The 44,764-nt window shown below is 74.0% G+C and carries 40 protein-coding genes; 28 read left to right on the forward strand and 12 right to left on the reverse strand.

The annotated features are described in order from the left end of the window. The 5 genes from ACIOGZ_RS40395 to ACIOGZ_RS40415 form a co-directional block, all read left to right on the forward strand. On the forward strand, positions 1-268 hold a 268-nt coding region (locus tag ACIOGZ_RS40395), incomplete at its 5' end, for an acyl-CoA dehydrogenase family protein (protein ID WP_363618064.1). Positions 269-350: 82 nt separating this feature from the next. Further along, positions 351-893 (forward strand): GNAT family N-acetyltransferase, encoded by a 543-nt coding sequence (locus tag ACIOGZ_RS40400; RefSeq protein ID WP_400989606.1) that lies wholly within the window; start codon positions 351-353, stop codon positions 891-893. Between the two features lie 49 nt (positions 894-942). After that, positions 943-1,596 (forward strand): class I SAM-dependent DNA methyltransferase, encoded by a 654-nt coding sequence (locus ACIOGZ_RS40405; RefSeq protein ID WP_400812240.1) that lies wholly within the window; start codon positions 943-945, stop codon positions 1,594-1,596. Between the two features lie 123 nt (positions 1,597-1,719). After that, positions 1,720-3,312, forward strand: a complete 1,593-nt coding sequence (locus ACIOGZ_RS40410; RefSeq protein ID WP_400989608.1) for an alpha/beta hydrolase — start codon at positions 1,720-1,722, stop codon at positions 3,310-3,312. Positions 3,313-3,398: 86 nt separating this feature from the next. After that, positions 3,399-3,848, forward strand: coding sequence for a MarR family transcriptional regulator (locus ACIOGZ_RS40415; RefSeq protein WP_363587632.1), 450 nt, complete (start codon positions 3,399-3,401; stop codon positions 3,846-3,848). An 83-nt stretch (positions 3,849-3,931) separates the two neighbouring features. Here the strand turns inward: ACIOGZ_RS40415 and ACIOGZ_RS40420 are convergent, their stop codons facing one another. Continuing rightward, entirely contained in the window at positions 3,932-4,324 is a 393-nt protein-coding gene (locus tag ACIOGZ_RS40420; RefSeq protein WP_363587630.1) for a MerR family transcriptional regulator, read from the reverse strand. A gap of 152 nt (positions 4,325-4,476) precedes the next feature. On the opposite strand from ACIOGZ_RS40420, the gene ACIOGZ_RS40425 reads away from it, so the two are divergent. Continuing rightward, complete coding sequence (locus ACIOGZ_RS40425) at positions 4,477-4,971, forward strand: peptidylprolyl isomerase (RefSeq protein WP_363587628.1); 495 nt, start codon at positions 4,477-4,479, stop codon at positions 4,969-4,971. 225 nt (positions 4,972-5,196) lie between these two features. Further along, the gene (locus ACIOGZ_RS40430; RefSeq protein ID WP_363587626.1) at positions 5,197-5,754 is read left to right on the forward strand and encodes a hypothetical protein; all 558 of its coding nucleotides are present in this window, start codon (positions 5,197-5,199) and stop codon (positions 5,752-5,754) included. Positions 5,755-5,825: 71 nt separating this feature from the next. Here the strand turns inward: ACIOGZ_RS40430 and ACIOGZ_RS40435 are convergent, their stop codons facing one another. After that, a complete protein-coding gene (locus ACIOGZ_RS40435; protein ID WP_363587624.1) occupies positions 5,826-6,758 on the reverse strand; it encodes an LCP family protein in 933 nt (310 codons plus the stop codon). Between the two features lie 939 nt (positions 6,759-7,697). On the opposite strand from ACIOGZ_RS40435, the gene ssuE reads away from it, so the two are divergent. The 6 genes from ssuE (at position 7,698) to ACIOGZ_RS40465 (ending at position 16,127) form a co-directional block, all read left to right on the forward strand. Next, positions 7,698-8,252, forward strand: coding sequence for an NADPH-dependent FMN reductase (gene ssuE / locus ACIOGZ_RS40440; protein WP_363587622.1), 555 nt, complete (start codon positions 7,698-7,700; stop codon positions 8,250-8,252). A gap of 333 nt (positions 8,253-8,585) precedes the next feature. Beyond that, entirely contained in the window at positions 8,586-9,374 is a 789-nt protein-coding gene (locus ACIOGZ_RS40445) for an ABC transporter ATP-binding protein (RefSeq protein ID WP_363587620.1), read from the forward strand. Between the two features lie 18 nt (positions 9,375-9,392). Beyond that, entirely contained in the window at positions 9,393-11,960 is a 2,568-nt protein-coding gene (locus ACIOGZ_RS40450) for an FtsX-like permease family protein (RefSeq protein WP_363587618.1), read from the forward strand. A gap of 177 nt (positions 11,961-12,137) precedes the next feature. Further along, a complete protein-coding gene (locus tag ACIOGZ_RS40455) occupies positions 12,138-14,138 on the forward strand; it encodes a hypothetical protein (protein ID WP_400989611.1) in 2,001 nt (666 codons plus the stop codon). 236 nt (positions 14,139-14,374) lie between these two features. Then, on the forward strand, positions 14,375-15,415 hold the full coding sequence (locus tag ACIOGZ_RS40460) for a glycosyltransferase family 2 protein (RefSeq protein WP_063349120.1): 1,041 nt from the start codon (positions 14,375-14,377) through the stop codon (positions 15,413-15,415). Positions 15,416-15,512: 97 nt separating this feature from the next. Next, on the forward strand, positions 15,513-16,127 hold the full coding sequence (locus ACIOGZ_RS40465) for an acyltransferase (RefSeq protein WP_400989613.1): 615 nt from the start codon (positions 15,513-15,515) through the stop codon (positions 16,125-16,127). A 25-nt stretch (positions 16,128-16,152) separates the two neighbouring features. On the opposite strand, the gene ACIOGZ_RS40470 is transcribed toward ACIOGZ_RS40465, so the two are convergent. The 3 genes from ACIOGZ_RS40470 to ACIOGZ_RS40480 all read right to left on the reverse strand — a co-directional run bounded on the left by ACIOGZ_RS40470 (position 16,153) and on the right by ACIOGZ_RS40480 (position 20,160). Then, positions 16,153-17,808 carry an LCP family protein gene (locus ACIOGZ_RS40470; protein WP_363633085.1) on the reverse strand — a complete coding sequence of 552 codons (1,656 nt, stop codon included), beginning with the start codon at positions 17,806-17,808 and terminating at the stop codon, positions 16,153-16,155. A gap of 192 nt (positions 17,809-18,000) precedes the next feature. Beyond that, a complete protein-coding gene (locus tag ACIOGZ_RS40475) occupies positions 18,001-19,332 on the reverse strand; it encodes an LCP family protein (protein ID WP_400989615.1) in 1,332 nt (443 codons plus the stop codon). A gap of 36 nt (positions 19,333-19,368) precedes the next feature. After that, positions 19,369-20,160 (reverse strand): TIGR03089 family protein, encoded by a 792-nt coding sequence (locus ACIOGZ_RS40480; protein ID WP_400989617.1) that lies wholly within the window; start codon positions 20,158-20,160, stop codon positions 19,369-19,371. Between the two features lie 104 nt (positions 20,161-20,264). Here ACIOGZ_RS40480 and ACIOGZ_RS40485 point away from each other — a divergent pair, with 104 nt between their 5' ends. Then, positions 20,265-21,377 carry an N-acetylmuramoyl-L-alanine amidase gene (locus ACIOGZ_RS40485; RefSeq protein WP_363625800.1) on the forward strand — a complete coding sequence of 371 codons (1,113 nt, stop codon included), beginning with the start codon at positions 20,265-20,267 and terminating at the stop codon, positions 21,375-21,377. A 19-nt stretch (positions 21,378-21,396) separates the two neighbouring features. Here ACIOGZ_RS40485 and ACIOGZ_RS40490 read toward each other — a convergent pair whose 3' ends face one another. After that, on the reverse strand, positions 21,397-21,888 hold the full coding sequence (locus tag ACIOGZ_RS40490) for an SgcJ/EcaC family oxidoreductase (RefSeq protein ID WP_363587604.1): 492 nt from the start codon (positions 21,886-21,888) through the stop codon (positions 21,397-21,399). A 6-nt stretch (positions 21,889-21,894) separates the two neighbouring features. On the opposite strand from ACIOGZ_RS40490, the gene ACIOGZ_RS40495 reads away from it, so the two are divergent. The 3 genes from ACIOGZ_RS40495 to ACIOGZ_RS40505 are packed head-to-tail and all read left to right on the forward strand — an operon-like array spanning position 21,895 to position 23,445. Beyond that, on the forward strand, positions 21,895-22,860 hold the full coding sequence (locus ACIOGZ_RS40495; RefSeq protein WP_063349127.1) for a DNA-3-methyladenine glycosylase: 966 nt from the start codon (positions 21,895-21,897) through the stop codon (positions 22,858-22,860). 46 nt (positions 22,861-22,906) lie between these two features. After that, complete coding sequence (locus ACIOGZ_RS40500) at positions 22,907-23,179, forward strand: type II toxin-antitoxin system Phd/YefM family antitoxin (protein ID WP_363587602.1); 273 nt, start codon at positions 22,907-22,909, stop codon at positions 23,177-23,179. Next, a complete protein-coding gene (locus ACIOGZ_RS40505) occupies positions 23,176-23,445 on the forward strand; it encodes a type II toxin-antitoxin system RelE/ParE family toxin (protein WP_363633083.1) in 270 nt (89 codons plus the stop codon). The genes ACIOGZ_RS40500 and ACIOGZ_RS40505 overlap by 4 nt, the downstream gene beginning before the upstream one ends. A gap of 4 nt (positions 23,446-23,449) precedes the next feature. On the opposite strand, the gene ACIOGZ_RS40510 is transcribed toward ACIOGZ_RS40505, so the two are convergent. The 3 genes from ACIOGZ_RS40510 to ACIOGZ_RS40520 form a co-directional block, all read right to left on the reverse strand. Next, entirely contained in the window at positions 23,450-24,742 is a 1,293-nt protein-coding gene (locus tag ACIOGZ_RS40510; RefSeq protein WP_400989619.1) for a coenzyme F420-0:L-glutamate ligase, read from the reverse strand. A gap of 28 nt (positions 24,743-24,770) precedes the next feature. Next, positions 24,771-25,730 (reverse strand): 2-phospho-L-lactate transferase, encoded by a 960-nt coding sequence (cofD, locus tag ACIOGZ_RS40515; protein ID WP_363587598.1) that lies wholly within the window; start codon positions 25,728-25,730, stop codon positions 24,771-24,773. Positions 25,731-25,822: 92 nt separating this feature from the next. Continuing rightward, entirely contained in the window at positions 25,823-26,440 is a 618-nt protein-coding gene (locus ACIOGZ_RS40520) for a cysteine dioxygenase (RefSeq protein WP_400989631.1), read from the reverse strand. A 628-nt stretch (positions 26,441-27,068) separates the two neighbouring features. Here ACIOGZ_RS40520 and ACIOGZ_RS40525 point away from each other — a divergent pair. The 3 genes from ACIOGZ_RS40525 to ACIOGZ_RS40535 all read left to right on the forward strand — a co-directional run bounded on the left by ACIOGZ_RS40525 (position 27,069) and on the right by ACIOGZ_RS40535 (position 33,129). Further along, positions 27,069-27,341, forward strand: a complete 273-nt coding sequence (locus ACIOGZ_RS40525; protein ID WP_045702141.1) for a WhiB family transcriptional regulator — start codon at positions 27,069-27,071, stop codon at positions 27,339-27,341. Positions 27,342-27,558: 217 nt separating this feature from the next. Then, on the forward strand, positions 27,559-31,410 hold the full coding sequence (locus ACIOGZ_RS40530) for a glycosyltransferase family 2 protein (RefSeq protein ID WP_363633080.1): 3,852 nt from the start codon (positions 27,559-27,561) through the stop codon (positions 31,408-31,410). Between the two features lie 6 nt (positions 31,411-31,416). Next, positions 31,417-33,129, forward strand: a complete 1,713-nt coding sequence (locus ACIOGZ_RS40535) for a DUF5719 family protein (protein ID WP_363633079.1) — start codon at positions 31,417-31,419, stop codon at positions 33,127-33,129. Positions 33,130-33,182: 53 nt separating this feature from the next. On the opposite strand, the gene ACIOGZ_RS40540 is transcribed toward ACIOGZ_RS40535, so the two are convergent. After that, positions 33,183-33,635, reverse strand: coding sequence for a metallopeptidase family protein (locus tag ACIOGZ_RS40540; RefSeq protein ID WP_079135840.1), 453 nt, complete (start codon positions 33,633-33,635; stop codon positions 33,183-33,185). A gap of 84 nt (positions 33,636-33,719) precedes the next feature. Between ACIOGZ_RS40540 and ACIOGZ_RS40545 the strand changes: the two genes are divergently transcribed. The 6 genes from ACIOGZ_RS40545 (at position 33,720) to ahcY (ending at position 40,202) form a co-directional block, all read left to right on the forward strand. Beyond that, positions 33,720-34,163 carry a DUF3499 domain-containing protein gene (locus ACIOGZ_RS40545; protein WP_079136306.1) on the forward strand — a complete coding sequence of 148 codons (444 nt, stop codon included), beginning with the start codon at positions 33,720-33,722 and terminating at the stop codon, positions 34,161-34,163. Positions 34,164-34,353: 190 nt separating this feature from the next. Continuing rightward, positions 34,354-35,739: a phosphomannomutase/phosphoglucomutase gene (locus ACIOGZ_RS40550; RefSeq protein WP_363587590.1), complete on the forward strand. Its 1,386-nt coding sequence runs from the start codon at positions 34,354-34,356 to the stop codon at positions 35,737-35,739. An 83-nt stretch (positions 35,740-35,822) separates the two neighbouring features. After that, a complete protein-coding gene (locus tag ACIOGZ_RS40555; RefSeq protein ID WP_280686052.1) occupies positions 35,823-36,005 on the forward strand; it encodes a Trm112 family protein in 183 nt (60 codons plus the stop codon). Positions 36,006-36,071: 66 nt separating this feature from the next. After that, positions 36,072-37,346, forward strand: coding sequence for an SIS domain-containing protein (locus ACIOGZ_RS40560; RefSeq protein ID WP_400989622.1), 1,275 nt, complete (start codon positions 36,072-36,074; stop codon positions 37,344-37,346). Positions 37,347-37,423: 77 nt separating this feature from the next. After that, the gene (locus tag ACIOGZ_RS40565; protein ID WP_363587586.1) at positions 37,424-38,401 is read left to right on the forward strand and encodes a cation diffusion facilitator family transporter; all 978 of its coding nucleotides are present in this window, start codon (positions 37,424-37,426) and stop codon (positions 38,399-38,401) included. A gap of 352 nt (positions 38,402-38,753) precedes the next feature. Continuing rightward, positions 38,754-40,202: an adenosylhomocysteinase gene (gene ahcY, locus ACIOGZ_RS40570; RefSeq protein ID WP_363587584.1), complete on the forward strand. Its 1,449-nt coding sequence runs from the start codon at positions 38,754-38,756 to the stop codon at positions 40,200-40,202. 80 nt (positions 40,203-40,282) lie between these two features. Here ahcY and ACIOGZ_RS40575 read toward each other — a convergent pair whose 3' ends face one another. Beyond that, the gene (locus ACIOGZ_RS40575; protein ID WP_400989624.1) at positions 40,283-41,182 is read right to left on the reverse strand and encodes a sigma factor; all 900 of its coding nucleotides are present in this window, start codon (positions 41,180-41,182) and stop codon (positions 40,283-40,285) included. Between the two features lie 112 nt (positions 41,183-41,294). Between ACIOGZ_RS40575 and ACIOGZ_RS40580 the strand changes: the two genes are divergently transcribed. After that, positions 41,295-41,945 carry a hypothetical protein gene (locus ACIOGZ_RS40580; RefSeq protein ID WP_400989626.1) on the forward strand — a complete coding sequence of 217 codons (651 nt, stop codon included), beginning with the start codon at positions 41,295-41,297 and terminating at the stop codon, positions 41,943-41,945. A 46-nt stretch (positions 41,946-41,991) separates the two neighbouring features. Here ACIOGZ_RS40580 and ACIOGZ_RS40585 read toward each other — a convergent pair whose 3' ends face one another. Further along, entirely contained in the window at positions 41,992-43,002 is a 1,011-nt protein-coding gene (locus tag ACIOGZ_RS40585; RefSeq protein ID WP_400989628.1) for an RDD family protein, read from the reverse strand. A gap of 294 nt (positions 43,003-43,296) precedes the next feature. Here ACIOGZ_RS40585 and ACIOGZ_RS40590 point away from each other — a divergent pair, with 294 nt between their 5' ends. Beyond that, positions 43,297-44,301: a stage II sporulation protein M gene (locus ACIOGZ_RS40590; protein ID WP_063349146.1), complete on the forward strand. Its 1,005-nt coding sequence runs from the start codon at positions 43,297-43,299 to the stop codon at positions 44,299-44,301. Positions 44,302-44,764 lie beyond the last annotated feature (463 nt).

Raw genomic sequence — 44,764 nt, forward strand, 5'->3', positions numbered from 1 at the left:
GCTGGAGGCGGCGCGGCAGCTGACGTATGCGGCGGCGGCGAAGTCGCAGCGTGGGGACGGGGATCTGACGTTCTTCGGGGCGGCGGCGAAGTGCTACGCGTCGGATGCGGCGATGGAGATCACGACGGACGCGGTGCAGTTGCTGGGTGGGTACGGGTACACGCGGGACTATCCGGTGGAGCGGATGATGCGGGACGCGAAGATCACCCAGATCTACGAGGGGACCAACCAGGTCCAGCGCATCGTCATGGCCCGCAACCTGCCGTAGCCGGACGGCGCTTCGGCCCCGACCGCACCTCGGCCCCGAAAACCGGGCGACGGCGGGCGGCCCGCTTCGTAGGCTGCCCGCCATGTCCTCCGCACTGAGCCTGGCCCGGATCACCCCCGACACCATCGACGCCGCCCTCGCCCTGAAGGTGCGCCCCGACCAGGAGGCCCTGGTCGCGCCGGTGGCGACGTCGCTGGCCGAGGCGTACGCCCACGGGGACACCGCCTGGCCCCGGCTGATCATGGACGGGGAGCGGCCGGTCGGCTTCGTGATGGCGTTCTTCGACATCAGGTTCAACCCCGAGCAGCCGGACGACCGCCCCCGCTCCGGCCTCTGGCGCCTGCTGGTCGACGCCGACCGGCAGCGCGGCGGCTACGGCCGCTTCGCCGTCGAGCAGGTCTGCGCCGAGATCCGCCACCGCGGCGGCACCCGCGCCACCGTCACGTACGTCCCCGGCCCGGAGGGCCCCGCCGCCTTCTACGCCGGGCTGGGCTTCCGCCCGACCGGCGAGACGAGCGGTGACCAGACGGTGGCGGAGCTGGAGCTGGAGTTGGAGCCGGAGCCGGAGCCGGAGCTGGAGTTGGAGCCGGGGCTGGAGTTGGAGCCGGAGCCGGCCGCACGCTGACCGCCGCGGCGATGCTGCGGCCCGGCGGTGACGAGTAGGGTGCCGGACCATGACCGAGCCGGACTTCCTCGCCACGACCAGGGCGTTCTACGACGCCATCGCCGTCGACTACGCCGACCGCTTCCGCGACGAACTGGCCGGCGAACCGCTGTCCCGGGCGGTGCTCGCGGCCTTCGCCGAGCTGGTCCGCGCCGAGCGCGCCGACGGACTGGCAGCCGAACTGGGCTGTGGCCCCGGCCGGGTGACGCACCACCTGCACGGCCTGGGCCTCGACGTCCGCGGCATCGACCTGTCGCCGAGGATGGTCGAGCTGGCCCGCGCGACGTACCCCGGGCTGGACTTCACCGAGGGTTCGCTGTTCGACCTCCCGCTGCGGGACGGCGAGTTGACCGGCGCGGTCGCCTGGTACTCGATCATCCACACCCCGGCGGAGCGCCTGCCGGAGGTGTTCGCCGAGTTCGCGCGGGTGCTCGCCCCGGGCGGCCACCTGCTGCTCGCCTTCCAGGTCGGTGACGAGCCCCTGCGGATCGACCAGCCCTTCGGTCACCCGGTGGCGCTGGACTTCCGCCGCCAGCAGCCGGACCGGATCGCGGAGTTGGTCCGCGCGGCCGGCCTGCGGCTCACCTCCCGCACGCTCCGCGAGCCGGAGGAGGGCGTGCAGCCGACCCCGCAGGCCTACCTGCTGGCCCGCAAGCCCGCCTGAGCCGCGCGGGGCGGCGGTGACAGCGGCATGACAGTGGTGCCGGTGGGATGTGAGAGGTCTGGCAGCGGGCGCCCCGACCCTTGGTGACTGCACGTCAGTCCACCGAAACGGGAGGCCCTGCCCATGCCCCGACCCCGTCTCACCTCCGCCCTCAGAACCGGCGCCGCCGCGGCCACCGGGCTGCTGCTGGCCGGTCTCGCCCCGGCCGCCGCGGCGGCGGATGCCCCCGCGGCGCCGGTGCCCCGGCTGGACTGGCGGTCCTGCGTACCGGACTTCGACTGCGCCCGCGCCACGGTGCCGATGGACTACCGCGACCCGGCCGGGCGCACCGTCGAGCTGGCCGTCATCCGGCACCCCGCGACCGACCCGGCGCACCGGATCGGCTCGCTGTTCTTCAACCCCGGCGGCCCGGGCGTGCCCGGCACCCAGGCGCTGCCCGCCGTGTACGGGATGCTCCCGGAGCAGGTGCGGGAGCGGTTCGACCTGGTCAGCTTCGACCCGCGCGGCGTCGGCGGCTCCACCGTGCCGCAGTGCTTCCCGGACGCGGCGGCCGAGCAGGGCCTGCTCGCCGGGCTGCCGGCCGGCTACCCGGTCGGCGCCGCCCAGGAGTCGGCCTGGGCGACGACGTACGCGCGCTTCGGCCGCCAGTGCGCCGACAACGAGCGGACCGGCCTGCTCGCCCACCTGTCCACCGCCGACACGGCCCGCGACCTGGACCTGCTGCGCGCCGCCGTCGGCGACCGCCGGCTGAGCTACCTCGGCACCTCGTACGGCAGCTACCTGGGCGCCACCTACGCCAACCTCTTCCCGACCCGGGTGCGTGCGATGGTGCTGGACAGCGCCCCCGACCCGGTCGCCTGGTCCACCGGGCGCTCGCCGCAGCAGCGCGCCCTGCCGCCGTTCCTGCGCACCGGCAGCGACCTCGCCGGCGTCCGCACCCTCGACGCCTTCCTCGACCAGTGCGCCGACGCCGGCCCCGCCGCCTGCGCCTTCGCGGCGGCGGACCGGGACGCCACCCGCGCCAAGTTCGCCGAACTGCTCGACCGGCTGGGCCGGACGCCGGTGACGCTCGGCACCCCGCCGGCGGCGGTCACCTTCGACCAGGCCTCCACCGCCTCCACCGTCCTGCCGATGCTCTACGCCGCCACCCCGGTGCCGAACGCCCCCGGCACCGGCTGGCCGGCGCTGGGCGGACTGCTCCAGCAGCTGTGGACCGCCGCCCCGGACGCCTCGGCGCCGCTGCCGACCGGCGGCCAGCCCAAGCAGGCGCAGACCCTCGGGGCGCTCTGCGCCGACACCGTCAACCCGCCTGTCTCCGGTGCCGACCCGGCCGCCGACACCACGTACCCGGCGCTGTCCGCCCTCGTCCGGGCCCGTGCGGGCGCCACCGGCCCGTACCTGGTCTGGCAGAACCAGCGCTGCGCCGCCTGGCCGGCCGAGGCCGCCCGGGACCGCTACACCGGCCCGTGGAACCGGCCGACCTCCGCGCCGATCCTGGTCGTGGCCCTCACCGGCGACCCGGCCTGGCCCTACGAAGGGTCCCGCGCGCTGGCCGACACCCTCGCCCGCGGCCGCCTGCTGACCGTCCACGGCTACGGCCACACGGCGCTGGGCAACCCGAGCGCCTGCGCCTGGGACCGCGAGCAGCGGTACCTGGTCAGCGGTGAACTCCCGCCGCCCGGCACGGTCTGCGAGCCGGACCACCAGGCGTTCTAGCCAGGACGCTCTGGCGGTGCAGCCGCCGGAGTCGTGCGCGTGCGCGGAGTCCGTGCACGCGCACGCACCTCGGTACGATGAACGTCATGAACCGTGCCGACCTCTCCCTGGGCCCGCTGTCCGAGCAGGACCACGCCTTCTACGGCCTGGTCTGGGCCGGCACCACCCTCGCCGCCCAGGTGGACCGCGAGCTCACCCGGGTGCACGGGCTGTCGCTGTCCTGGTTCGAGGTGATGCTCTGGCTCAACGGGCAGCAGGAGCCGGTCGCCGCCTCCGACCTGGGCGCGAAGACGATGCTCAGCCGCAGCCAGGTCTCCCGGGTGGTCGACGTCCTGGCCGCACGCGGCCTGGTGGCCCGCACGCCCTCCGCCTCCGACGCCCGGTCGGTGCGGATCGAACTGACCGGGCAGGGCCGCGCCGCCTTCGCCGAGGCCGACGCCACCCGGCGGGCCGTCCTCGCGCCGGTCTTCACCGACCGGCTCGACGAGGGCGACATCGCGGCCCTGGAGGCGGTCTGGCGCAAGCTGAAGGCCTGAGCCCTGAGCCCTGAGCCCTGAGCCCTGAGCCCTGAGCCCCGGGCCTCCGCGGCCTCCGCGGTCTCGGGCCTCCGCCGTCTCGGCTACACCGCGTCGGCCTCCGCCGCCCCGGCCCGCGGCCGGCCGGAGGCGGTCGCGATCACCTCGTCCAGCACCTCGCGGGAGCGGAGCAGGTCGGTGATCATCCGGTCGATCCGGTCCCGTTCGGAGGCCAGCTCCTCGACCAGCAGCGGGGTGGCGATCTCGTTCGGGCCGCCGTCGGAGTCGCGCATGCAGGGGAGGATCTTGTAGATCGTGCGGCTGTGCAGCCCGGCCGCGAACAGCTCCTGGATCAGCACGACCCGGTCCACCGCCGGCTCCGGGTACTCCCGGTGCCCGCCGTCGGTCCGCCGGGCGACCAGCAGGCCCTGCTGCTCGTAGTAGCGCAGCGAGCGCTCGCTCACGCCCGTCCGCCTGGCCAGTTCACCGATCCGCATGCCGTCCACCCCGTCGCCGTGACCGAACGCCTGAACCCGACGGCGATGGTAGCTTCCGCGGTCCTCGCGCCGGCCGGATAACACGGGGACGCCACCCGGCGGCGGGCCGGGGGTGACGCGCGTCGGCCGACGGGTCGTGCCATGATCCCTGCATGGCTTCCAACGTTTTCTTCGACATCGAGATCGACGGCGTTCCGTCGGGCCGCATCGTCTTCAAGCTGTACGACGACGTCGTCCCCAAGACCGCCCGGAACTTCCGCGAGCTCGCGACCGGCCAGAACGGCTTCGGCTACGAGGGCTCCGGCTTCCACCGCGTGATCCCGCAGTTCATGCTGCAGGGCGGTGACTTCACCAACCACAACGGCACCGGTGGCAAGAGCATCTACGGCGAGAAGTTCGCCGACGAGAACTTCAAGATCAAGCACACCCGCCCGGGCCTGCTGTCGATGGCCAACGCCGGCCGCAACACCAACGGCTCGCAGTTCTTCATTACCACCATCGTCACCGACTGGCTGGACGGCAAGCACGTCGTCTTCGGCGAGGTCGTCGAGGGCATGGACGTCGTGACGGCGGTCGAGAAGCTCGGCTCGCAGAGCGGCCGCACCTCGGCGAAGGTCACCATCGCCAAGTCCGGCATCGTCGAGTAGTCACCGGTTCATCAGTTCGAAACCGCACACCGCCCCGGCCGGGGAAGTCCGATCAGCCGACTTCCCGCTCCGGGGCGGTGGCGTGTCCGGGGGCAGGGTAGCCCGGTGAGCAGGCGGGCGGGCCGGAACCGCGCAATCACTCCGTGTGCCGACCCGGTCGCTCTAGGCTCTCCGTGCGCGGTCGGAGCCGCGGCGAACTCGACACTCCGGCAAGGTGGTTCACCGATGGAACAGGACGCCGACGACGGCGCGGTGACGTACGAGCAGGTGACGGTGGTCTCGCTGGCCTCGTGCGAGCCGGTCAATCCGGCGCGGATCGCGGTGCGGGTCGCCTGCGAGGTCATGACGGTCAAGCGGGTGGCGGGCTACTGGGTGCGCTGGGACGAGCGCTGGGGGCCGGAGGAGATCCGCCACCACTCGCGCTGGGTGCCGGACGAGGAGTACGTGCGGCCGGGCACCGGCGGGGTGGACGGCGCGCTCACCGTGACGGTGGCCGCGTACTGGACGTACCGGGAGGGCGGCAGCCCGCGCCGGCCGGCCACGGAGACCGCGGTGGCCTTCCGGCCGGGCGAGGCCGAGCACGAACTGGTGCTGGAGCGGCCCGACCCGCACCGCCCGGCGGCCCTGACCGTGCACCTGACCGGCGCCCGCTGGCTGGCGGGCGGCGAGGGGCGGCTGATCCACTACGGCTACGCGGGCGCCACCGAGGCCGCCGGCGGCGAGGGGGAGTGGCTGGTCCGCTTCCCCGAGTGCGGCACCGGCCTGCTCCCGCAGGCGGGTTAGGCGACCGCGGCCCGCGGCCCGGGCCGACATCCACCCATGGTGTCGGCGCGGCCACTTCGCGTCACGGCGGGCTACTTGATGTCCGGTACCGCGGTGTCGTTCTTGAAGGCGTCGAAGACCTGCTTGGACTTGGCGGCGTCCCACAGTACCGCCGACTCCCCGGTCTTGGTCCGGTAGTCCGGGTTGCCGATCGGGACGGTCAGGGTCTTGCCGCCGCCGCCGTTGACGTCCTTCATGGCGAGGAAGAGCGAGCCGAGGTCGGTGAGGCCGGCGTCGTCGTCGACGATGAGGGTGCCGAGGGCGGAGTCGACCAGCGGGTAGAAGGTGAACGGGTTCAGCACGGTGCCGGGGGAGGCCGCCTGGTGGGCGAGGGCGCCGAGGAACTTCTGCTGGTTGCGCATCCGGCCGAGGTCCTGGTCGGCCATCTGGTGGCGCTGGCGGACGAAGGCGAGGGCCTGCTTGCCGCTGAGGGTCTGGTCGCCGGCCTTGAGGTCGAGACCGGAGTCCTTGTCCTTGAGGTCCTGGTCGATGTGCATCTCGACGCCGCCGATGGAGTCGACGATGCCGACGAAGCCGGCGAAGCCGATCTCGGCGTAGTGGTCGATGCGGATGCCGGTGTTCAGCTCGACGGTCTGGACGAGGAGGCGGCCGCCGCCGTTGCCGAAGGCCGAGTTGATCTTCGAGGTGGTGCCCTTGAGGGTCTTGCCGCTGCTGCTCTTGTACTCGGGGATCGGCACCCAGGAGTCGCGCGGGATGCTCATCAGGGTGTTCCCGTTGTCCCCGACGTGCAGGATCATCATCGAGTCGCTGCGCTTGCCCTCGGTGTCGTGACCGGTGTGCAGGTCGTCCTGTTCCGAGTCGGTGAGGCCCTGGCGGCTGTCGGAGCCGACGATCAGCCAGTTGGTGCCCTTGCCGGCCGGCGGGCGGCCGGGGTAGTCGGCGAGCACGTTCTCGTGGTTGAGCTTGGAGTCGGCCCAGAACCAGGTCGAGACGGCGGTGACCATGACGGCGATCAGGAGGCCGAAGACCGACCACTTGACGATCCGGCGCCGCGGCCACCGCTTGGTCTGTATACCGCCCGGCTGGGCGCCGCCCGGCCCCCCGGGCCCACCCGGTCGTCCGGGACCACCGGGACCGCCAGGACCGCCGGGGCCCCCAGGCCCACCGGGGCGGACGGCGGGCTGCCCGCCCGGACCCTGCGGCGGGACGCCGCCGAGCCGGGACGGCTCCGGCTGTCGCGGCGCGGGCGCACCCGGCCCGCGCGGGTTCATCGACGACGGCAGCGGCGGTTCGGCCGCCGCGCCGCCCCCGCCGCGCCCGTACGCGCCGCCGTTGCCGCCGCCCCCATACGGGTTCCCGTCTCGGTACGGGTTCCCGCCGCCTCCCGGGCGGCCCTCCTGCCACGTGTTCATGTCGTCGAGGATGCCCGACCCCGCTCGTGCTGACTCCCCCCGGGGTACTCCACCAGGTCGCTTGTAGCAGTTTTGATGCACGGGTCGGATCGTTCCGCCGCAACTTCCGCGCCGCCGTACGACGGTGGGGACGGGCGGCGCGGGCGCCGGGTCGACGTGAGCCCGGTCACCACGCGTCACGTCACCCGCCGTTCAACTGGCGAAACGATTCTTGACCGGCTCGAACGCAGCGTGTTTGCATTTCGGGTATGGATCAGCGTTGGGCACTCACGCGTCGGCGGCACGTCGACCTGCGGCGTGGTGTGGCCTGTTCGCTCTGTCGCGGCTGAAGCGCGCCCACCGGATCACCTCGGCGTCACCCCACCCGCGCCGAGCACCTCACCTCGAACGCGTCGAACGCGTCGAACGCGTCGAACGCGTCGAGCACGTCGAGCACGTCGAGCACGTCGAAACACCTTCCAGGGCTCCGACCCGCAGCGGTCCTCCTGCGCCGCGTGGCGCCGCCCCCGCTTCCAGCCAAAGGTGAACCCCATGGCCACCGTCCTGTCCGTTTCCGGCTCCCCGTCCGCCACCTCCCGCACCACCCGCCTGCTGCGCCACGTCGACGCCGGGCTGGAGGCCCGCGGCCACCACGTCGTCCCGTTCGAGGCGCGCAGCCTGCCCGCGCACGCGCTGCTGTCGGGCGACTTCGACCACCCGGAGATCGTCGCCGTGACCGAGTTGTTCGCCCGGGCGGACGGCGTCGTGATCGGCACCCCCGTCTACAAGGCCGCCTACTCGGGCCTGTTGAAGGCCCTGCTGGACGTGCTCCCGCAGTACGCGCTGGCCGGCAAGGCCGTCCTGCCGCTGGCCACCGGCGGCTCGCCCGCGCACGTGCTGGCGGTGGACTACGCGCTGCGCCCGGTGCTCAGCTCGATGGGCGCCGGCCACATCACCCAGGGCTGGTTCGTGCTCGACCGCCACATCACCACCGGGGAGGACGGGACGACCCTGGTCGAGCGCGAGACCGACGCCCTGCTGGCCCCGGTCGTGGAGGGTTTCGCGCAGGCCCTGGAGCGGCTGGCCGTACCGGCGCTGACCGGCTGAGGAACCGGGGCCCGGGCCCCGTACGGGGCGTCCCCGAGACGGGGCGCGGCACCCCTTAGGGGGAGGGGGTGCCGCGCCCCGTAGATCCTTGGTTGGACGGCTTCATTCCGGCGGATGACGAGAGCGCCCGCTGTTCCTCCTAACGTTGTGGACGTCCCCGCTCGTGCCGACGAGGGGCGAGGTTCTCCCGGGAACCGGCGCCCGCCGGGCCCGGTGGGTGGGGTCAACTCCCGGTCGACGACCCTTCCCGCGCCATGCCCGCGTCCTGCGGCATGCCCGCGCACGGAGGGCCGGCCGGGGTCGACGGTCGGGCCCACTTCTTAGGAGACTCCAGTGACGACGGCAGCCACAGCCGTGTACGACCCCCAGCTTCCCGGCGGCGCACCCGCCGTCGCCGCCGCGGCCCGTCAGGTCAGCAAGGCGTACGGCGCGGGCGAGACCAGGGTCACCGCGCTCGACGCGGTGGACGTCGACATCCAGCGTGGCCGCTTCACCGCGATCATGGGCCCGTCGGGCTCCGGGAAGTCGACCCTGATGCACTGCCTGGCCGGCCTGGACACGGTCAGCGACGGGCGGATCTGGATCGGCGACACCGAGATCACCGGCCTCAAGGACAAGCAGCTGACCAGGCTGCGCCGGGACAAGATCGGCTTCATCTTCCAGGCGTTCAACCTGCTCCCGACGCTGTCCGCGCTGGAGAACATCACGCTGCCGATGGACATCGCCGGCCGTCGGCCGGACCAGGCCTGGCTGGACCAGGTGGTGGAGACCGTCGGCCTGGCCGGCCGGCTCAAGCACCGCCCGGCGCAGCTCTCCGGCGGCCAGCAGCAGCGCGTCGCGGTGGCCCGGGCGCTGGCCGCCCGGCCCGAGATCATCTTCGGCGACGAGCCCACCGGCAACCTGGACTCCCGGGCCGGCGCCGAGGTGCTCACCTTCCTGCGCCGCTCGGTCGACGAACTGGGCCAGACCATCGTGATGGTGACCCACGACCCGGTCGCCGCGGGCTACGCGGACCGCGTGCTCTTCCTCGCCGACGGCGTGATCGTCGACGAGATGCACGCGCCCACCGCCGACTCCGTCCTCGAACGCATGCGCCGTTTCGACGGCAAGCGGACCAGCTGAGCGGGCGGGACGGGACAGATGCTGCTCAAGACCGCTCTGCGGAGCTTCTTCGCCCACAAGGGCCGCATGGCGCTCTCCCTGATCGCCGTGATGCTGTCGGTCGCGTTCGTCTCCGGCACCCTGGTCTTCTCCGACACCGCGACCAGTACCTTCGACAAGCTGTTCGCCGCGACCGCCTCCGACGTCTCCGTCCAGCCGCCCAAGCCGGCCGAGGACGACGACCAGCAGGCCTCCGACAAGCCGCGGACCGTCCCGGTGGCGGCCGCGCAGCAGGTCGCCGCGGTGCCGGGGGTGAAGTCGGCGGTCGGCCAGGTCATGGTCGAGAACGCGACCCTGGTCGACCCGGCCACCAACAAGCTGGTCGGCCCGACGTCCGGCGCGCCGACCCTGGTCGGCAACTGGACCGAGACCCCGCGCAGCGCGGTGCACCTCACCCAGGGTCACGCTCCCCAGAACGCGGGCGAGTCGGTGCTGGACGCGGACACCGCGAAGAAGGCCGGGCTCGGCCTCGGCGCCAAGCTCCGGGTCGACAACGCCGACGGCCGGCACGAGTTCACGATCTCCGGCATCGCCTCCTTCACCACCACCAACCCCGGTGCGGCGCTGGCCTTCCTGGACACCCCGACCGCCCAGCAGGTGCTGCTCGGCGAGCAGGCGTACACCTCGGTCGAGGCGTTCGGCGACGGCAGCCGCGGCAACGACCGGCTCAAGGCCGACGCCCTGGCCAAGCTGGGCGCCGGCTACCAGGTGAAGACCGCGGCCGAGCAGAAGGACGAGAACACCAAGAGCATCGGCAGCGGCCTCGGCTTCATGAAGAACGCGATGCTCGGCTTCTCGCTCATCTCGGCGTTCGTCGGCTGCTTCCTGATCATCAACACCTTCTCGATGCTGGTCGCCCAGCGCACCCGGGAGATCGGCCTGCTGCGCGCCATCGGCGGCAGCCGCCGGCAGGTGAACCGCTCGGTCCTGGTCGAGGCGCTGATCCTCGGCGTGCTCGGCTCGACCCTCGGGGTCGCGGCCGGTCTGGGCATCGCGGTCGGCCTGATCAAGCTGATGAACGCGATCGGCATGAAGCTCGACGCGGGCGACCTGAAGATCGGTCCGACGGTGTTCCTCGCCGGGTACGCCCTGGGCATCGTGGTGACCCTGGTGGCGGCCTGGGTCCCGGCCCGCCGGGCGAGCCGGATCGCGCCGATGGCCGCGCTGCGCGACCACGGCACGCCGGCCGAGGGCCGCGCCAACCTGGTCCGCACGGTGGTCGGCCTGGTCCTGACGGCGGGCGGCGGCGGTCTGCTGGTGCTGGCCGCGCAGGCGGAGAAGGCGGCCACCGGCGGCCAGTACCTGGGTCTCGGCGTGCTGCTCACCCTGGTCGGCTTCGTGGTGCTCGGCCCGCTGCTGGCCACCGCCGTGGTGCGGGTGCTGGGCGCGCTGCTGCCGGCGCTGTTCGGTCCGTCCGGCCGGCTCGCCCAGCGCAACGCGATGCGCAACCCGCGTCGTACCGGGGCCACCGCCGCCGCGCTGATGATCGGACTGGCGCTGGTGATCGGCTCCTCGGTGTTCAGCGCCTCGACGGTCACCTCGGCCAACGCGCAGATCGACCGGTCGGTGGGCGCGGACTACATCGTCCAGGGCGGCCGCACCTCGATCACCCCCGAGATGCTGGACGCCGTCCGCCGGACCCCGGGCATCGACCACGTCACCACCCAGAAGTTCTTCAGCCCCAAGCTCCAGCTGCCGGACGGCCGGAGCGTGAAGACCAACCTCACCGCCGCGCCGCCCGCCTTCTTCGGCACCGACTTCCACCTCCCGGTCACCGCCGGTTCGGTGGACGCGATCGGGCGGGGCGAGCTGGGGATCGGCGAGGCCTTCGCGAAGGACCACGGCCTGAAGGTCGGCGACCAGGTGACCGTCGCCTACGGCAAGGGCCGCACCCAGGTGCTGCCGGTGGGCGCCGTGTTCGCGAAGGGCTCGCTGTTCGGCGACGGCTCCTTCGTCGACTTCGACACCATGGCCAAGGCCGTGCCCGCCGCCGAGCAGCCGCCGGTCTGGACGTTCTTCGCCAAGGCCTCCTCCGGAGCCGACGTCGCGAAGACGCTGACCGCCCTGGAGGGCGCGCTCAAGGAGTACCCGCAGCTGACCATCAAGGACCAGGCCGGCTACAAGGAGGTCGTGCAGTCCCAGGTCAACACCCTGCTCTACCTGATCTACGGCCTGGTCGGCCTCTCCATCACGGTCGCCGTGCTCGGGGTGGTCAACACCCTGGCGCTGTCGGTGGTCGAGCGGACCAGGGAGATCGGCCTGCTGCGGGCGATCGGGCTCTCCCGCCGCCAGCTGCGCCGGATGATCCGGCTGGAGGCCGTGGTGATCTCGGTGTTCGGCGCGGTCCTGGGCACCGGGCTCGGGCTGGCCTGGGGCGTCACCGCCCAACGGGTGCTGCGTGACCAGGGTCTGGCCACGCTCTCCGTCCCGACCACCACGCTCGCGGTGACGCTGGTCGCCTCGGTGGTGATCGGACTGGTCGCCGCCCTCGTCCCGGCCTTCCGGGCCGGGCGGATGAACGTCCTCGCGGCCATCGCGACGGACTGACCGGGGCCGTCGCGACGGACCGACCGCGGCCGTCACGACGGACCGGCCGGGCGGCGCGGGCCGCAGGACCCGGCGGTGGGGGGCCGCCGAGGGGGGAACGGGGGGCAGGGGCCGGGTGCGGGCAGCACCCGGCCCCTGCGGCACGGGCCGCCCCCGGCCGACTGAGATGATCGTCCGATGTTCGCCCCGGATACCCCGGACGCCCCGCCGCTGCCCAGCGCCGCGCCCCTCACCGCCGCCGCTGCCACCCGCTGGCGCGCCGCCCGCACCGCCTGGCGCCTGGACAGCCGCTGGTCGGCGCTGCTGCCGGCCGCCTTCGTCGTCCTGGCCACCGCGGTGGAGCCGACCCCCGGTGACTGCAACGTCCAGGGCGTCTGCCGGGACACCTGGGGCTCCTCGCTGGCCGCCTGGTCGGTGCTCGCCGAAGTGGTCCTGCTGGCCGGCCGGTTCTGCGGCCGGGCGCTGGTCCCGCCGGCCGTCCTCGCGGTGCTCTGGTACGCCCCGCACGGCCTGGTCACCCCGCTCGGCCGCTGGACGGCCGTCCTGGTCCACCTGCTGCTCTCCGCCGCGCTGATCGGCGCCGAGCTCGGCCGCCGCCGCGCCCGCCAGCAGCTCGACGAACTGATGGCCCCGCCCGTCCCCTTCCCCTGGACCGCCGCCGGAGCGCCCTCACCCGTCCACCCCGACGGCCCGCCGGTGCTGCGCCGCGCGCTCGGCGGCCTGCTGCTCGCCGCCGCCCTGGCGTTCCCGCTGTACGGGCTGTGGGGACAGGCCCGGCAGCAGGCGAGCGCCGAACGGGCCGACCAGGTCACCGGCACCGCGGGCGACACCGACCAGGACGGCGTCCTGACCGTCCGCTTCCACCCGCCCGGCGGCGGCCCGGAACGCACCGCCCGGCTGGACGTCTGGTGGGCCCGGCCGCCGCAGCCCGGCGAGGCCGTCCCGCTGCTGGTGGACGGCGCAGCCGTCCGCGCCGCCGGCGACGACTACGACCTCACCGGCGCGCTGACCGCCGGCGGCCTGCTCGCCCTGCCCGGATTGCTGCTGCTCGGTTCGGCCGCCACCGCGAACGCCCGCCGCTCCCGGCCCTCCTTCGCGGGCTCCGCGCCCGCCCTCGCCGTCCGGGTCCGCGCCGACGCCCGGGGCGACCTGCTGGTGCAGCCGCTGGACGGCCCGCCGGACGGCCCCGCGCTCTGGCGGCTGGTCGAGGGCGACCGCTACCGCTGGGCCCGCTACGGCGCCCCGGGCGGCGAGGGCCCGGCCTGGGTGCCCGAACACCTGGAGACCGAGGACGACGACGCCGACCACCTCGATCTCGAGGTCTCCTACGACGAGGAAGAGGAGGAGCTCGGGGACGTCTTCGACCGGCTGACCCCGGAGCAGGCCGCCGCCTGGCTCGCCCGTGCCGGCCGGAGCGTGCCGGCCGTGCTGTACCGGGGGCCCGACGGGCCGGAGCAGCAGCTCCTGGTCCGCCCCGGACTGCTGGACCACGACCCGCGGTGGGTGGCGGCCGTGGTCGCCCCCGCCGCCCGGGCCCCGCGGCCGGGCCGGCGCACCGAGGGCTACCGGGAGCGGGAACTGGCCGTCGCCGCCCTGACCGCCGAGACGGTGGCCGCCGCCCCCTCGGCCGGGCCGGACGCCGAACCGGTGCCCGCCCGGCGCTGGGAGATGCCGCTGCCGCTGCGGGCGGTGGCCGGTCCGGTGCCCGCACTGCTGCTCGCGGGCCTCGTCGTGCTGCTCGGCAGGAGCGGCTGGTGGGGCGGGCTGGTGCACCCGCTCCTGACCGGCACGGTGGCGATCCTCGCCTGCGGCCGCACCCTCTCCTGGCAGATGGTCGTCGACCGGGACGGCCTGCGGATGGCCACCGCGCTGCGCACCCGGACCTTCCGGTGGCAGGAGATCAACGCGGCCGCGGTCCACCACAACCTGCTCACCGTCCAGCTGCGCTCGGGCGAGGAGGTCACCGTCGGCAGCCGCCCGGCCGCCTGGCTGGCCGGACACTTCGGGGACCGCTACGACCCGGTGGAGCTGGCCCGGGCCGTCGCGACCGCCGCCCACCGGCCGGACCTGCGCCCGCACCGGTCGCTGCCGGACCGGCTGGGCGGCCCGCAGCACCTGCTGAACCGGTTGTCGCTGGCCGGCTACGCGCTCTTCACCATCGTTCACCACCTGCTCTGAACCTGCGCCGAACCTGCACCGAACCCGCGCGGCCACCGCCGAACCCCGCCGGGGGCGCCCTCCCGGGCTCCGTCCCGTCCTCCGGAAACCGCCCGTTCCGACCCGGCTGCGGGCCCGTACGGGGAGCGGAGTACGGTGGGCGTGATCAAGGAGCTCAACCGGGCGTCGCGGGCTGCGTGCAGCGGCCCGGACCGGGACAAGACGGAGACGTGTCCGCACCGGTACGGTTGGCCCCGATGAACACCAAGGCTGCTGAGGAGCTGCCGGCTGTCTCCGTGATCATGCCGGTGCTCAACGAGGAACGACACCTGCGGACGGCGGTCCGGCGCATCCTGGACCAGGAGTACCCCGGGCCGATGGAGGTGGTGATCGCCCTCGGTCCGTCCACCGACCGGACCGCGGAGATCGCGGCCGAACTGGTGGCGGAGGACCCGCGGGTACGGACCGTGCCGAATCCCACCGGTCGCACCCCCGCGGGGCTGAACGCCGCGATCCGTGGCTCGCGCCATCCGATAGTGGTGCGCGTGGACGGCCACGGCCTGCTCACCCCCGGCTACATCACCACCGCGGTCCGGCTGCTCGACGAGATGGACGCCGCCAACGTCGGCGGCATCATGCACGCCGAGGGCGAGACCGAGTGGGAGAACGCGGTCGCCGCCGCGATGACCTCCAAGATCGGTGTCGGCAACGCCGCCTTCCACACCGGCGGCCTGGCCGGCCCGGCGGACACCGTCTACCTCGGGGTGTTCCGGCGCGAGGTGCTGGAGAAGCTCGGCGGCTACAACGAGGAGTTCATCCGCGCCCAGGACTGGGAGCTCAACTACCGGATCCGCCAGGACGGCGGGCTGGTCTGGTTCACCCCGCAGCTCAAGGTGACCTACCGGCCCCGGCCGTCGGTGAAGGCGCTGGCCAAGCAGTACAAGGACTACGGCCGTTGGCGCCGGGTGGTCACCCGCTACCACCGCGGCTCGGTCAACCTCCGCTACCTGGCCCCGCCGACCGCCCTGCTGGCCGTCACCCTTGGGCTGGTGCTGGGCGTCGCCGTCCACCCGGCCCTCCTCGCGGTGCCCGGCGCCTACCTGCTGGGCATCCTCGGCGGCGGGCTGGTCGGCGGCCGCGGCCTGTCCTTCAAGGCCAGGGCGATGCTGCCGGTGGCGCTCGCCACCATGCACCTCAGCTGGGGCTTCGGCTTCCTCACCTCGCCCCGCTCACTGGCCCGCCGGGTGATAGGCAGCGTCGGACCGGCCGCCAAGGACGTGCTCTCCAGGGCGAGCTGACGCCGACCCGGCAGGGTTTGTCCGACAATTTCCGCCGGGCGCGCGAATTGTCGGACGAACCCTGAGAGTCGAGCCCGCACCGCTATCGTCGGTGCGCATGGCGACAGTTGAGGGCGGGCCCGGCGCGGCCCGGATCGAGCCGAGCGCGGACGTCGACGAACGGGCCGTCATCGGCGCGGGGACGACGGTCTGGCACCTCGCCCAGGTCCGCGAGGACGCGGTGATCGGCGCCGAGTGCGTGATCGGCCGCGGCGCCTACGTCGGCCCAGGCGTCCGGATCGGGGACCGGGTCAAACTGCAGAACCACGCGCTGGTGTACGAGCCCGCGCTGGTCGAGGACGGGGTGTTCATCGGCCCCGCGGCCGTCCTCACCAACGACCGCCACCCCCGCGCGGTGACCCCGGACGGTCGGCCCAAGCGTCAACAGGACTGGTGCGCCGAAGGGGTGACGCTCCGTCAGGGCTGTTCGATCGGCGGCCGGGCGGTCCTGGTCGCCGGGGTGACGGTCGGCCGCTGGGCGCTGGTCGCGGCCGGCGCGGTGGTCCACCGGGACGTCCCGGACTTCGCTCTGGCCGCCGGCGTCCCGGCCCGCCGGATCGGCTGGGTCGGCCGCGCCGGCGAGCCGCTGGAGCCCGCCGGCGACGGCCGCTGGCACTGCCCACGCACCGGCGAGCACTACCGGGAGACGGACGGAACCCTCGCGCCGGCGTAGGGCCTGACCACTCGGCGCACACGTCCTACTTGGCGCACGCGTCGGTGTCGTCCGCCTGCACCCGCTGGAGGTCCTTCGGTGCCTCGGTCGGGGCCGCCGCCGGAGCGGCGAGGACGTCCTTGCCCAGCACCAGCACCAGCGGGCCCTTCGGATCCGCCTTCGGGTCCGGCCGGACGGCGTCGCCCGGCAGGCCGAGCGCGGCGGCCAGGGCGGCGGCCGCGGCGTCCTGCCCGGCCGGGAAGGACACCGCGGTGGTCGCGGTGACGGGCGCGTCGGGGGCGGTCGTGGCCTTGGCGAAGCCCTTGCTGCGGAGCTTGTCCACGGTGGGCCCCGACTGCCCGCGCGTCCCGCTGCCGTTGCGCACCGTCACCCGGACGTCCTTGGGGTCCACCGTCGGGGCGGCGGCGGTCGGGGCCGCCGCCGCGGTCTCCGGTGCGGCCGTGGCGGCGTCGGCGGGCGCGGCGGTCTCGGTCAGCGAGCGGTCGCCCGCGACCATCGAGAACAGCTGCCCGGCGTCCGGCTGCTTGAGCACCAGCCGGTCCTTGTCCTTGGGGTCGTCCAGGACCGGCACGGTGGCGAAGGTGATGTTCTTGGTGTCGACCTTGCTGAGGTCCAGCGCGAGGTCCTTGAGCTTGTCGACGCTGCCGATCCCGGAGTCCACGGTGAGCGCCTTGGTGGCGGCGTCGGCGAGCTTGTAGAGCTTGCTCGGGCTGGTCAGGGTGTCGTCGCTCTTGATCTTGCGGATCATCGAGCTGATGAACTGCTGCTGGAGCGGGATGCGGGTGAGGTCGCCCCCGAAGCCGACGGCGTGCCGGGTGCGGACGAAGGCCAGCGCCTCGTCGCCCTGGACCACGTGCCGGCCCTTGCTCATCTTCAGGTGCGAGTCCGTGTCGTTGATGTCCTTGGCCGCGCAGACCTCGACCCCGCCGACGGCGCTGGACAGCGTCTTCACCGCCTCGAAGTTGACCTGCACGAAGTGGTCGACCCGGATCCCGGTCATCTTCTCGACGGTCTTCCAGGTGCAGCCCGGGTCGCGCCCCTCCTGGCCGAGGCTGTTGTTGAACATGTCCCGCGCGGAGCCGGGGATCTTCTTGCCGTTGCTGCTCTGGCACTCCGGGATCGGCACCATCAGGTCGCGCGGGATGCTGATCGCGGTCGCGTTGGAGCGGTCCTTGGAGATGTGGAACAGCAGCGTGGTGTCGGCGTGCCCGGCGCTGCCCTCGTCGCCGTAGTCGCGGCCGAGGCCCTGCCGGCTGTCGGTGCCCAGCACCAGGATGTTGAGCGCGTCCCCGGCGGCCTTGGGCCGCTCCTCCTCGTTGCCCAGCTGGACCTTGACGGAGGTCAGGTTGCTGTTGAAGTGCTGGTACAGGTAGTACGCCCCGCCGCAGCCCGCGACCATCACCAGGGCGCCGGCCCCGGCGGTCCACTTGAGCGCCCGGCGGCGCCGGGTCCGCTTGGCGGCGGCGGCCGCCCGGCGCCGGGAGTCGCGGCGGCCCGGCCCGGGGGTGCCGGCGGTCCCGGTCCCGGACTCGGTGGCCGGCGTCTCCTCGGCGGCTCTCCGTTCGGCCGTCCGGCGGCGCTGCCCGGGGATTCCGGCGGCCGGGTCGAGGCGGTACTGGCCGGTTTCCGGGTCGCGCGTCCACTGGTCGGCGGGATCGACCTCCGGTTTGTCCTGCTGCACGGGGGTTCCCTACCTCCGACCGGTCACGGCTCCGGCTCGCCCGTTCGGCGGGCCGATCCGGACACACTAGACGAGCCGAACGGCGGAATCGCGCCGGTGTGATCTGCGCCATGTTCAGGTAATGGCCGGGTAAAGTTCCCTGGGTGTGCGGGATTTCCGGAAAACCCGTGCCGACCTGCGGCGCAGCCGCGGTCAGTGCTGCGCGCAGGCGTCCACGTCGGCCGTGCGTCCCTCGAAGGTGGGCGAGGCGTCCGCCGAAGGTGACGCCTTCGCCGGTGCCCCCGCAGCCCCCACGGCCCCGGCCGCCCCGTCCGACCCCGCGCCCGCACCTGCACCCGTCGCCACCGGGCTCGGGCTCGCACCCGCCCCGACACCGACGCCCGCCCCGGCCCCGACACCGACACCGGCCCCGGCGAAGGCGCTCGGCGACGGCGCCGAACCGGGCGGCCGGACGTCGACCGACCGGTCGTCCCGCAGCGCGGTGAACAGCTGGGTGGTCTGCGGCTGCACGAACTCGTCCCGGTCCGAGTCGTACCGGTACGGGCGGCGCGGCGCGGTCAGGAGCACCACATCCGCCGAGGGGATGTCCCGCAGGTCCTGGGTGAGGTCGTACAGCGCCCCGAGCGAGGACAGCCCGCCGTCCGCCTTGACCGAGGAGGTGGCCGCGTCCAGCACCGGCCACAGCCGCGCCGGGTTCAGCAGCACGCCCTGCGACTGCACCTTGCGGATCAGCGCGGCCAGGAACTGCTGCTGACGGCCCATCCGCTGGGTGTCGCTGCCGTCGCCCAGGCTCTCCCGGGCCCGGACGTAGCCGAGTGCCTGCTCGCCGTGCAGGGTCTGCCGCCCGGCGGGCAGGTCGAGTCTGGCGTCCTTGTCGTGGATCGCCTGCGGGACGCACACCTCGACCCCGCCGATCGCGTTCACCATCGTCTTGAAGCCGTTGAAGTCGAGGATCACGTAGTGGTCGATCCGGATGCCGCTGAGCTGCTCGACGGTGCGGATCGAGCAGGCCGCGCCGCCCATCTCGAACGCCCAGTTGAACTGCATCAGCCCGGCCTTGCTGCGGGTGCCGTCCGGCTTCTCGCAGACGGGGACGGTGACCATGACGTCGCGCGGGAGGGAGACCGCCGTCGCGTGCTTCCGGTCGGCGGCCAGGTGCAGCAGGATCGTGGTGTCCGAGCGCTGGGTGCCCGGCTCGCCGCCGTACGAGGAGTTGGTGCCGGAGCGGTCGTCGCTGCCGATCAGCAGGATGTTCTCGGAGCCCTTGGCCCCGGCGGTCCGGCTCGGCCGCTCGGCCTCCAGCCGGGCGAGCAACCGGTCGGTGGCCGAGTCGGTGCGGATGTTGCCGTCCAGCTTGCGGTAGGCGATCCAGAGCAGTGCCCCGGTGGCGACCAGCAGGAACGCGACGACGCCGGCGGTGATCATCAGCCACCGCCGGCGCCGACGCGGGCGTTCGGGTTCGGAAGGGTGCGCATCCGTCGGGGGCGGGTCGGTCGGGAGGTGCGCGGTGTCGTCCTCGGCCATGGCAGGGATCCCTACCCGCCCGGTCCGACCCGGGGGTTACCCGAGGCGCAGTGTCACCCGTTCGGATTCGGTCCGCTTCTCCCACTGCTCGGGTTCGAGCCCCTGCGAGTTGCGGCACAGCACCACCGAGGCGCCGGCCGCCAGCGGCGCCAGCAGGCCGGCCTCCAGACCGGTCCAGTCGTCGAACGAGAGGGTGGACAGCACCCGGTCGCCGGGCTTGAGCCCGAGCCGGGCGGCCCCCTCCCGGGCCAGCGCGACGGTCTGCTCGCCGGTCAGCTTCAGCGGCAGCCCGTCCACGGCGGTCTCCAGCGCGTGGCCGTCCGGGGCGACGGGCGAGTACGGCGCGAAGCGGTCGCCCTGGCCGGGCACCTCGGCGGCGTAGTCGAGGAAGCCGTCGGGGCGCTGCGGGAAGCGTCCGCCGAGCGGGCGCAGGGCCAGGGCCACCCGCTCGCCCTCGCAGGCCTGGGCGGCCGCCAGTCCGTCCGGACCGCTGACCACCAGGTCGGCGTCGGCCGGGTCGCCGCCGGGCACCGCCGACACCCCGACCGACCAGCAGGCCAGCAGCCAGACGGCGCTCTGCCAGTGGGCGGGGAGCAGCAGCACGGCCCGGTCGCCCGGGCCGGCGTTCAACTCGTCCTGGAGGAGGTTGGCCGTCTTGGCCACCCAGTTGTCGAAGGTCCGGGCGGACAGCTCCACCCGTTCGCCGGTGGCGTCGTCGTAGAAGGTGACCAGCGGGGCCGCGGGATCGACCGTGGGCGTGCCGCCTCGCAGATATGCGTGCAGCAGTTCGACGGGGGTGCGGGCATCGGCAGCGAAATGCGCAGTCATGGTGCGCCCCAGCCTACGGCCTTCGAGTGGGCCGTCGGGAGGGGTGGCGGACCGGGCGCGAGGCGGCGTGGCGAGCGGCCCGATTTGCCGCCACCATCCGGTTTATGCGCCTTTCCCTCCCGGCCGCCGTGCTCGCCGGCTGCACCGTCGCCCTGCTCCTCCAGCCCGCCGCCACCGCCGGCCCGGCCGACCCCGACGGCGCCCGGCGCCGCGGCTCCGCCGGCGGCGGGTCGGTCACCTCGCTGCCGCTCGGCCCCGGCCCCGCCCTGGCCCCGCGCACCACCCGGCCGTTCGAACTCCTCGGCGTCGGCTGGGACGGCCCGGCGGACGCGCTGGCCGGCGGCGCCGTCCGGGTCCGCACCCGGGACGCGGCCACCGGCCGCTGGGGCGACTGGCACGACCTGGAGGCCGACACCGAGGACGGCCCCGACCGCGCCCCGCGCGGCGCCACCGCGCCGCTGTGGACGGGTCGCAGCGACGGCGTCGCCGTCGAGGTGCGCCCCGGCCCCGCCGGGCCCCCGCCCGGCCTGCGGCTCGACCTGGTCGACCCCGGCCAGGGCGCGCCCTCGCCCGCCGCCCGGGTCCTGCCCAGCCGCCCCGCCGACGGCCACCAGGCCCCGCGCCCCGCCATCGTCGCCCGGGCCGGGTGGGGCGCGGACGAGTCCCTGCGCGACCGGACCTTCGAGTACACCGGCCCGGTCCACGAGGTGTTCATCCACCACACCGCCACCGCCACCGACTACGCCTGCTCCGACGCCCCCCGGGTGATCAGGTCGATCTACCAGTACCACGTTCAGAGCAGCGGCTGGCGGGACATCGGCTACAACTTCCTGGTCGACCGTTGCGGCACCGTCTACGAGGGCCGGGCCGGCGGCGTCGACCTGCCCGTCCACGGCGCCCACACCCTCGGCTTCAACACCGACTCGGCCGGCGTCGCCGCCATCGGCACCTACGTCGGCGACGCCCCGCCCCAGCCCCTCCTGGACGGCCTGGCCGCCATCGCCGGCTGGAAGCTCGGCCTCGCCGGCCACCCCGCCGACGGCCGCACCAAGCTCACCTCCGCCTCCGACGCCAGCCGCTACCCCAAGGGCACCGTCGTCGACTTCGACGCCGTCTCCGGCCACCGCGACGCCTTCAACACCGAATGCCCCGGCAACGCCCTCTACGCCCGGCTCCCCGCCCTCCGCACGGCCGCGGCCCACCTCCAGGCCCCCTGACGCGCCGCACCGCACCGCCCTACGCCGGCCCGGGCCCCCGCCCGACCAGCCCCCGCAGCTCCGCCGTCAACGCCGCCGCCAGGTCCGGCCGGAGGTCGTAGCGCGCCGGCGTGTTCTGCAGCAGTCCGATCCGCCAGCCCGCTCCGGCGTTCACCGCGATCACCGTCTGCACCGCGTTGAGCGCCGGGTCCAGGTCCTCCGCGGCGTCCGGCACCAGCCCCGCGACGGCGTCCAGCTGCGCCACCCCGGGCCCCAGCGCGCGGACCCGGCGCACCCTGGCCACGTACTCCGGCGTCGCGTGGTCCGCGAAGAGCCGCCCCAGTTCGGCGGCGATCACCGACCGCCCGCAGTGCCGGGTGCCGTCGAAGCCGATCACCTCCCCGTCCTCGGCGAACGGCCCGGCGAAGGCCGAACCGTCCCGCTGGTTCCACCCGTCCAGCGCCCGGTGGTACAGCGCCCGCACCGCGCTCTCGTCCCCGGAGGACAGCTCCGGCAGCCGCGTATCGTTCATATCCCCATGGTCGACGAAGGCGGTGGAGCCGGACAGCGGAGGAGGTGCGCGGCGGTGACGGGCGAGTCGGTACGGCGCTGGCGGCCGGGTTTCCCGCTGGACGTCGCCCGGACGCTGCTGCCGCTGCGCCGGGGCCCCGCCGACCCGGCGTACCGCACCACCGGCGACGGCGCGCTCTGGCGGGCGTCCCGGACCCCGGCCGGGATCGGCACGCTGCGGGTGCTGGCGCGCCCGGCCGCCGGCGAGGTGGAGGCGACCGCCTGGGGCCCGGGCGCACCGTGGCTGTTGGAGCGGCTGCCGGTGCTGCTGGGCGCGCAGGACGACCCGGAGGCCCTGGTGCTGCCGCCCGGCCCGCTGCGGGACGCCCAGCGCCGCACCGCCGCGGTCCGCCTCACCCGCACCGGGCTGGTCCTGGAGTCCCTCGTCCCGGCGATCCTGGAACAGAAGGTGACCACCGACGAGGCCTACCGCGCCTGGCGCACCCTGCTACGGGACTTCGGCACCGCGGCGCCGGGCCCGGCCGAGGGCATGCGGGTGGCGCCGTCGGCCCGGGAGTGGGCGCTGGTGCCGAGCTGGGAGTGGCACCGCGCGGGGGTGGACCCGAAGCGCTCGGCGACGGTCATGCGCGCCGTCCGGCTGGCGCCCCGGCTGGAGGAGGCCGCCGCGATGGACCACGCCGAGGCCTTCGCCCGGCTCACCGCCGTCCCGGGGATCGGCCCCTGGACGGCCGCCGAGACCCTGCAACGCAGCAACGGCGATCCGGACGCGGTCTCGGTCGGCGACTTCCACCTGCCCAACCTGGTCGGCTGGGCCCTGGCCGGCCGCCCCCGCAGCGACGACGCCCAGATGCTCGCCCTGCTCGAGCCCTACCGCCCGCACCGCCACCGCCTCTGCCGCCTCCTGCTGGCCACCACCCCCCACGCCCCCCGCTACGGCCCCCGCCTCACCCCCAACGACCACCGGCGGCGATGAGCCGGAAGCGCTGTGCGGTGTACACGCCGGTGTGTACGCTCGACGCGTGACTGACGCACTGAGCATCCGGGAACTGCGTGCGAACATCGCCGAGGTGGTCAACCAGGCCGAGGCCGGCGAGATCACCGTGATCACTCGGAAGGGCGAGCGGGTCGGAGCGGTCGTGCCGATCGAGATCCTCGACGCCATCGAGGATGCCGCCGACGAACTGCTCGCCCGTGAGGCCGAGCAGCACCGGAACGATCCCACCGTGACCATGGCCGAGCTCCTGGCCGACCTGTTCGACTCGCCCAGGGACCCGTCCGGGAGCGCTGCGTGAAGTACGCGTTCCGCTTCACCGCGCATGCCAGGCGCCAGCTGCGTGACATCAGCCAGGTCGACGCGATGCGGATCCTCACCGCACTCACCGTTCTCGGCGAGGACCCGTACGTCGATGGCCCGGATGCCAAGATGCTGGCGGGTCACGTCGGCCTCTACCGTCTCCGCGTCGGCGTCCACCGCGTGGCCTACGAGATCCACGACGGCGTGTTGGTGATCCTCGTGGTGGCCGTTGGAAATCGCCGCGAGATCCATCGCGGTCTCTGAACCGCTACCGCACCTCGATGAAGGCGTCGGCGTCGCGTTCCGGGCGTTCGCGCGGGGGTTCGGCGGGGCGGCCGACGGCGATGGCGCCCATCGGGTCCCAGCCGCCCGGGAGGTCGAGGGCCGCGCGGACGGTGTCGCGGCAGAACATGGTGGACGACACCCAGGCGGAGCCGTAGCCCTCGCCGGTGAGGGCGACCAGGAGGTTCTGCACGGCGGCGCCGGCGGCGACGGTGAACATCTCCCGTTCTGCGGCGGCGCGCCGCTGGTCGGGGTAGTGGTGCGAGCCGTCCATGACGAGGCAGGGCACCACCAGGTAGGGCGCGTCGCGCAGGACGTCGCCGCGGGCGGTGCGGCGGGCGATCCGGGCGTCGTCCCAGCCGTCGAGTTCGCGCAGGTCGCGCTGCCAGGCGGCGAGCATCGCGTCGAGCAGCCGGGTGCGGGCCCGCGCCGTCTCCAGCAGGACGAACCGCCACGGCGTGGTGTGGTGCGGGGCGGGCGCGGTGACGGCGGCGGCGACGGCGCGGCGCACGGCGCCGGGGTCGACCGGGGCGTCGGTGAAGGAGCGGACGGTGCGCCGCAGGGTGACGGCCCGGCGCAGCGCCTCGGAGGTGCCGAGCCGGAACATGTCGTCGACGGCGGGGCGGACCAGCGGCCGGGTGCCGTCGCCGTCCTCGGCGGTGACGAGGTGGCCGAGCCCGCGGACGACGGCGACCGGCACGCCGCTGGTCTTGCCCTTCACCAGGTCGGCGGCGGCGGCGAGTTCGTCGGCGGTGGCGGTGACGGTGAGCGCCAGCTCGTTGCCGTGGCTGTCGGTGCGCCCGCGGTGGTCCTCCAGCACGGACAGCCCGGCGGCGCCGATGGCGACGTCGGTGAGCCCGTTGCGCCAGGGCCGGCCGAAGGTGTCGGTGACGACGACGGCGAGCCGGCGGCCGGTGAGCTGCTGGAGCCGCCCGCGCAGGGCGCGGGCGGAGGCGTCCGGGTCCTCGGGCAGCAGCAGGACGGTGCCGGGGGCGGTGTTGGAGGCGTCGACGCCGGCGGCGGCCATGACGAAGCCGTTGCGGTTCTCGACGATCCGGGCGTGGCCGCGCCGGGCGACCACCCGGACGGTCTCGGCCTCGATCGCGGCCTCGCGGTCGGCGGCGTGCAGCAGCCGGCCCTCGGCCTTGCTGACGATCTTCGAGGTGACGATCAGGATGTCGCCGTCCTGGTACTCGCCGGCCTTGGCGAGCAGCGCGGCGAGGTCGGTCCCGGCGTCGATCTCCGGCAGCCCCTCGACCGGCAGGATCCGCAGGCTCATGCGCCCGCCCCGCTGCGCCCGCGCCCGCTCACTTGCGCACCTGCTCGGCGAGGGCGAGGGCGGCCCGGGCCATCTCGGCGGTGGCCTCGACGTCGGTCATCAGCAGCGGGACGGCCCGGCAGGCGATCCCGGCGGCTTCGACGGCGGCGACCGAGGCCTGGTCGGCGGTGTCGACGAGCCAGCCGTCGATGAGTGCGGCGCCGTAGTTCAGCGCGACCGCCTCCGCGGTGGCCTCGACGCCGACGGCGGCGAGCACCTTGTCGGCCATGCCGCGCACCGGGGCGCCGCCGATGATCGGGGAGAGCCCGACGACGGGGGCGGGGGCGGCGGCGACGGCCTCCCGGATGCCGGGGACGGCGAGGATGGTGCCGATGGAGACGACCGGGTTGGACGGCGGGAAGAGGATGACGTCGGCGGCGGCGAGGGCCTCCAGGACGCCGGGCGCGGGCTTCGCGGTGTCGGCGCCGACCGGGATGATCGCCTCGGCGTCGACGGCGGCGTGCAGCCTGACCCAGTACTCCTGGAAGTGGATCGCCCGGGTGCCCTGCTCGTCGGTGATCCGCACGTGGGTCTCGACCCGGTCGTCGCTCATCGGCAGCAGCCGTACGCCGGGCTTCCAGCGCACGCACAACGCCTCGGTGACCTGGCTGAGGCTGTAGCCGGCGGTGAGCATCTGGCTGCGGACGAGGTGGGTGGCGAAGTCGCGGTCGCCGAGCCCGAACCACTCGGGGCCGACGCCGTACTCCTTCATCTCGGCCTTGATCGACCAGGTCTCGTCGGTACGGCCCCAGCCCTGCTCCTCGTGGATGCCGCCGCCGAGGGTGTACATCACGGTGTCGAGGTCGGGACAGACCTTGAGGCCGTAGAGGTGGATGTCGTCGCCGGTGTTGCCGATGACGGTGATCTCGTCCTGCGGTCCGACCGCCGCGAGGAGTCCGCGCAGGAAGCGCGCTCCGCCGATTCCGCCTGCCAGTGCCACGATGCGCATGGGTTCATCCTGCCACGGTCCGACTGCCCGTCAGCCCGGTCGCCGGCCCGGCCGTCGGCGGGTGCGACGGCCGGGCCGACGTGGGCGGGTGCTCAGTGCGCCTCGGCCTGGGCCTGCGGGTGCTGCTCGGGGACGGCGGTGCCGCCGTACTGGTTCATCTCGGTGAGGCCCGGGGTGTAGAGGTGGATGGAGACGGCGGGTTCGAGCGTGCCGTTGACCACCTCGTGGAGGTAGCCGGAGGAGAAGACCCGCTGCCCGCCGGGGCGCAGGGTGCGGGCTCCCTCGCCGGCGCGGGTGAGCGAGCGTTCGATCAGCTCGCCCTGGACGACGGTCATCACGCCGGAGGACTCGCCGTGGTCGTGGAAGCCGCTGCTCTGGCCGGGCAGCCAGCTGAGCAGCCAGACCTCGTAGCCGGGGCCGGTCTCCAGCCGGGCGTACCAGCGGGTGAGCGCGTCGTAGCGGACCAGGGGTTCCCAGCGGGCGCGGTCGGCGGCGATCTCGCGGATCAGCCGGGCGTGGCCGGCCACGGTGGTGGGGTGGCGGGGCAGGTCGGTGCGGGCCAGGTGCGGGAAGGCGAGCGGGTCGCCGGCGATGGAGACGTCGCTGAGACCGTCGGTCCAGCCCCGGGCGGGCGCGGTGGGGGCGGTGGGCGCGGGGCTTCGGCGGGCGATTTTGCTGCGGTCGCGGTTCCGCTTGCGGATACGGGTCATACGCACGGGAGTCGTCCTCGGAGTGGCGGCTGTTCGTCGGGGATCAGCCGGATCCGGGATGTCCTGGGACGGGAATCGCGGGCGGCCTCTGTGCTTCCTGGGGGCGGCGCGCGGTGGGACGCGGGCGCCTAGATACAGCAGGAACAGAGGCGACAACAAGAGCTCACGGCACGGCGGAGCGTGGAACCGCTCCGGGGGCTGGCGAACTCTGACATAGGGGAAAGGAGACCGCATCCGTGGGGCCGGTGTCAAACACAGGGATGCGGCATTCGAGGGGGTTACGCCAAGAAGTTGCCCGGATGGGGTGATAAATCACGCTCTATGTTTCGATGGGAAGATCGCCGGGAAGGCAGGGCGATGACCGGCCTGTGATGGTGACCGAGCGTCACTCGCCGAATGGTTGTGGCTGGTTCGACGCCGTTCGGGGCTTTCGGATCGAAGGTCCAATGTGTCCGAATATGTACACTATTCGTAACGGCTTGGTGCCGGGGAGTGAATCCTCGCCCCAATACCAGAGCTCGGCTTGACTGAGCCAGAGTGACGCAACTGTAATTTCACTCGTGTCGTCGGCCGCACGAGGCAACGGCAACCACGGGGACGCCAAGTAGGGGCAGAGGAGGCGCGCCACATGAGCGAGCTCTTTGAGCTGTTGATCGGTGACGGCATCACGGAGGAGGAAGAGGAACTCGGTTGGCAGGAGCGCGCGTTGTGCGCCCAGACCGACCCCGAGTCCTTCTTCCCCGAGAAGGGCGGCTCCACGCGCGAGGCCAAGAAGGTCTGCCTCGCCTGCGAGGTCCGTTCGGAATGCCTGGAGTACGCCCTCGCCAATGACGAGCGGTTCGGCATCTGGGGCGGCCTCTCCGAGCGCGAGCGCCGCCGGCTCAAGAAGAGCGCGGTCTGACCGGGGCGGCCGCCGACCCCCGCTGACCCTTCGACAACCACACGGCAGTACGGGCGCCTCACCGCGGCGGTGGGGCGCTTTCGTGTTCCCTGCCGGCTCTTCACCGGTCCCGCACCGGCACCGCGGACGAAGCCGCCATCCGGAGCCGTTAGTGTGGTGCGCCATCCGGTTGCCGTTCACCGGCTGTGTCCACCGAGAACTGAGGCCCGCGCACTCGATGACCGTCTACAGCCACCAGAGCGGCTTCACCGCTGCCAGGCCGCCCGCCTACCCGCGCCACCTGGTCACCGCGGTGATCGTCTCGCACGACGGGGCCCGCTGGCTGCCGCAGGCCCTCGCCGGCCTGCTCGGCCAGGACCGCCAGGTCCAGCGGGTGCTCGCGGTCGACACCGGTTCCACCGACAACTCTCCGCAACTGCTGGCGGACACCCTCGCGGACTGGCTGCCCGAGAGCGGCCCGCTGCTCCTCGGCCGCCGGGCCGGCTTCGGCACCGCCGTCGCCGAAGCCGTCTTCGGCAGCCCGCCGCTGCGCCCGGAGGACCTGCCGTACCGGCTCGACCCCTCCGGCTACGACCCGGTCACCGGCGGCTGGGACGACTTCGGCGACCCGCTCGCCCAGGAGGACGACCTCGGCCGCGGCGGCCCGCGCGAGACCCAGCCCGTCGAATGGCTCTGGCTGCTGCACGACGACTGCGAGCCGCAGACCGACGCGCTGCGCCGGCTGCTCCAGGTCGCCGACTCCACCCCCAGCGCCGCCGTGGTCGGCCCCAAGCTGCGCAGCTGGTACGACCGCCGCCAGCTGCTGGAGGTCGGCGTCACCATCGCCCGCTCCGGCCGCCGCTGGACCGGCCTCGACCGCCGCGAGCAGGACCAGGGCCAGCACGACCAGGTCCGCCCGGTGCTCGCCGTCTCCAGCGCCGGCATGCTGGTGCGCCGCGACGTCTTCGAGGAACTCGGCGGCTTCGACAAGGCGCTGCCGCTGATGCGCGACGACGCCGACTTCTGCTGGCGGGTCAACGCCGCCGGCCACCGCGTGGTGATCGCCCCCGACGCCGTGCTGCGGCACGCCGAGGCGGCCAGCCGCGAGCGCCGCGCCATCGACTGCGGCCCCGCCCACCCGCACCGGGTGGACAAGGCCGGCGCCGTCTACACCCTGCTCGCCAACTGCAAGGGCGCGCTCTTCCCCTACGTCCTGCTGCGGCTGGTGCTCGGCACCCTGCTGCGGGCCGCCACCAACCTGCTCGGCAAGGACCCGCGCCAGGCCTTCGACGAGCTCACCGGCCTCGGCCACGAACTCGTCCGCTTCCCCCGGCTGCTGGCCGCGCGCAAGCAGCGCGCCCGCACCCGGGCCGCCGACGCCCTGGACGATCGCACGCTCTTCCCGCCGCCCGGCGCCACCGCCCGGCTCGCCGTCGAGGGCGTGATCGGCTCCCTCGGCATAGGGGGAGAGGACGACACCGGCCGGCACGGCTCGGTCGAGGCCGGGCCGGGCGGCGAGGACGACGAGGACCTGGTCGTCGAGCAGTTCACGCTGATCAAGAAGCTGGCCCGGCGTCCGGCGCCGGTGCTGTTCGCGGCCCTGCTGGTGTTCGCCCTGATCGCCTGCCGAGGCCTGTTCGGCAGCGGCGAGCTGTTCGGCGGCGCCCTGCTGCCGGCCACCGACGGCGCCGGCGGCCTCTGGTCGATGTACGCGGACGCCTGGCATCCGATCGGCACCGGCTCCACCGCCGCCGCGCCGCCGTACCTCGGCGTGCTCGCGGTGCTGTCCTGGGTGCTGTTCGACCACGCCGACCTCGCGCTCACCCTGCTGGTCGTGCTCACCGTGCCGCTGTCGGCGGTCAGCGCCTACCTGGTGTCCCGGCCGCTGCTGGACTCCAAGCTGGTCCGGGCCTGGGCCAGCGCCGCCTACGCGCTGCTGCCCGCCGCGACCGGCGCGCTCGCCCAGGGCCGGATCGGCACCGCCGTCCTCGCCGTGCTGCTGCCGCCGCTGGCCCGCGCCGCCGCGATCGCGGCCGGTCTCGGCATCCGCGACGAGAGCGCCGCTAAGGGCGCCCGCCCGGGGTGGCGGCCGGTCTGGATGACCGTCCTGCTGCTCACCCTGGCCACCTCCTTCGTGCCGTTGACCTGGGCGCTCGCGCTGCCGCTGTGCCTGGCGACGCTGGTCGTCGCGGTGGTCCGCGGCGGCGCCTTCGGCTCGGGCGGCGCCGCGCTGCGCCTGCTCGGCCTGCGCGTCCTGGTGATCCTCGCGCTGCCCGTCCTGGTGCTGGCGCCGTGGTCGCTGACGGTGCTGACGCACCCGCAGTGGCTGCTGCTGGAGGCCGGCCTGCCCGGCCTGCACGGCACCGGTGCGAGCGCGGCCGGCCTGCTGCTGGTCAACCCCGGCGGCGCCGGGGTGCCGCCGGTCTGGCTGTCGGCCGGCGTGGTGCTCGCCGCGCTCGCCGCACTGCTGCGCGCCGACCGCCGCCGCGCGGTGCTGGCCGCCTGGGGCGCGGCCGGTGCGGGCCTGGTCTTCGCGGTCGCGGTGGCGGGCACCTCCGTCACCCCGGCCTCCGGCGGCCCGGCGGTGCCCGCCTGGGCCGGCCCGGCCTCGCTGATCGCCGGGATCGCCCTGCTGGCGGCCGCCGCGATCGGTGCCGACGGCGCCAACGCCCGCGTGGCCGGGATCGCCTTCGGCTGGCGCCAGCCGGTGGCCGCGCTGGTGGTGGCCGCCGCGGTGCTGGCCCCGCTGGGCACCGGCCTGTGGTGGGCGCTCACCGGCGCCGGCAAGCCGCTGCACCGGGCCCAGGCCGGCCAGGTGCCCGCGTTCATCGCGGAGGAGGCCGGCACCACCGACCGGTCCCGCACCCTGGTCGTCACCGGCGACCCGGGCGGCGGCGCGGTCCGCTACACCGTGGTCCGCGGCGCGGGCCTGACGCTCGGCCAGGCCGAGTCCACCGTCGACCCGGCGACCGGCACCCAGGACGGCCTGAACAAGATGGTCGGCAGCCTGCTGGCCGGTTCCGGCGCCGACCAGGCCGGTGCGCTCTCCGGCTACGGCATCGCCTACGTGCTGGTCCAGAAGTCGGTGATCGCCACCTACAAGGACGTCCTGGACACCACCCCCGGCCTGGTCAAGGCCAACCAGGACGGCGACTCCGCGCTCTGGCAGGTCACCGGCGCCCCCGCCGTCCGCGCGGTGATCACCGCCCCGGGCGCCGCCCCGGTGGTCGTCCCGGCCGGGGCCCGCGACCTCACCGCCACCGTCCCGGCCGGCCCGGACGGCCGGGTGCTGCGGCTCGCCGAGTCCGCCGCCCCCGAGTGGAAGGCCACCGTGGGCGGCACCGCGCTGGAGTCCGTCACGGTCGACGGCTGGGCGCAGGGCTTCAAGCTCCCGGCCGGCGGCGGCAAGCTGTCCGTCACCCGGGAGGACGGCTTCGCGCACACCGGCTGGATCTGGGCCCAGGTGCTGCTCGGCCTGACCATCCTCGTGCTGGCCCTGCCCGGACGCCGCAGCCACAAGGACGACGACCTGCCCGAGGAGGTGGTGGCCGCCGCCGCGCTGGCCGCCGCGGCCCAGGCGCAGGCGCCCGCCCCCGGCAGCCGCCGGGCCCGCCGGATGGCCGAGCGCGGCGAGGGCGGCGAGGACGGCGGGGTGTACGAGGGCCCGCCGGGCGCGATCCCGGCGCAGCCCGCCGGCGAGCCGGTGGCCGAAGCGGTCCAGGCGGCCGCGGCCGTCCAGGAGACCGAGCCGTACACCGACCCGTACCAGACGTACCAGCAGGCCGACCCGTACAGCTACGACCAGTACGCGGCCCAGCAGCCGGTGGCCGCGCCGTACGGCGGCCAGGGGTACGACGGCCAGGGCTACGAGGGCTACCAGCCGCAGGCGTACCCGCAGCAGGGCTACGAGCAGCAGCCGTACCCGCAGGAGCAGCAGTACGGCTACGAGCAGCAGCCCTACCAGCAGACGGAGCACCAGCAGCCGTGGGTGCCGGGGCAGCCGCAGGCCGAGCCCTACTACGACCCCAACGACCCGAACGACCCCAACGGCACGGGCCGGTACCCGCACCAGCACGGATCGGGGAGCTGACCCGCGATGAAGAAGCCCGCATTCAGGAAGAAGTCCGCGCCCGAGGCCGTCGAGCCGACGGAGGCCGCCGAGGCCGGGCAGTCCGGGCACGCCCCGGCCCAGGCGCCGGAGCCCGCAGCCTCCGCCCGGCCGGCCGGGCGGTCCGGGGGCACCAGGACCACGCAGTCCCTGCTGGCCGCGGCCGTCGTGCTCGCGGCGGTGTTCGGGATCGCCGAGACGCGCCCGCCGGCCGCCCCCGCCAAGGCGGACGGTGGCGTCGCCCCGACCACCGCGCAGGTCGAGCGGACGGCGGCGGTCTGCCCGCAGCCGCTCCAGGGCCTGACCGGCTCGACCACGCTCACCGCCTACACCCCGCCCGGGACGGGCGGCGCCACCGGCGGGGCCGGCTGGCTCTCCGACGCCGCCGCGCCCGCGACCCCGCCGACCACCGCGCCCTCCGCCCCGGCGGCCGGCGCCCCCGCCGCGCCGTCCGGCTCGGCCGCCCCGGCCGCCCCGGACAAGGGCGCCGCGCCCGCCGACGCCCGGCTGACCCTGGCCAAGCCCGGCACCCCGGCCACCGGCCCGGCCGCCAACGGCGACACCGCGCCCGGCACCGGGGCCGTCGCCACCGGCGCCCTCGCCCCCGGCTTCACCGTCACCCAGACCACCGTGGTCACCGAGCAGCGCGGCCTCGGCCTGTCCGGCCTCACCTGCACCCCCGCGGGGACCAGCTTCTGGTTCGCCGGGGCCAGCACGGCCGGCGACCGGGTCGACTACGTCAGCCTGGTGAACACCGAGTCCTCCGCCGCCGTGGTCGACATCAAGCTGTACGGCGACAAGGGCCTGATCGAGAACGACGCCGCCAACGGCATCACCGTCGCCCCCGGCAGCTCCCAGTCCGTGCTGCTGCCGACGATCAGCAAGGGCGCGGTCAACGACCTCGCCGTGCACGTGGTCGCCCGCAGCGGGCGGGTGGGCGCCGCGCTGCACGCCGCCGACGGCGGCAGGGGCGCCGACTGGATCCCGGCCTCGGCCGAGCCGGCGGCCACCCAGGTGCTGCCCGGCCTGCCCGCCGACACCTCCGCCGCCCACCTGGTGGTCTGGGCGCCGCCGGAGGACGACGCCGACCTGAAGATCCAGCTGTCCGGCAAGAACGGCTGGTTCACCCCGGCCGGCAACGAGTCCATCCACATCAAGGCGGGCATGGTGGCCGCCGTCGACCTCGGCAAGGTCACCCGCGACGAGGTCGCCGGGCTGCGGCTGTCGCCCACCGACGACAAGCACCCGACCCCGGTCGTGGCCGGCCTGCGGGTCGACCGGGCCGGGGGCGGCGGCAAGAGCGACGCCGCCTGGCTCACCGGCACCGGCCCGGTCGGCGCCCGCGCCACGGTCGCCGACAACCGGGCCGGCGCGTCCACGCTGTTCCTGACCTCCGCCGGCGACGCCGCCACCGTCCGGGTCACCGCCTCGGCCGGCAGCGGCGGCGGCACCCCGGTGAGCAAGGACGTCCAGCTGCCGGCCGGCGGCACGGTCGCCCTCCCGGCGCCCGAGCCCGGCGGGCTGAACGGCAGCTTCGCGCTCACCGTCGAGACCGTCTCCGGCGGCCCGGTGATGGCCGCCCGGATGCTCTCGCTGCCCGCCAAGGACGTGCCGATGTTCACCATCCAGTCGCTGCGCGACGACCACAGCACCGTCAGGGTCCCGCGGGCCGGCCAGGATCCGGGCGTCGTCCTGCGCTGACCGGTCGGACGGGGCGGTACCCGGCAGGCCCGGGTACCGCCCCGTCCGCGTGCTCAGTCCTCGTCGTAGCGCGGGTCGATGGCGTCCGGGGACAGCCCCAGCAGCTCCGCCACCTGCTCGATCAGGATCTCGTGCACCAGCGCCGCGCGGTCCTCCCGGGTCTTCGCCCGGATCTCCACCGGCCGCCGGTACACCACGATCTGGCTCTTGCGCCCCTGCTTGCCCGGCAACACCCGCCCCAGCGGCACGCCGTCCTCGCCGTCGGCCGCGTCGGGCTCGTGCAGCGGCACCTCCTGGACGGCGAACTCCACTTCGATCAACTGCGGCCAGCGCCGTTCAAGACGCTCCACCGATTCGCGCACGTAGTCGTCGAACAGTTCGGAGCGGGTGAGCGAGATCGGCACCTGGGGCGGCGCCAGCGGGCCGCGCAGCCCCCTGCCGTGCCGGTCGCGATGCCGGGGACGGCGCGAGGGTCCCGTCGATGACTGCGGTGCAGAGCTGTCCATATCACTGCCGAGGGTAGTCCTTGGACGGTCGGAAGTGGACTACTCCGACGGGGAAACGCCCGGGGCGGCGGGGCGCGGACCGGCGTGCGGACCGCGACACGGCACACCCGCCGGACAGGCGGTCTTCGCTCCCCGGCGAGGAGTGCGGTACCGTCCACCCTCGTGAGCTCTGTACGTCGTTGTTCGCGGACCGCGTGCGGCCGGCCGGCCGTCGCGACGCTGACGTACGTCTACGCGGACTCCACCGCCGTCCTGGGCCCGCTCGCCACCTACGCCGAGCCGCACTGCTACGACCTGTGCGCAGAGCACGCCGAGCGCCTCACCGCCCCGCGCGGCTGGGAGGTCGTCCGGCTGGCCGCCGAGGCCGGGCCGCTGCGCCGCAGCAGCGACGACCTGGAGGCCCTCGCCAACGCCGTCCGCGAGGCCGCCCGGCCGCAGACCCCCCGTCAGGGCCGCGGGTCCGAGGGCGAGTCCACCGAGGGCGGCCGCCGCGGCCACCTGCGCGTCCTGCGCTCGCCGGACAACTGACGCCGCACAGCCGACGCCGTACCCCGCCCGGGCCCGCACCGGGCGTTCGTCCGACTTGGGTACGCTGCCCGTCTACCGTCACCGCGGACCGTCGACCGAACGGGCGGTGACCCCGACGTATCGTGACCGTGGGCGGCCAGCCGCCGATCACACGCACACCGACCAGTACAGAGACCAGGGTGGAGCCGCAGTGCGCGACCTCAAGCAGCTCGTGAAGGCCTACGACGTCCGAGGCGTCGTCCCGGACCAGTGGGACGAGCACCTGTCCCGGGCCTTCGGCGCCGCGTTCGTGCAGGTCACCGGCGCGTCCGCGATCGTCGTCGGCCACGACATGCGCCCCTCCTCCCCGTCGCTCACCCGGGCGTTCGCCGAGGGCGCCGCCGCCTACGGCGCCGACGTCGTCCAGATCGGCCTCTGCTCGACCGACCAGCTCTACTACGCCAGCGGCAAGCTCGACCTGCCCGGCGCGATGTTCACCGCCAGCCACAACCCGGCCCAGTACAACGGCATCAAGCTGTGCCGGGCCGGCGCCGCCCCGGTCGGCCAGGACACCGGCCTCGCCGAGATCCGCGAGCTGGTCGAGTCCTGGACGGGTGAGGACGACACCGTCACCGTCCCGGCCAAGGACGTCAAGCCGGGCGCGCTGTCCGAGCAGGACACCCTGCGGGGCTACGCCGACCACCTGCTGGGCCTGGTCGACCTCACCGCGATCCGTCCGCTCAAGGTCGTCGTGGACGCGGGCAACGGCATGGGCGGCCACACCGTGCCGACCGTCTTCGACGGCCTGCCGATCGAGCTCGTCCCGATGTACTTCGAGCTGGACGGGACCTTCCCCAACCACGAGGCCAACCCGCTCGACCCGAAGAACATCGTCGACCTCCAGGCCAGGGTCCGCGAGGTCGGCGCCGACCTCGGTCTGGCCTTCGACGGCGACGCCGACCGCTGCTTCGTCGTCGACGAGCGCGGCGAGCCGGTCTCCCCGTCCGCCATCACCGCCCTGGTCGCCGCCCGCGAGATCGCCCGCGCCCAGGCCGCCGGCGAGGCCGAGCCGACCGTCATCCACAACCTGATCACCTCCTGGACCGTCCCCGAGGTGGTCCGCGAGCTCGGCGCCAACCCGGTGCGCACCCGGGTCGGCCACTCCTTCATCAAGCAGGAGATGGCCGTCACCGACGCCGTCTTCGGCGGCGAGCACTCCGCGCACTACTACTTCCGCGACTTCTGGCGCGCCGACACCGGCATGCTGGCCGCGCTGCACGTGCTGGCCGCGCTCGGCGGGCAGCCCGGCACGCTGTCCGCGCTCACCGCCGAGTACGACCGCTACGCCGCCTCCGGCGAGATCAACAGCACCGTCGCCGACCAGGCCGCCAGCACCGCCGCCGTCCGCGCCGCCTACGCCGGCCTGGAGGGCACCACCGTCGACGAGCTGGACGGCCTCACCGTGGCCGGCCCGGACTGGTGGTTCAACCTGCGCGCCTCCAACACCGAGCCGCTGCTGCGCCTGAACGCCGAGGCCAAGGACCCGGCGAAGATGGCCGAGCTGCGCGACGGCGTGCTCGCCATCGTCCGCGCCTGACCGAGGCCTGCTGTGCCCCGGCCGGTAGGGTTGCCTATCGGCCGGGGCACCGCCGTGCCACCCCCCGACTTTTGGAGAGCCCCATGAAGCTCGAATCCTTCCTGCTGGAGATCCTGGTCTGCCCGCAGTGCCGGGCCGCGCTCACCGAGGGCGGCACCGAGGAGCAGCCCGAGCTGGTCTGCACCGGCGCGGACTGCGGCCTCGCGTACCCGGTGCGGGACGGCATTCCGGTCCTGCTGGTGGACGAGGCCCGCCGCCCGGCCTGATCCTTGGGGCGAAGCCCCCACCCCGTCAGCCCAGCGCGCACAGGACAGCAGCCGGAGGCCCGCCGCATGCTCGACGACACCCTGCTCGACGACCCGGCCGCCCTGCAGCGCGCCGACCGCGACCGCGCCCTGCTGGCCCTGGCCGGCGCCGGTGCGCGGGTCCGCACCGCGCTGCGGCTGGCCGACGCGGCCGGCCTGGACCGGCTGCGTCCGGACGGCCGCCCGCGCGCCGTCCTGGTCGCGGGCCACGGCAGCGCCCTGACGGCGGGCGAGATCCTGACCGCGCTGGCCGGCAGCGCCGGCCTGATCACCACGCTGCCGCCGACCGAGGCGGCCGCCCCGCGCGCCGACCGGGCCGGCGCACCGCCGGCCTTCACCGCCGGGCTCGGCTGGCAACTGCCCGGCTGGGCCGGCCCGCTGGACCTCCTGGTGGTCAGCTCCGCCGACGGCGGCGAACCGGGCCTGGTCAGCCTCGCCGAGCAGGCCTACGCGCGCGGCTGCGCGATCGCGGTCACCGCCCCGGTGGGCAGCCCGCTGGCCGAGGCCGCGTTGCAGGTGCGCGCGCTGCCGCTGCCGTACGTGGCCTCCGCGCTGCCCGAGGACGAGGCGCCCGCCCGCCCGGCCGCCGAGCCGGACCTCCCCGCCGAGGACCCGGCCGCGCTGTGGTCCCACCTCACTCCGCTGCTCGCGCTCGCCCAGAAGATCGGCATCACCCAGCTGCCGTACGACGCGCTGCCGGCCGTCGCCGACCTGCTGGACGCGACCGCCGTCCGCTGCCGCCCCGACGCCGCCGCGTACACCAACCCGGCCAAGGGCCTGGCCGCCCGGCTGGCCGGGACGGTCCCGCTGCTGTGGGCCGAGGGCCCGATCGCCGGGGCCGTCGCCACCCGCTTCGCCGCCCAGCTCGCCGAACGGGCCGGCCGCCCGGCGCTGGCCGGGCCGCTGCCGCAGGTGCTCACCGCCCACCGCGGCATGTTCACCGGCCAGTTGGGCGCGGGCGCGGACCCGGACGACTTCTTCCGCGACCGGGTCGACGAGCCGGATCCGCTGCACCTCCAGGTCCTGCTGCTGCGGCACGTCCCGGGGGCGCCCGGCGGTCGGCCCGGGGCCCAGCCCGGCGGCGCGGCCGACGAGGCGGACGGGCCGGCCGAGGTGCCGGAGGACGACGCGGGCCCGCGCAGCTTCGGCGTCACCCGCGCGCACCGGCTGGCCGGCGCCCACGACGTCCGGCTGACCGAGTACGCGACCACCCGGCCGGACCCGCTGCACGCGCTCGCCGACCTGGTCGCGCTGACCGACTTCGCCGCCGTCTACCTCGGGCTCGCCGCCGCGCAGTCCTGAGCCGGCGTCGCACGGCCGGTACGGTAGGCGCTCGACGGAGCAGCGCGACCAGCCATTGCGGCGGAGGGACCCGGAGCATGAGTACAGAAGGCGGCACCAAGGCACTGGTCGCGGCACTGTCCGCGAACCTGGCGATCGCGGCGGCCAAGTTCACCGCCTTCGGCTTCACCGGCTCCTCGTCGATGCTGGCCGAGGGCGTGCACTCGGTCGCCGACTCGGGCAACCAGGTGCTGCTGCTGATCGGCGGCAAGCGGGCGCGCCGGGCGGCGGACGAGGAGCACCCGTTCGGGTACGGCCGCGAGCGTTACATCTACGGTTTCCTGGTGGCGATCGTCCTCTTCAGCGTCGGCGGCCTGTTCGCGATCTACGAGGGCTGGCACAAGGTCAACCACCCGGAGAAGCTGGACTCCTGGGGCTGGGCGGTCGGCGTGCTGATCTTCGCCGTCGCGATGGAGGGCTGGTCCTTCCTCACCGCGATGCGCGAGTCGGCGAAGGCCAAGGGCGGCCAGGGCTGGGTGCAGTTCATCCGCACCGCCAAGGCCCCGGAGCTGCCGGTGGTGCTGCTGGAGGACGCCGGCGCGCTGATCGGCCTGGTGCTCGCGCTGCTCGGCGTCTCGCTCACCGTGATCACCGGCGACGGCGTCTGGGACGGCGTCGGCACCCTGGGCATCGGCGTCCTGCTGGTGCTGATCGCGGTGGTGCTCGCCCTGGAGACCAAGTCGCTGCTGCTCGGCGAGTCCGCCGACCGGGATTCGGTGCGCCGGATCCGCGAGGCGCTGGTGGACGGCGAGGCCGTCACCGGCGTGATCCACATGCGCACCCTGCACCTGGGGCCGGAGGAACTGCTGGTCGCCGCCAAGATCGCCGTCAACGCGGAGGACAGCGCGGCCCGCGTCGCGCGGGCGATCGACGCGGCGGAGGAGCGGGTCCGGGCCGCCGTCCCGATCGCGCGGGCGATCTACCTGGAGCCCGACGTCTACAGCGCCGAGAAGGCCGCCGCGGGCGAGGACCCGGCGGCCACCCCCGGCGGGCCCGGGCCCGGCGCCTCGCACTGACCGGCGCCGGTCCGCCGCCGGCCGGGGTCGGCTGGGATCCGCTTGAGGACCTGTCCGGTCCGAGGCCGAAATCGCTCATCGGCGGACGGCCGGTGGGGCCGCCGGTGTAGATTCGTCACCAGAGCCAGAACGTCGCTGCTGATGGCGGTTGATCGGCGGTCCGCCCCTGTGGGGTGTGCCCCGGTCGAGGGAGAGAGGTCCTCCGACGGTTTGTGCTGCGCAGCAGGGAACCGGTCCGCCACCACGGATCCGGCCGCCCCGGCGTAGCCGTGCACCCGTACGGCCCCGCCCCCGCTGCGACCGCACACACAGGACCTTGGCCACGCCCACCCCATCAGCGAGGAGCAGACGCATGTCGACCGACACCACCGGTGACTTCAAGGTCGCCGACCTTTCCCTGGCGCCGTTCGGCCGCAAGGAGATCCAGCTGGCCGAGCACGAGATGCCCGGCCTGATGTCGATCCGAGCCGAGTACGCCGAGTCGAAGCCGCTGACCGGCGCCCGCATCACCGGCTCGCTGCACATGACCGTGCAGACCGCCGTCCTCATCGAGACCCTGACCGCCCTGGGCGCCGAGGTCCGCTGGTGCTCCTGCAACATCTTCTCCACCCAGGACCACGCGGCCGCCGCCATCGCGGTCGGCCCGGAGGGCACCCCGGAGAACCCGCAGGGCGTGCCGGTCTTCGCCTGGAAGGGCGAGACCCTGGACGAGTACTGGTGGTGCACCGAGCAGGCCCTGACCTGGCCCGAGGGCAAGACCCCGAACATGATCCTGGACGACGGCGGCGACGCCACCCTGCTGATCCACAAGGGTGTCGAGTTCGAGAAGGCCGGTGCCGCGCCGGACCCGTCCACCGCGGACAACGACGAGTTCCGGATCATCCTGGAGCTGCTCAACCGCACCCTCAAGGACTCCCCGAACAAGTGGACCGAGGTCGCCGCCACCATCAAGGGCGTGACCGAGGAGACCACCACCGGTGTCCACCGCCTGTACGAGATGCACCGTGACGGCCAGCTGCTGTTCCCGGCGATCAACGTCAACGACTCGGTCACCAAGTCGAAGTTCGACAACAAGTACGGCTGCCGCCACTCGCTCATCGACGGCATCAACCGCGCCACCGACGTCCTGATCGGCGGCAAGGTCGCCGTCGTCTGCGGCTACGGCGACGTCGGCAAGGGCTGCGCCGAGTCGCTGCGCGGCCAGGGCGCCCGCGTCATCGTCACCGAGATCGACCCGATCTGCGCGCTCCAGGCGGCGATGGACGGCTACCAGGTCGCCACCCTGGAGGACGTCGTCGAGACGGCCGACATCTTCATCACGACCACGGGCAACAAGGACATCATCATGGCCTCCCACATGGCCCGGATGAAGCACCAGGCCATCGTCGGCAACATCGGCCACTTCGACAACGAGATCGACATGGCCGGCCTGGCGCAGCTGCCCGGCGTGGTGAAGACCGAGGTCAAGCCGCAGGTCCACGAGTGGCGCAAGGCCGACGGCCGCACCATCATCGTCCTCTCCGAGGGCCGCCTGCTGAACCTGGGCAACGCGACCGGCCACCCGTCGTTCGTGATGTCCAACTCCTTCGCGAACCAGACGATCGCCCAGATCGAGCTGTTCACGAAGACCGAGCAGTACCCGATCGGCGTCTACGTGCTGCCCAAGCACCTGGACGAGAAGGTCGCCCGGCTGCACCTCGACGCGCTCGGCGTGAAGCTGACCACCCTGAGCCAGGAGCAGGCCGACTACATCGGCGTCCCGGTCGAGGGCCCGTACAAGGCGGAGCAGTACCGCTACTGATGCGGTGAGCCGTACGCCGGTGGCCGGCACCCCTGCGCAGGGGTGCCGGCCACCGGCGCGTTCGGTCGGCCGTCGGCGGTTCAGGGCACGATGACGTCGGTGGTCCAGTCGGTGGCGTCCGGGCCGAGGGCCTCGGTGTGGGCGAGCATCCAGGGGAGGCCGCCGAGCTGCTCCAGGGAGGGCGGATCGCCGGCTCCGGTGCCGATGGAGATCTCCACCCCGTTCTGGACGGACTCCAAGGGCGGGTGCGGGTCGGTGTAGGGCGAGCCGTCCGTGCTGGTGTAGACCGGGCGCGGCCCGATCGGCCGCAGGGTGACCGAGACGTTCTTCCCCTCGACCTTGAACATCAGCCACAGGCTCCAGGCGCCGACGCCGTCCGTGTCCGGCCGCCAGAGCGAGATGTCGGTGGCCTTGAACGTCTCGGGCAGGCCGGTGAACCGCACCGGCAGGGGGACGTCCCAGTGGCCGTACCGAACATCGGCCGCGACCCTGAGCAGGATCTCCTGGGAGAAGTTTTCGAGGCGGCCGCCACCGTTTCCGCTGATCTCCGCCCACCGGCCGTCGGGGGTCAGCCAGCGCAGCGTCGGGGCGGCCGTACCGCCCGAGTCGACCAGCCAGTAGGCCGGCCGCCGTTGGCGGGCCGGCAGCGTCGCCAGGGCGTGGCGCAGGTCCAGCGAGGCGTCGAGGTCGACGGGTACGGACTCGGTGTCGAGGTCGGTGCCCGGCCGGCTGGTCCGTCGCCACCAGGAGGTGCGCTGCTCGGCCAGGAAGGTGTTGACCAGCACCCTGCGGGCGTAGCCGTCCAGGTTCTCCATGCGGCCTGCCCGCGACCAGTTCACGTACAGCTTGGTGATGGTCTCCTGGACCAGGTCGTCCGCGCGGTGCCAGTCCCCGCACAGCAGATAGGCGACCTTGCGCAGCCAGCCGCTCCTGGAAGTCACGTACTCCGTGAACTCCTCGTCGCGTGCCTGCTTCGCCATCTGCGCCCCCCTTCTCCCGCGTACCGTCGGCGCTCGTGCGCGCCGTCCACCCCCCTAATGCGGGCACCCGCCCCGAACGTTGCATGCGAAGTGCGCACGTAGGCTTTCGGGCATGCCCAACGGCCGGTACTCGCTCCATACAGCCATGACTCCTCTGGGTCACGACCGCGTGCTGCTCGGGGAGGAGCGCTTCAGCTGCGCCCCCGGGGCGGCCGGCTGGCGGTACGTCTCCAAGACCTACGCGCCGGACGGGCGGGTGATCGGCAGCGTCGACCTCACCCTGGACTCGCGGGCCCGCCCGCTGCGGATGGAGCTGCGGGCCGGTGGCTGGCAGGTGCGCGGCGGCGCGGTGGACGGCGTCGCCTGGGTCCGGACGGACGCGGCGGACCCGGGCGGCGAGCACAGCGTGGAGGGGCACGACCGGGCGCACGGGTTCACCGGCGGCTCGCCGGCGTTCCTGGTCGCCACCGCCCGGCTGCTGCGGTTGCGGGAGGGGGCGAGTGCACGGGTGCGGCTGGTCGCGTTCACCGAACCGGTGCTGGCGCCGCGCACCTTCGACCAGGGGTGGCTGCTGGAGGGGGTCGACACGCACCAGACCGACTCCGGGCCGCTGCTGGTCGAGCGGTACCAGGTCGCGGACCTGGAGACCGGCGAGCAGCAGGTCGTGCACCTCGCGGGGGACGTGGTGCTGGCGGCCGACGGGATCGAACTGGAGGAGCTGGCGTCGCCGCCGAACGCCTGGCCGGCGCGGTTCGGGGAGTAGGTCCGGGATGAGTGGGTCGGGCGGCGGGCCCGACGGCGCGGTGAGCCTAGGCGGGCGGCGCGAAGCCGGTGCCGGGGGCCGGTGTCGAGGCTGGGGCCGGTGTCGGGGACGGCCGGTCGGTGGTGGGCGGGGCGGGCTTCTCGAAGGAGGGGGCGGCCGGGGCCGCGGTCGTCGGCGGGGTCGTTGCCGCGGCCGTCGTCGGGACGCCGAGGACGCGCAGCAGCTCGCCGTCCGCGGTGGGCGGCTGGGGCGCGGGAGCCGGCCACGCGGCGGGTGCGGGGGCCGCGGTCCGCTGCCACTGGGCCTGGGCCCGCGTCCACTCCCGGCGCTGGCGCTCGGTGAGCACCGCGCCCAGGTATGCCGCCGGGTGCAGCCCCTGCGCCACCGGATGACCGGTCCGGGCGGCCAGGTCGCCGGCCAGCCGGGTGGACATCTGGAGCGCCACCGTGGGGTCCAACTGGCCTATGCGGCCAAGCAGTTGGCGAATCGCCAGCCAGAGTGGCTCCGGCACGGCGGACAGGTCCATCGCGACCAGCTCCCGGCCCATCGTCTGGAGCAGGTGCGGGTGCACGGGCGGCAGCGGCGGCGTCCCCCCGCCCGGGGTGCGCTCGCGGACGACCACCGTCCCGGCGAAGATGTCGCCCAGCCGCTTGCCGTCCACGTTCACGGCCGAGGTGATCACCGCCGGCACGCCGGTCATGGCGACCAGCTCCATGAAGCCGACCAGCCCGCGCACCAGCGAGTGCCGGAACCGCACCGGGCCGCCGTCGGTGCGCACCACCCGCAGGCCGAGCGCGGCCTTGCCGAGCGAGCGCCCGTGGGTGAAGGTCTCGACCATCACCGGCACGGCCACCAGGAAGAACACCAGCAGCCCGATCAGGGTGGCCGCCAGCGCCGCACCGTCCAGTCCGATCAGGGCGACGCTCAGGGTGAGCGAGACCAGGAACAGGGCGGCGAACTCCACGAGCAGGTCCAGCGTGATCGCCAGCGCCCGGCTGGGAAGCTTCGCCGTCTGCAGGTCGAGGACGACCGCCTCACCCGTCACCAGGTCGCTCAAGACACCTGTCCGTTCACGTTCGTGGAGCCGTACAGCTCACTCATGGAGGCCGCCGAGGGCGGCACGGACGAGGGGAGGGGCGTCATCCGGACCGGCCCCCACGACCTGCTCTCCGCAGTCTGATCCGCAGCCGCAAACATACGGCGCCCGGTGGTCGCACGGGAAGTGAGATCCCGGCGGTCGGGGTGCCCACCGCTGCTGGCATGCTGGGCCGCGCGTGTCCGTACGTACCCGCCCGTCCACCCGCCCGCGACCGGGCCCCCTCGCGCCCACCGCCGACCATGGAGCCGCCGAATGGACCTGGACGTCTTCGTCGCCACCCACCAGGGGGAGTGGGCACGGCTGGACGCCCTCGCCCGACGGCGCCGGCTCAGCGGAGAGGAGGCCGACGAACTGGTCACCCTGTACCAGCGCGCCACCGGCCACCTGGCCAAGGTCCAGGCCGCCGCACCGGACCCTGCCCTGCTCAGCCGGCTGACCGGCCTGGTCTCGCGGGCCCGCAGCGCGGTGACCGGATCGCGCAGCAGCGGATGGCACGACGTCGCCCGGTACTACACGGTGAGCTTCCCGGCCGCGCTGTACCGCGCGCGCCGCTGGTGGGTGCCGGTCGCGGTCGTCTCGCTGCTGGCCACCGCGGTGCTCGCCTGGTGGATGGCCACCCACCCCGAGGTCCGCAACAGCCTGGTCGCCCCGGATCACCTGCGGGAGATGACCCGCCCGGGCGGGCAGTACGAGTCGTACTACTCGGACCGCCCGGCGAGTTCGTTCGCCGCGCAGGTCTGGACGAACAACGCCTGGATCGCCGTGCAGTGCCTGCTGTTCGGGATCGCGCTGGGTCTCCCGGTGCTCTGGGTGATGTGGACCAACGTGGTCAACCTCGGTGTCGGCGTCGGGCTGATGGCCTCCGCCGGGCGACTCGACGTCTTCCTCGGCCTGCTCATCCCGCACGGCCTGCTGGAGCTGACCGCGGTGTTCGTGGCCGGCGGCCTCGGTCTGCGCCTCGGCTGGACGGTCATCGACCCCGGCCCGCGCACCCGTGGAACGGCCCTGGCCGAACAGGGCCGCTCCATCATCGGCATGTCCATCGGCCTTGCCACGGTGCTGGCCGTTTCCGGTGTGCTCGAAGCGTTCGTCACCCCTTCCGGGCTGCCCACCTGGGCACGCATCTCGATCGGAGTGCTGGCCGAGGCGGCATTCCTTCTCTACGCGCTGGTGTGGGGCCGAAAGGCCGCCGAGGCCGGCGAAGTCGGTGATCTGGACGCGGCCGATCGGGCGGATCTGCAACCCGTCGCGGCCTGAGACGAGGTGATCGACATGCCTCTGACCTGGTACTCTTCTCGCATCCCGACCAAACCATTGACGTGGTGAGGGTGGGCTAGTAGGTTTGAACGGTTGGGACAGACTGGACAACGGTCAGTCCCGGGCGTTAGTGTCTACGACACCGCCAAATCGAGGTGAGCGCGTTTTATGAATGCGCATCCTTCGACGAAGCAAAATCCCGCGGACTGAGCACATCGAAAGCTTTGATAAGCTTCGGAGCGAAGTTCGAAGGAAATCCCGCCAGCGGGAATTCGGAGAAACGAAGCCGGTAAGAACGGCCGCGAGGATCTGATAAGCTGGAAACACGAAAGAACGAAGCGCCCGGAGGGCCCGCTGGAAGGCGGCCTGAAGGAAGTGTCCGTTCCTTGAGAACTCAACAGCGTGCCAAAAGTCAACGCCAGATATGTTGACATCCCCGGCCTCAGAATCTTCTGGGGTTGGA

Source organism: Kitasatospora sp. NPDC088160 (assembly GCF_044741445.1).
In the GTDB taxonomy this organism is placed as follows: Bacteria; Actinomycetota; Actinomycetes; order Streptomycetales; family Streptomycetaceae; genus Kitasatospora.

Excerpts from the sequence above, each read along its gene's own strand:
- ACIOGZ_RS40400 (WP_400989606.1), top strand. The coding sequence starts at position 351 with ATGTCCTCCGCACTGAGCCTGGCCCGGATCACCCCCGACACCATCGAC.
- ACIOGZ_RS40405 (WP_400812240.1), top strand. The coding sequence starts at position 943 with ATGACCGAGCCGGACTTCCTCGCCACGACCAGGGCGTTCTACGACGCC.
- ACIOGZ_RS40410 (WP_400989608.1), top strand. The coding sequence starts at position 1,720 with ATGCCCCGACCCCGTCTCACCTCCGCCCTCAGAACCGGCGCCGCCGCG.
- ACIOGZ_RS40415 (WP_363587632.1), top strand. The coding sequence starts at position 3,399 with ATGAACCGTGCCGACCTCTCCCTGGGCCCGCTGTCCGAGCAGGACCAC.
- ACIOGZ_RS40420 (WP_363587630.1), bottom strand. The coding sequence starts at position 4,324 with ATGCGGATCGGTGAACTGGCCAGGCGGACGGGCGTGAGCGAGCGCTCG.
- ACIOGZ_RS40425 (WP_363587628.1), top strand. The coding sequence starts at position 4,477 with ATGGCTTCCAACGTTTTCTTCGACATCGAGATCGACGGCGTTCCGTCG.
- ACIOGZ_RS40430 (WP_363587626.1), top strand. The coding sequence starts at position 5,197 with ATGGAACAGGACGCCGACGACGGCGCGGTGACGTACGAGCAGGTGACG.
- ACIOGZ_RS40435 (WP_363587624.1), bottom strand. The coding sequence starts at position 6,758 with ATGGTCACCGCCGTCTCGACCTGGTTCTGGGCCGACTCCAAGCTCAAC.
- ssuE (WP_363587622.1), top strand. The coding sequence starts at position 7,698 with ATGGCCACCGTCCTGTCCGTTTCCGGCTCCCCGTCCGCCACCTCCCGC.
- ACIOGZ_RS40450 (WP_363587618.1), top strand. The coding sequence starts at position 9,393 with ATGCTGCTCAAGACCGCTCTGCGGAGCTTCTTCGCCCACAAGGGCCGC.
- ACIOGZ_RS40455 (WP_400989611.1), top strand. The coding sequence starts at position 12,138 with ATGTTCGCCCCGGATACCCCGGACGCCCCGCCGCTGCCCAGCGCCGCG.
- ACIOGZ_RS40460 (WP_063349120.1), top strand. The coding sequence starts at position 14,375 with ATGAACACCAAGGCTGCTGAGGAGCTGCCGGCTGTCTCCGTGATCATG.
- ACIOGZ_RS40465 (WP_400989613.1), top strand. The coding sequence starts at position 15,513 with ATGGCGACAGTTGAGGGCGGGCCCGGCGCGGCCCGGATCGAGCCGAGC.
- ACIOGZ_RS40475 (WP_400989615.1), bottom strand. The coding sequence starts at position 19,332 with ATGGCCGAGGACGACACCGCGCACCTCCCGACCGACCCGCCCCCGACG.
- ACIOGZ_RS40480 (WP_400989617.1), bottom strand. The coding sequence starts at position 20,160 with ATGACTGCGCATTTCGCTGCCGATGCCCGCACCCCCGTCGAACTGCTG.
- ACIOGZ_RS40485 (WP_363625800.1), top strand. The coding sequence starts at position 20,265 with ATGCGCCTTTCCCTCCCGGCCGCCGTGCTCGCCGGCTGCACCGTCGCC.
- ACIOGZ_RS40490 (WP_363587604.1), bottom strand. The coding sequence starts at position 21,888 with ATGAACGATACGCGGCTGCCGGAGCTGTCCTCCGGGGACGAGAGCGCG.
- ACIOGZ_RS40495 (WP_063349127.1), top strand. The coding sequence starts at position 21,895 with ATGGTCGACGAAGGCGGTGGAGCCGGACAGCGGAGGAGGTGCGCGGCG.
- ACIOGZ_RS40510 (WP_400989619.1), bottom strand. The coding sequence starts at position 24,742 with ATGAGCCTGCGGATCCTGCCGGTCGAGGGGCTGCCGGAGATCGACGCC.
- cofD (WP_363587598.1), bottom strand. The coding sequence starts at position 25,730 with ATGCGCATCGTGGCACTGGCAGGCGGAATCGGCGGAGCGCGCTTCCTG.
- ACIOGZ_RS40520 (WP_400989631.1), bottom strand. The coding sequence starts at position 26,440 with ATGACCCGTATCCGCAAGCGGAACCGCGACCGCAGCAAAATCGCCCGC.
- ACIOGZ_RS40525 (WP_045702141.1), top strand. The coding sequence starts at position 27,069 with ATGAGCGAGCTCTTTGAGCTGTTGATCGGTGACGGCATCACGGAGGAG.
- ACIOGZ_RS40530 (WP_363633080.1), top strand. The coding sequence starts at position 27,559 with ATGACCGTCTACAGCCACCAGAGCGGCTTCACCGCTGCCAGGCCGCCC.
- ACIOGZ_RS40535 (WP_363633079.1), top strand. The coding sequence starts at position 31,417 with ATGAAGAAGCCCGCATTCAGGAAGAAGTCCGCGCCCGAGGCCGTCGAG.
- ACIOGZ_RS40540 (WP_079135840.1), bottom strand. The coding sequence starts at position 33,635 with ATGGACAGCTCTGCACCGCAGTCATCGACGGGACCCTCGCGCCGTCCC.
- ACIOGZ_RS40555 (WP_280686052.1), top strand. The coding sequence starts at position 35,823 with ATGAAGCTCGAATCCTTCCTGCTGGAGATCCTGGTCTGCCCGCAGTGC.
- ACIOGZ_RS40560 (WP_400989622.1), top strand. The coding sequence starts at position 36,072 with ATGCTCGACGACACCCTGCTCGACGACCCGGCCGCCCTGCAGCGCGCC.
- ACIOGZ_RS40565 (WP_363587586.1), top strand. The coding sequence starts at position 37,424 with ATGAGTACAGAAGGCGGCACCAAGGCACTGGTCGCGGCACTGTCCGCG.
- ahcY (WP_363587584.1), top strand. The coding sequence starts at position 38,754 with ATGTCGACCGACACCACCGGTGACTTCAAGGTCGCCGACCTTTCCCTG.
- ACIOGZ_RS40575 (WP_400989624.1), bottom strand. The coding sequence starts at position 41,182 with ATGGCGAAGCAGGCACGCGACGAGGAGTTCACGGAGTACGTGACTTCC.
- ACIOGZ_RS40580 (WP_400989626.1), top strand. The coding sequence starts at position 41,295 with ATGCCCAACGGCCGGTACTCGCTCCATACAGCCATGACTCCTCTGGGT.
- ACIOGZ_RS40590 (WP_063349146.1), top strand. The coding sequence starts at position 43,297 with ATGGACCTGGACGTCTTCGTCGCCACCCACCAGGGGGAGTGGGCACGG.